We start from the raw sequence: 55,684 nt of genomic DNA, 5'->3' as shown, positions 1-55,684 counted from the left end.
TTCGCGCTCGGGCTCGTCGCGGCCTCGTTCGCGGCGCCTGCACTGGTGGCGGCGCTTCCGGTCGGACGGCTGTCTGACCTGATCGGGGGAGCGAGGGTCGCGCTGCTCGGCGTCGCCGTCTTCGTGAGCGGCCCAGTCCTGCTCTGCTGGGCCAACGAGCTCTGGATCCTCGTGGTCGCGGCGGCGACGACGGGGATCGGCAGCCTCTTCGTCATGATCGGGCAGCAGACATTCACGGCCCATCGCGGACGCGACGGCACCAGCGACGGCACGTTCGCGGTGCTCACCACCGCCGCATCCCTCGGGCAGCTCATCGGTCCGCCCATCGTCACCCTGACCGCCTCGGTCGGGGCCGTCGAGGCGAGTGCCCCTGACACCGTGCTCGGGGCGATCGCCTGCATCGTGCTGGTGGTGCTCGGACTTCTCGGCACGCCGGCGCTGCTGCGCGCCGACCGGCAGTCCGCAGCGGCGAAGCGTGCCGAGGCCGAATCCGCGACGGATGCGAGCGGCGGGGTGGCGAAGCGGCGCCCCCGTCTTGTCGATCTCGGCAGGGGCAACGGCCTGTGGCGGTCGGTCGCCGTGAGCGCCGCCATCCTCGTGACGGTCGATCTCCTGTACACGTTCGTTCCTCTGTGGGCTTCGGAGAAGGGCGTGTCGAGCGTCGCCGTGGGTGCGCTGCTCGCCGTCAGGGCCCTCGTGTCCGTCGTCTCGAGGGTCGGTCTCAGCCGGCTCGTGTCCCGCTTCGGCCGCAAGGCGCTGCTGCTCGTCTCCATCGGCTGCGGCGTGGGTGCGCTCGTCGCGTTGCCGTTCGTCGCCGCGCTCGGCGCGATTCCCGTCATGGTCGCGCTGGGCGTCGCCCTCGGCATCCCGCAGCCGCTCACGATGTCGTGGGTGGTGCGCATCACGCCGAAGGAGGTGCACGGGCAGGCGCTCGGCCTGCGCATGACGGCGAACCGTTTCGCGCAGATCGTGCTGCCGCTCGGCATCGGAGCGGTCGCTGGGCCACTCGGCGTGAGCGTCATCCTGTGGGCGAACGCGGCGGTGCTCGCGGCCGCGCTGCTCATCGTGACCGGGTCGAGCGTCGATGACGAGGAGGCCCCGCGCTGAGGTCGGGCGCGAGGGCCGTGTGCGCAGCGCATCGGCCCCATCCCAGCTTTCGTCGCCGTGGGGCCGAATCTCACTGGGGGAAGCGAGGGTCCTGGCCGTAGTCGTCGAGGCGGGCGGTCAGGGCGGCGTGCACCTGGGGTGGTGCGTCGTCGCCGATGAGCACACGCAGTCGAGTGTCGCCGGGGTCGCCGACGTGCGAGAGGATCGCGTCCGCAGCAGATGCGGGGGAGGTGCCGCTCGGTTCGACGCCGGCCGGCGGCGCAGGCCAGGGAACGCTCGGCGTTCCGAAGAGCTGCGTCCGCAGGTCGTCGTACGCGCCGATGGGCGTGCTGAACTGCCTGCTGCCTCCCGACCAGTCGGTGCCGAGCTCGCCCGGCTCCACGATCGTCACGCGGATGCCGAAGCCGGCGACTTCGGCGGCCAGTGCTTCGCTGAAGCCCTCGAGCCCCCACTTGGCCGCGTTGTAGAGGCCGAGCGTCGGCACGGTGCCGACCGCGCCGACCGTCGAGATCTGCACGATGTGCCCGGCGCCGCGTGCCCGCATCCCGGGCAGCACCGCCTGGCTGAGCCAGAGCGGTCCGAGGAGATCGGTGTCGATGATGCTGCGAGCTTCCGGCTCAGTGACCTCCTCCGCCGCGGCGATAAGGCCGTACCCGGCGTTGTTGACGAGAACGTCGACCGCGCCGAAATGCGAGGAGGCTCGTTCGGCGACGTCGAAGGCCGCCGCTCGGTTCCGCACGTCGAGGGGGAGGACCAGCAGTCGGTCGTGCTCCGGGAGTGAGTGCTCGCCGCGCACCGTCGCGACGACGTTGTGCGACGCGCCCAGTGCGGCGAGGGTCAGGGCGCGTCCGAGTCCGCGGTTCGCGCCAGTGATCAGCCAGGTCTGCGCTGTGCTCATAGCTCGACGCTAGGCGATGATCCTCCCCGCACGGTGTATCGACGCAGCCGAGCCGAGCCGAGCCGCGGCGCGGGACCCCTTACTCGCCGACGCTCCCGTCGATCGCCTCGCGCAGCAGGTCGGCGTGGCCGTTGTGCCTGGAGTACTCCTCGACCATGTGGATGAGGATCCACCGCAGGCGAGGAATCCGGCCGTCCGAGAACCCCTTCGCGGCGGGGTAGGCGAGGCCCCCGGCGCGGAACGCGCGCTCCGCGGCGGCCCGCGCGCGTGCAACCGACGCCTCCCACTCGGCGAGCAGCTCGGCTGGCTCCTGCGCGCTCGCGGCGTCCCACTCCCAGTCGGGCGTCTTCGTCCAGTCGACGGACGCCCACGGCTCGCGTTGCTCCTCGCCGAAGAGGACAACCCCGAACCAGTCGTCCTCCACGTAGGTGAGGTGCTTGACGAGGCCGCCGAGCGTCATGCTGCTCGGCGGCAGCGTCCTCGACAGCTCGGCCGAGCCGAGACCCGAGAGCTTCCAGGCGAGCGTCGCCCGGTGGAAATCGAGGAAGCCGTTGAGCGTCGACCACTCGTCCTCACCAAGGGGCGGCTCTGGGCGGTCCTGCGCGTCGAAGATCGTCGTCATCGTGCGAGTCTAGGCACCGCCATCTGGCGAGCCGTGAGTCTGGCACATACGCAGACTGCCGCACGGAATGAACAGTGCCCCTGGAGGGCCGCCACTTGAGTTCTTCCACCAGACATAGCGAGGCTGCACGACCTCTGTAGTCGCGCAGCTGGGGAACGAGCGCAGCGCATCTATTCGCCGCCTGCCAGTACCGTTCCGCGTCTGACGATGAGCCGGAACGACAAGATCGTGAAGCTCTACAGGGGCAGTGTGAAAGCCTGTCTACATCGCGGGCGATTGGTACCAGCGAGTGGACGATCCATCAACGCCTAAACAAAAGGGATGTCGAGCGGTGTCCCACGAGCTTCTTCCCCTCCCCAGTCAACTTGTCGAAGCGGTACGGGGCTCTATGAGCTTGGTGAACTAGTCCGGCGGATCCGATCAAGATCGGGTTCAGCGGCGCCACGATCAAGAAGGCCCCGCTCGCGGCCGGCGTCGACGTCCAGGACCGACGTCGAAATAGCTAGCGTCGACGCTTTTCTCTTCCCCTGCGTCGCAGCTTCGTGATCGGCGAACGCAGCAAACAGCGCTCGAACGAGCCGCTGCGGATTGATCGCGGGCCTGACGGCCGAGAAGATGGTCGCGGTTTGGTCCCATCTGTGCTTCTTGCCGTCGCTCGAAACATGCGGGCGCTTGCGGTCGTATTCAAGCGCCGGGCATCAATCGCCGGGCGGCTCGTTGTGGAAGTGACGGGTCGATTTTGCTGACCTCCTGGCGATAGGTGAGTAGGCAGGTCTCGGACAGCTTGTGCGCGCCGCAGAAGTATCCGTAGATATCCCAATGATCTGCCGCGCTGAGCAACGCAAAGCTAACGGGAGCAGAGATCCACGCAGTGGGAAGTTCCTTGTATGTCTGGAGGTGTGTGTAGTCCGTCAGTCTCCCCATGAGGACGGCTCACTATGCGCCTCGCGGAACTCGCGGACCAGGCGGGCAAGCGTGAGCTCGAAGCTAGAGGTAGCTGATGTGTGAGAATGCGAGACGGTCGTGAAATTCTAGGAAGACGTTCGTCGTCGTCAGTACGTTGAACGTCAGGCTGGCGAGATCTTGAGGCTCGCACCGTGGGTCCTCAGATCCGAGGCCGCCAAACCATTGGCCGAACTGCTTGGGCTCAAACTGGGTATTTGACATCACTATCACGCGATTGATTTCGGCGCTCTTGGCCAGTGCGGCCAAGTCGACACCGAGAGAGGTCGGTGACGCCATCCCTGTCGGATCGACGACCACTATGAGATCTCCTTGGGCATGAAGTGGCGAAGCTTCTATTCGAAACTCTGATCCCTCGTCGAACCCGAACTCTGTCGTCATAGGTAGGACCCACTCATAAATGAGGTGCATTCGCCCTTGGAGGACTGTCGGAGCGTCCGAGCTAAGCTTCTTCGCTGGCTCGGCGGAGCGGAAGTCATGTGCCGAAAGGAGCTCACTCACGATCTCGACGAACAGCGCCGGTTCCATTGGAGAAAGAGCGCTCCTTAGCGGATCGATACCGTGTCCGAGAGGTCGTCCTCGCCATGCTGGACCGTCAACGCGCATCGACCGGTGCCGGGGCATCTGCTCGAGCGCGCGTTCTAGCGTCTCCTTCTTGGAGAGCTTGAATGTCGTGGTTTTCTGTGTCGCAATCTTGGCTAAGCCACCGTTGCGCTCGACGTGATCCCGGACGTCAACGACTAGGAACACGTTCGCGGCTTCGACGTAGAGCGCCAGGTAGACGGGCTCAGGGGCGTTGTACCAGGCGCGAACGTGGTCTAATTCGAGCGACGGCGTAGTGATCGTCTCGGCAGCGTCGTAGTCGGCTTTCGTCACGGTCGTGCCGTGGAAGCCCTTGGCCTGAAACCAGACGCGCGGACCGGTTACTTCCTTCTTCCCCTCCACATCGACCCAGAGATGGACACCTACATCGATCGCTGCGCGGTCAACGGGATACTCGACCAGCACACCTTTATTTGTCAGGGCACTGCGGAGCTTCGCCATGTAGTTCTGTTCCAGGACGTCATCGTCGCTGATTAGTGGCACGGCTACGCCGTCTTTGTTTTCCGGTCCGCCTCGTCTGCATACTTCGTGGCTGCAGCAAAAGAGGGGTACCCGGAGGTGCGATCAACCAGCGTCAAGACCATGTCACCCTTTGTGAATCGATCCGTGAAGTAAGTGCCTTCGACCTCTTCAGGCTTGAGTGATGTCGGGTGGAGGTTGCAAGCACCCGCGCTGCGCATGCTTCGGTGTGACTCAGACATCTTTGGGGTGTTGTCGTACGTGAAGGTCAGGTTGTCAACGGAGCTTTCGTGCGCCGGAAGCCAGGTAGTTGCAGTGCTTTTGCTTGCGCTCTGATCCGTGTAGAGACGCAAATGAACGGCCCAGAACGACTGCTTCACTTCAAGGAAGGCGGCGATCGGCCCTCGATTGCCACTCCCGGGGATATGCGAGTTGGGGTGCGGTGTGAGTGTGACGCGCCACAGGCCGCGCAGGTCTGGACGGCGAACAATCTTCTGCACGCCAGGGATGCACCAGAACCATAGGTCCCACAACACGACGCCAGCGACTGTCAGAGTCGGAAGGAATGAGACGACAGAGCGCCACCAGACAGGCAGGTCGTACCCGAGAATGAAGAGCACGACCGAGTAGATCGCCGAGATGACCAGGGTGACGATGCGCACCAATGCCGTAGGCCGACTCATTTACGCGTCCCCATGCCGAAATAGTTCCAGCCGGCGTTGGCGAAGTCACGAGCGTCCTTGCGCGTCCACTTCTGCTCGTAGTGAAACAGAAACTTGGTGTCGTTCACCTCGAGCCAGCGATCGCCGTCATTCGTAGGTTCAGCACCATCGAGGTAGTTGTAGATGTGGGCAAGCACGCCCTCAACCATCGCCGTCCAGCTAGAAGCGGCGAACAACGAGTCGGGGCAGTTGTATGCGAGACACTCGACGAAAAAGGACGGGACCTCTCGGTGTGTCCCGTCTAAGACCATCGCGTTCTCGAGACGCTTCAGGATCCGTACGACCTTCTTGTAGGCCTGATTCGTTCGATTGTTCTTGTTGCGGCCGTTCGTGAGCTGAAGAGCCGGGTAATTCTCGACGTGTGTGCCGTCGGTCTTGTAGACGCGAGCGCCTTCGACCCAGCTCGAGGCGGAGTAGTAGTAGCGGTATTCGAAGCACGGCACGACGTCTGCCTCGACACGTGCTGAGCTGGAGTGAACCTGGATTGCGGTGGATCCTGACGTGTCGACATCCGAGCCGAATTTGGCACGAAGCGCGGCGATGAGTTCGTTTCGAAGGGTCTGCGGATCTCCCCACTCTCCCGAGTAGGGAGTGATAGATGTTCCGAGGTCAGGCGACGTCTTGTCGTAGTAGAACAGGTTGGTGCACTCGACAGCGATGTCGACATCACTATCGGAGCGAACGTTCGTGTTGTTGGCGTACGACCCCTTGGCATACACCTTTTGTGAGAGCGTCTGAAACGCGGGATGCGCGTTGATAGCCTCCCGAATCATACGCTCAGTGCGATCCTGCTTGTCCTGTTCAGTTGTGCTCGACGGGACCGTCCATCCTGCAAGCTTCGTTTCTAGAGCTGTCATCCCCAGTACTCCTCACTTTCTGTGCCTTATTATCGCAGGGACGTCCGAAACGTCAACGGCGCGGCGAACTGAACGCGCAGGTACAGGCCCCCTCTGGGGTGAATTGCCGCCCGGCAGTCCATCGATGCTCAGATACCTCAAGGGTCTTGAACACGCTCAACAAGGGTGGGCGTGCACATCACTCAAAGTGCAGAAAAGGGGAGAAGTAAAACAAAGAACGCCCCCCGTACGAGAGGCTTGCGCGGTCGCCGCGTAGACTCCCCAGTCGAGGGTGACGATCGCCTCTTTGTTGGCTTCAGTTGTCTTGCTCACGGTGTCTGCTCCCGAGCGTTGCCTCGGACACGCTAAGGGCGGAAGCCTAACTGCGATCGCGCTGGATCGGCTCGAAGCATGACTGACGCTGCGGAGGCGCGGGACGCCCCAGCCTCGATGCCTGTCGGCGAGACCTCGATCACGACGGGCACCATTCGCTACGACGCACCAGATGGGCTGATCATCACCGGACACGTCGACGTCTCCGGTTCGTTGACCTTCTGTGGCGAAGTAGCTCCCGGTTTAAGTATCAATCGGCACCACGAGCGCCGACGGTGCCAACGTGCGGCTCACCTCGAAGCGGGCCGGTTTGTACTCATTCCCGGGTTCCGGAGGATGCTGCATTGATCACGATTGGCCCCACTTCATGACCGTCGAATGATTGCGTCCACGAGCCTGTCTACCGCCGTGGATGACACTTCTTGCTCGCCACCCGACTTTTCAGGAGGCGCAGCGAGCAACCGGGCCGACATGGCCGAGTAGACGCTGTTCTTCGTTGCAGCATCCGGAATCGGTTGCACGAACGCGCCGAAGCTGCGGCTCTGGACCTCAAGGGTTTTCGCCCAGTCGCCGAGCTTTCGGTGCTGAGCAGCCTGCCGTCCGAGATAAGCCGATAGTCCGGTCAGTCCCGCAATGATCGCGAACCGGTAGACGAGCGTGTGCCATGCATCTGGATCTGGCATCAGTTCGGCGGGAATGAGCTGCGCATCGAGCCGTAGCACGAGAACGACCGCCACAGCGAGTGCGGCAATCAGGACGCCAATCGTGGCGACGCGATAGAACTTCGCTGATTTGAGCTGGGCATCACCGTAGTCCCTGAACCGGTCCCCGAACTCGTCGAGCCCCTTCTCTCCAGCCGCCTTCCGCGCCTCAACCTCGGCATTTTCCGCTCGTTTGGCGGCCTGGGTGGCACCCTCGGCGATGGTTTGCACATGATGTATCGCTGATTCCAACTGGGTAACAGCATTAGCCGTTGACCGTGTCGCCTGGTCGATTGCAGCGTTGGTCATCCTGGCGGTCTCATCGCTCGTCGCCTGACTTCCGGCTCTGACCAGCAACGTGAGCCACTCGGGCCGACTAATGAAGGCTGACCCCCTTTGGTCGCGTCGGGCGCCAAACACCTCGATGTAGTTCGTAACCCCTGAGCGCATGCTGTCCAGACGTTCTGAGACATCAGCGGCCGGTTCTGTTAGCCAGAACGCCAGCGACGAGGTCAGATTCGAATGCCACATACGGAGATCACCAGCCGTCATGCCTTGGAAGGGGCCGCCCGCGGCTAGGGACAGGAGGTGGCGGAACAGTTGAGCCCAGGGCCTAAGTGCTGTTTCATGCCACGGGTCGTTGCTCTGATCGCTCTGCTCGTAGGGCCGCGCCTCGAGCCACTGGTCGATCTCGTTACCGAGGAAGAGTAGAGACTCAAGCGTTTGCTGATGGAGCGACGACTCGACGTCAGGGTCTGGGTCGACGGGGTAATCGAAGTCCTGAAACCCAGCCGGCAGAGTGTGGTCGTGTGCAGAGTCTGGTTCGGGATGGTCCGGCATGCGTGTGAGCCTACACAGAGCGAAGCGCAGCGCCGTGTCTGCTTTCTAGCGCCCCGACTCAGACCGATCGCAAGCGCCGACACCACCGTGGGGTGGGGGCATCGGATCGCTAGCCGATGCCTAGCCCCACCCCGCCCGGAGTGATCTGTCCTTCTCCGAGGGGGTTGTCCCACCCTGGGCCGCTGTCCCCACCCCGCGGGGAGGTGATCCGCGTGCCGATGACGCCCGAAGAGAAGCGCGAGCGCATCCGAAAGGCTGCGCAGCGCGCGCGAACAAGCGGAACCCGGCCGGTACCGACGCGACGGCGACGTTCATCTCTGCGGCCCTCGAGTCCACCTCGAAGGGTGGGACACAGGGTGGGACATCCGCTGTCCCACCCTAGAAGATGCCGCCACCACCCCCTGGCATCCCCGATTCGATCCTCTCTGCCGTCGACGCGCAGCTCGAGGGCCTCGACATTCCCGCCTCGGCGCTGCTGCTCGCCACTCAGGCGCGCGCGTTCGCCGCGGGACTGGACGACGTCACGCGCGTCCCGCAGCTGGGCAGCCTGAGTGCCTCGCCGCGGCGGGTCATGGAGGCTCTCGAGAAGGCGGCACAGTCCGGCAGCTCCGACCCGCTCACCGGTCAGCGCCAGGCGTTTTGGATCGGGGAGGCGTGGACGGGTGGCGACGAGAACCAAGGCAAAGCCTAGCGCGCGCAGGAAGCCGCGCGGCAAGGTCTACGGTCACGGGTGCCCCCGAGTCTTCAGTCCGCCTCGCTGCAAGCTCACGCCCGCGACGTCGGCGGGGTTCGCTGCGATCGCGTTCGCCGAGTGGCTCCGGCTCGCGGTCATGGGGACCGCGGCCGAGTCGCTCGTCCCCGAGCTCCTGCCCTGGCAGCGCTGATTCCTCTTCCACGCACTCGAGCTCAACGAGGACAACTCCGACCGTTTCAAGGTCGTGCTCCTCTCGGTCGCTCTACAGAACGGGAAGACGTTCATCGTCGCCCTGCTCATCCTCGTCTGCATGTTCATCGACGGCGATGCGCAGGTGCTCGGCGTCGCGCAGAAGCTCGCCACGGCTAAGAAGCCGTGGGAGCACGCCCGCAAGATCATCGCCGCGGTGCCGAGATGAGCGACGAGTCGAACATCAACGGCGAGCTCCGGTTCGAGATCTCGGGCGGCCCTCGTTACTGGGTCGACCCCGCGGACAACGGCGGCCGTGGGCTCACGTTCGATTTCGTGTTCGTCGACGAGTTCCTCAAGCACGAGAACTGGAATGCCTGGTCGGCCCTCACGAGGACGACGACCGCTCGACCTGGCGCGGCCTGTTCTGGTGGTCCTCGCCCGAGGGGGCGGATCTCTCCGAACCGAGGACGTGGGCCTGGGGCAACTCCTCGATCGATCACCTCATCACCGAGGAGGCAATCGCCTCCTCCTGGTCGACCGACCCAATCGCGGTGTTCGATTTCGAGGTCGCGAACCTCTCTACTTCCGACGCGACGGGCGGCCTGGTCCAAACTGGCAAGTGGGCTGAGTGTCGGGACCCGATCGGCGCCGAGCAGTCGAGGCGCCGGTCTACATCTGCGTCGAGGTCTCACACGACCCGCCGGCAAACGCGTGCCTGGGCGAATCTCGGGGAGTCGGCGTGCCCACATTTTGCCCACAACTGGACCCGATTCGGCCCTACTGAAGCCGCTTGAGCGCTCCGAGTAAGACGGTCGACAGCCGGGGAAACAAGCGGGTGTGGGCCGGAGTATGAGCCCCGTGACAGTGCCCCTGGAGGGACTCGAACTGCCAACGCGGCACCCGCACGGAGACGCCGGCGGGTGCCTCTTGGGGCCTGATCTAGCGGAGGACAGGGCGTGGTCGAGACTCACAACTGCGGGCAGAAACAGCGCGATCCCTGCTCGGGAGCACAACGCCGAGCACAACGAATGGCCAGGACGCTGGCACCACTACCGAGGCGCGAAATCGATGTCAGTCAGGGTGTTGACGACGACGGTTTGCCCGGTAGCTGAGTTCCAGGTTTCGGTCACCAGGACGGTGCATACAACGCGACTGTTGTAGAAACGGGCAAGCGCATCCCGAATCTCGACCGCGGCTTCGAGTCGCATCGGGTTGCCCTCGTCTGTCAGGATGCTGAGCTTCTGACTCTCGTCCACGCTTGCGGTCTGGAGGATCCCAGTCACAGTTTCTTGGCTCGTGAAGGTCGAGTTGTCCTCAGCGATCTTGCGGAGGTACCGAGCGCCTCGGCTGGTGAGTCGCGAGCCGCGGTCGTCGCCTTCACTTGTCACCCAGCCCAGATCGAGGTCCAGGCCTTCGCTCGCAAGCACGTCACAGAGAGCGAAAATGTGCTTCGCTGCGCGCGGGCCCATGGTTCGCACGCTCGAGGGCACCGCGGTGCCATCAGAATCTGATTGAACTGCGTCGAGTAGATCGAACAGCCTGTCGAACGACACGTCGAGCAGCGTCTTCTCTTCACTCTCGATGAGCGCAGCGTCATCAGTGTGCCTGTGGCGCATTTCGAGCACCACAGACCCGGGGAGGACAGTGGGCGCAAGTCTCAGCTCCGTGGCGGCGACAATGGTTGCGCTCACGCGCCCACGAGCAGTTGCCTGTCCGACGACTGCCGCTCCGATGCTGGTTACTGCCTCCTGCACAGCGAGAGTTGCGCGCGAGGAAGCACGCACGCTTAGTTCGTGCATGTCAGCTGATCCACCAGTGAAATGCGCGGAGAGGGTTTCACGGGCGCGTGCTACCGCTCCGAACATCCGGTCTGACAGAGTCATATTGAACGCAGCTGCCCCCAGGATCGGGCCGTGAACGTCCGGTTCCGTCTCCTCCATCAGGGCGGCGAGGGCCTCTTTGGAGAGGCTGCTTTTGCGTCGAGTCACAGCGTCACCTCCAGGTATCCGCGTCGCGGGTGGGCGCTTTCAATGCGTGGGGGCTCGTCGGCAGTCTCACCTGTCCGAGTGCGCAGCCACCAATCATCCCACGCGCCCCTCAACTGAGTGTACGTCTGTACGTCGGGATGAACGCCTCCGCTGAGCCAAGGCTGCGCGAACGGCAGGCGCACCATGAGGAAGGACTCGACTCTGAGTCCGGTTGTCTCGCGCATGTAGTTCTTCTTATTGAATTTCCGCAGCTTGGTGCGTTTTCCGTTGCTGGATATCGCATCGAACGCCTCTTGGTTCAGGACGAAAAGGCAGTCGATGTCGTCGGGGTCCAGCTTGTCGGTGACGAAGCTACCTCCCACCCACAGGGACTCGATCAGACCCTCACCGAAGGCACTGATTATGTCGATGGCCCCCAAGAAATCCTCGAAGATGGGACCGCGAGTCGATGATTCGGTGAACCGTTCTGCGTCGACGAAAGCGCCTTCCAGCGAGTCAATGGTGCTGGGGAATCTCCCGACGGGTAGGAACCCCTCGGCGGTGAGTTCGGGCGCGTACATGGCTAGAGGATAGCGGGCGTGCGGGTAATCCAAGGTGCGGAATGTCTCAACTTTGGGGAGGGGGTCCCCTGGCCGGGGGGAGAGACGAGCTCATCAGGGGAAACTCGCCGGCCTCGCCCTTTCGAAAGATGCGAACTCCCCTCCCCGACAGCGAAGGGCACGAGCTCGGAAGCTCGTGCCCTCACCTGATTAACCGCGCTGCTATGCGCCGGTCTGGATCTTCACGAGCGAGCGCAGCGACGGGAACGCGAACCCGACTCGAGCGATCGCGCGGACCGCGACCGAGTCGGAACCGAAGTACGCCTCGTTGCTCACGGCGACCTCGATCGTTGATCGCATGATGACCAGTGCGCGGCTCGCGTCGAGCGCCCACACGGTGCCGTCGGCGACGGCGTTGGTCACGATGAGGGGAATACCGAGCACCTGGCGCGCGGTCGGGCCAGTGGCGTCCACGCCGAGCAGCGGCAGGTTGGAGTCCTTCTCGACGCGCAGCTTGGAGATCGCGAGCGCTGTGCTGGCGTCGGTGACGAACGCGGTGATGGTCGTTCCCAGGTCGTCGGCCACGGCGATCGCTTCCGCGAAGGGGTCCAGGCTGGTGGGGGCGTCGCCGGCGCCCCACCCGACCACGTTGTGCCCGTCGTCGTCGGGGGTGACCGGGGTGAGGAACTCCAGGCCGCGGGGTGCAGGGGCGGGGAGCGCGCCGAAGAACGCCTGGTCGATCTTCCGGGCAATGTCGCGGCTGAGGGACTCACCGACGATGCCGGCCGCCTCGGGCGTGGAGTCGTTCGCGAGCTCGCGGCTGATGCGGCTGATGCCGGCGACCTTCGCGGGTCGCACTTCGAGCTCGTCGAGGACGGCGTCGCTGGGGCTGATCTCCGCGCCCTCGGCGACCCAGGATGCCTGGGCGTCTTCGCGGATGATCGGGACGTGGGTGACGGCAGCGGTGGTCTGGATGACCTTCGTGACGCGGGGGTCGAGGGCGACGCTGAGGCGCTTGATGGGTTCGACGATGAGGTCGGTGTAATCGTCCGGAGTGATGCCGCCGGCGCCGGGGGAGGTGTTGAAGAGTGCCATGAGAGAGCCGCCTTTCAAGCGGGGAGAGGTTCAACAGGAGTCCGGGAGGCGCTGCCATCGACCGGTGTTGTGCCCCGCTGGGGCGTGGTGCTCGAACGGGCCGCCGCTGGCGGGAACTGTTCGAGCACCACAACCTTAACTCAGGCCTGCGCGGATGGGGCGCGGAGCAGGGCTGACCAGGTCGCGCCGTTTGCACCCTGCGGCTGGCGAGCGTCGACGTAGCCGGGGTCGCCCGGCTTCGTGACGGTGACGCCGTCGGGGAGGCCGCCCTCGCGGAGGTGGCGGAACTTGCCGAGCGCAAACGCTCGCTCGAGGCGGTCCCGAGTCGACGACATGACCTCGCGGTCGATGTTGCCGTCCTCGTCGTAGAGGTTGTCGGCCCCGGCGATTCCCTCGAAGATCGTCGCGGCTTCCTCGTCTCCGAACATCTCCCGTGTGAGATTGGCGCGACGGAAGGCGTGGGCCTGTTCGGTGAGCTGCGCCTCGCGTGCTTCGAGCTGCTCGCGAGCTTCGGCCGCCGCGGATTCCTCGCGCTGCTCGGCATCCACGCGGGCGGTGTCGGCTTGTGCCTCTAGCTCGGCGACACGGGCCTCAGCCTCGCGTGCTTGTCGGCGGTACTTCGCGGCGTCGCGGCTGGCGCGGCTCTTCTCGTTGTCGGCGGACTCCAGGGCAGCAGGGGCCGTGCTGGCGGCGTCCGCCTCGGGGTCGGCCTGGAGCTCGTTGGCGGTCGGTTCGAGGGTCGGAGGGGTGTCTTCGATCGGTGCAGTCATGAGTGGTGCCGTTCTGTGAGTGGAGGTGGTGGCGTTGGCATTGGCCGGTTTGTGGTCAGAGTTCGTCGGCGGGGAGGTCGTCGCCCGCGGGCGGTTCGTCGTCGGCCTGCATGCCGGCGAGCGCGATGAGGGGGTGCGGATGCGTGATCGCGAGCGCGGCCATCATCAGGGCGGCGCGGAGCTCGTCGACGTCGAGCGATTCGATGACGGCGAGCCAGCCGGCCTCGTCGCCGCTCGCCGCGGCTACCGCGAGCGCTTGGACGTTGGCGGCTCCTTCTCGGGTGGTCTGGTCGTCAAGCATGGTGGGTTCCTTTCGTGCGGGTGGCGGCGCGGATGATGTATCCACTGGTGTTGGCGCTCTGGAGGCAGTGGGGCACTCGGTGGCCGACGTCGCGGTGCTCGTAGGGCCAGCCGTGTTGATGCGTCTTCTTGCAGTAGGGGCAGGTGACGAAGACCTGTCGCGTGAGCTCCGTGGTCACAACGCGGTCAGGGGCGAGGAGCGGGGCTGTGGCGTTTCCCAGTTGAGCGTTCATGAGTTGGCCTTTCGTGTGTCCGATTCGCAGGAGGGGCAGCGGGTGAATCCTGAGCTGGCGTGGATGGGGTGCAACGGCTGGGAGCAGACGTCGCATCTGACCTCGCCGGTTTCTTCTGTGGCGAGCTCGTTGTTTTCTTCGTCCTCCTCGCCGCGCCCTATAGGCGCGCTGGCGAGGTCGTTTTGACCTTGCCGGCGAGCTGGTGGCGAGGTCTGGCGAGCTGGCGAGCTGGATGGGTTGAGACGATGCATGAACGCTCCATGAGCGCCGGCATGAGTCCAGATGAAGCCGCGATCCTTGCCCGACTTGAGAGCTGCTCGGATAGCTGCTCGACCGTGGGACGTCCCGGCCAGTAGGGCCTCTTCGATCTTCTTGCTGCTAGCGCCCTCGTCCGGGGCTGCGGTCCTGAGGAACGCGACGACGTCGGTGAGCGCGTCGTCACGGGCGGCGTCCTTGCGGCTGCCCCCTTCGGGCGTCAGATGACGCGTGGAGGGGTCGTACTGCAGCCGGGCCTCGGCAACGTCGACGTCGCGACCGAACGCGGAGAAGTAGCGCGAGGAGGATGGATCGTCCTTGTCGGAGCGGATGATCTTCCAGGTGACGTCTGGCCAGTCGAGGATGCGGGAGTCCCCGCGGGAACGTTCCGCTCCGTGCCCCATGTGGTGCACGACGACGCCCTCGCTGATCCCCGCTTCCGCTTTGAGTGCGTCAAACGCGACGAGGAAGCGGCCGGCGTCCTTGTTCTCGTCGAGGCCAAGCGCGTCGAGCACGGGGCGGAGGCAGTCGAAGATGACGAGGTCCGCGCCGCGCAGCTGCGACGCCCAGAGGGCGCGTGTGGCGTCTTCGAGGATGTTGAACGTCGACGTCTTGCCCCGCAGGGACACGACGCGGACGCGGTCGGTGTTGGTGATGCCCTGGTCGCGGATCCAGCGGCGCAGGGTGCGCTCGTCGAGCTCGTTGTCGATGAGGACCACGTCGCGCACCTCGGTCGCGTACTTTCCGAGCACTGGCTGCCCGTCGGCGAGGGCGCGGACGACGTTCCCGACAAACGTGGACTTGCCAGCCTTGTAGGCGGCCGCGAGGATCGCGTTTCCGCCCGTGGGGAGGAGCCCGTCGATGCAGAACTCGGCGTCGTTGTCTTCGACGGCCAGGAACGCGGTCAGCGGGGCGACCGCGGGCAGCTCGAGCGCTGCGGAGAGTCGCTGCTCGTGCTGGGCTCTCGCTTCGTCCCTGACGAGCAGCCGCCACACGGCCTCCTCAACGTCCTGCTTCCAAATTTCAGTGTCGCGGTGGTCGTAGTCGTCGACCGTGCTCGGTGACGGTGCGGTGACGCCGAGAGGGTCGGCGTCCCGTCCGCGCTGCAGGATCGCCTCGACCGTGAGCTCAGCCACTAGGTAGTCCTCCTTGCTCGCTCCGAGCACTTCGCCGATCGGGCGGGTGTCGAATGGGTCATCGGTGAGGCCGTCCTGGTAGGCGGCGCCGGGGCGGGGCACGCCAAGCAGCGTGTGTAGCGCCTCGGTCGGGCATCCCTTGCCCCAGGCGGATGCGCAGTGGAGGAAGATGACGTCCTCCCGGCCCTCGTCGTGGCTGACGAGGAGTGAGGGGCTCGCGCAGACGGGGCAGTGCGCTTCCCATGTGAGGGGGAGGAGCGGGTGCAGCTCGGGTGGCTCGCCGTCCTCGGTGAGCTGTTCGAGCAGGTCCGCGATCGGGGAGGCTGCGAGGGCTGTGGTCATTCGTGGGCCCTCGACTCACGTTCGCGGTGCCAGACGGTGGGTAGGTGGGCCAGGAGTGCGCAGAACAGGCCCAGGGCAGCGAGGAGCGCCCAGGAGCTGAGTACCGTCATGCCGTCGCCTCCCTGGCGTGGGATGGGAACGCGCCGTGGTGATTGCGGGGAGCGTGGACGGATGCGATTCTGGTCATGTCGTCTCGTTTCCTTTGCAGAGGGTTTCGGGGTGCGTGCCCTCGGCAGTGGTTGCAGCCACGTCGGGGGTTTTCTCTTGCTCCTCGTGTCCCGCGAGCGCTGCACGGGCCGCCGTTCGGGTGGGGAAGCCGCCGAACGTGATCGCGGTGCAGTCCAGGCAGCGGGCCATAAAGCCACCGTTGCGCTCGAGCGTCTGGACCTTGTGCGCTCTCTGGCTCTTAGGGCGCTCGCCGGGCTCGGGCTTGGTCACCTTGCGGCCTCGGCGCCCTCGATCAGCGCGAGGAATCGCTCGCGGGGAATGAGCACGCGGCGGCCTAGCTTGAGGGACGGAATGGTGCCATCCGCGATGCCCGCTGTGACTGTGCGCGGGTCGACGCCAAGGACCTGGGCGACCTCTCGACGGCTCAGAGCTGCTGTCGTGGAACGTCGCACATCATCGAGCGTGAGCGGGGTGATTGTTGTGTCGGTCACAATTTCTCCTGTTGAGTCTAATGAAACGCGTTGAGCTGGTTGATGCACGACGTTACCGAGTGGTGCCGATGACGTCAACTCATTACGATGAGATTCATGACACAACTTGAAGGTGGATCTAGGAGCCCCGTGGCCGGGGTCGACAAGGAGGTCGGAGAGGCCATTGCGGCTGCTCGCCGTGAGCGAGGAATGAGCCTCAGGGATCTCTCGCAGCAGATCACCGAGCTCGGAGGAACGATCGACGCTTCAACCCTTAGTCGAATCGAGACAGCCAAACAGCCCGCCAAGGTGCGCGAACTTGACATGATCGCGTCGGTGTTCGGAGTTGACACCGGATCGCTGATTCCGAAGTCCCCGTCTGCAGACGTGCGCCTGCGCCAGGCAGGGCTCGCGTTGCAGCAGGCGACAATGAGTCAGTCGCTGGATTCGATCAGGCTGTTGGAAGCCGTCCAGGCTCTCCAAGAGGTTCTGCGCGAAACACGTGCCGACTCCGATACCTTCCCCTGGCATGCTCATCCACTAGGTCCCCCCATTGAAGCTCCGGTGGACTTCGTGCCGTGGCTAACTGCGAGCCTTTCTGATGAGCGCTATGGCGTGCCGGAAGGGCGCCCGATTCGAGTGGACACCGAGGAAGAGGCCGCTCAGCTGCTCGCTTTGGTCGCAGCGCCGGCTCGCTCCTTCATCTTCGTCGGCCCAGCAGAACAGCACGAGCCCTGGAGCGAGGAGCGGAATGCCTAACCCAGCTCCCCGCCGTCGCGGTCGGTCTGCTGGCCGGGGGAGCGTTTCGAGTTACAAGACGAAGGCGGGAAGGCGCTGGCGGTGGCAACTGTGGGTGCAGCTCAGCCCACACGACGACAGTGACGAGCAGCGCATCGGCGGCACTGGATATGCGGAGAAAGCTGACGCTGAGGACGCTCTAGACGCCAAGCGCCGCGAAGTAGAAACACAGGACGCGATCGCGGCCGGCAAGGCGCCGACGATGGCCGTCTACGCACGCCAGTGGCTCGACTCCCTCCGCATCGCAGACAGCACAAAAGCCGGCTACGCGGGCATCGTCGACCGGTACGTCATTCCGCAGCTCGGAACGCTGCGACTCGACGCGATCAAGCCGACAAAGCTCGCACGCGTCTACCTCGAGCTCGAGCGATCGGGTGGCAAGGGCGGATCACGACTCTCTGCCAACACGGTCCGCAAGACACACGTCGTCATCGGCTCAATCCTCGACGCGGCAATGGACGACGGCCACGTTCGACAGAACGCTGCGCGCAGATCGCGAGTCGTCAACGCCCCGACGGCCAAGCAGGTGAAGGCACAAGCGCCCGAGCTCGAAGTGTGGACTGTCGAGCAGCTGACCGCGTTCCTCGAATGGGATCGAACCGTCTACCAGGACGCCGATCACACCCTGTGGATGGTCCTCGCCCACACGGGCATGCGTCGAGGGGAAGCGCTCGGGCTCAGGTGGCAAGACCTCGACGTCAAGAATCAACGCATCTCAGTGCGACGCGCCGCCAACAGCATCAAGCACGGTGAAACGAAGTCCACCAAGAGCGGCAAGCCGCGAGTGATTGACCTCGACGCGAGTGTCGTCGAAGCGCTCAAGGCGTGGAAGGCGGTACGCGGCTCGCTGAGCCTCGACCTCGCGCGAGCTGATGCGGTCATCTTCGGTGACCTCGCCGGCAATGTCATCAACCCCAACCGGGTCACCGGGCGCTGGGCCGCGCGCGTCGCCGCTGCACGGCGAGCAGGGACCGAGATTCCCAAGCTCGCGCTGCACGGCCTCCGCCACACGCACGCGACCAACCTGCTCCAAGCAGGAGTGCATCCGCGCATCGTCCAGGAGCGCCTCGGTCACGCCGACATCAGCATCACGATGGGCCTCTACAGTCACGTCACCGAGTCCATGCAACGCGACGCAGTAGCTCGCTACATGGCCGTCATGCGGCCGGAGCACAAAACCGAGCACAAGACGCCCGACGCGGGGACCGCTTAGGGAGGAGAATGGCCGGTCAAGCACCATTCAGAACTGGTGCCCCTGGAGGGACTCGAACCCCCAACCGTTTGCTTAGGACGCAACTGCTCTTCCATTGAGCTACAGAGGCTGGCGCGACAATGCTACCGGTGCTGGCGGCCTCCCGTGTGCAGTGGTGCCTGATTTCGGGACGAAATCTTGGTCGAGGTGCGGGCGACGCACGCGCGCCTCCACCCGCCGACGGGCCCAGACACCTACAGTGTCACGCGTGTGGGGTCTGTTTCGTAAACGAGGTTCAGAGCCGGGCGACGCGAAGAGCGACGGTCACGGCTCCGGCAAGGGTGCGCCCACAAACAATGAGACGGAGCCGATACCCGACCTCAGTCCAGTGCGCGAGCGCCTCGAACGTGAGCGTGAGGCGCGCGACAGTGAGGCCCGCGAGGCGGACGACGATCTCGATCTCGGACGCGACCACGAGGACGGCGTCAGGGCACGAGGTGGCGACGGCCCGAGCCTCACGCGAGGCCGTTCCTGGGTCGCGGATGCGGTTGCGCACGAGCGCAGGACCCACCCGGTTCCCTCCGCCGACGAGGAGGCGCTCACTGCGCTCGACCTCGAACGCGCCGAACAGGCGAGGGCGCTCGAAGCCGCAGTCGACGCGGCGCAGGATTCATGGCTGCACGAGCTCGCGCAGCTCGGCGGACCATCCCCTCTTCTCGACTTCGCCGACGAACCCGGCACGTACGTCGAGCTGACCAGCGCGCACCCGGGCGGCATCGCCCCCTTCGCGGCGGGCAAGACCGTGCTGCTGTCTGCCCTCGTCCGCGAGCACTCCTCGTTCCGCGGGGCGCGCGACGCGGCCGACCTCATCGCGCAGAAGGGCACCGAGCTGCTCGCTGGCCGCGGCATGAGCACGATCCAGCTGGCCACGGGCTTCGCCGAGTGGACGCAGGACGGCACCCACTTCCGCGCCCCCATCCTGACCCGCACGGTCGACCTGCGCCGCGCGGGCCGCGACTACGAGTTCACCCTCAAGGGCCCCAGCCGAGTGAACGCGTCCCTTGCAAGGCACCTCGCGCAGCACTTCGGAGTGCGTCTCCCGGTTGCCGAGCTGCTCGAGCTGGCGAAGTCGAACGACGCCTTCCTCCCGCAGCACGTCTTCGACCGCATGCGCGCACTCGGCGCATCCATCCCGCAGTTCACGGTCTCGGCGCGCGCCGTCATCTCGAGCTTCGGGGAGGTCGCAAGCGCCATGCTCCGCGACACGAACGAGCTCACGCACCCCGTCCTGCGGGCACTCGCCGGAGACGAGGAGGCGCGCCAGAAGGTGGCCGCCGTGCAGCCGGCTGAGCAGCGGCCGAGCCCTGACCGCCGCGACCCCGTGGGGGACCGGTTCCTCCTCGACGCGGACACCGAGCAGGAGCGCGTCGTCGACGCCATCGCTGCCGGCAACTCGGCCGTCATCAACACCATGCCGGGCACAGGCCTCACGCAGACCGTCATCAACGCGCTCGGCCTGCTCGTCGCCGACGGCAAGCGCGTGCTCGTCGTCACGCCCCGTTCCGCGAGCATCCGCGCCATCCGGGCGCGTCTCAAAAGCGTCGGACTCGAGGGGCTCGCCGTCACGCCGCGCACCCTGCGCCGCGACGCGATCGCCTCGATCTCGCGCAACGAGAAGGCCCGCAAGCCCGCGATGCACGAGCTCGACGACGCCCTCGTCCGCCTCCGCCACGTGCTCGCCGACTACCGCGACGCGCTCGTGCACCCCGACCCCGCCCTCGGCGTCTCGGCCCTCGACGCGCTGGAGGAGCTCTCCCGCCTCGAGCTGCGCGAGCAGCCCCCGACGACGACCGCTCGACTCGACCGCGACGCCATCGAGGCGATCGCGACTGGCCGCGACGCCATCGCCCGCCAGCTGCGCGCCGCCGGCGAGCTCGGCCAGTTCAAATACGGCCCGGACGACTCGCCCTGGTACGGCGTGTCCTTCGAGTCGACCGACGAGGCGAACCGCGCGCAGGAAGCCGCCATCGAGCTCGACGCCGGCACCCTCGTCGAGGTCATTGACCGTGCCCAGGAACTCGTCGGACGCACCAGGATGCGCCCGGCCGAGACCTACGGCGAGCTCGGCATCTACCTGCGCCTCCTGCTCGACCTGCGCGAGACCCTCGACCGGTTCCGCCCCGCGGTCTTCGACCACTCGCTGACGGACGTCATCCACGCCACGAACCCGAAGCGCGACGGCAGCGACCTGACGTCGGCCCGCCGCCGCCAGCTGCGCCAGCTCGCGAAGGACTACGTGCGGCCCGGCGTCGTCGTGGACGACCTCCACGAGTCGCTCAAGCTCGCCCAGCGCCAGCGCATCCTCTGGCACCGCTACGTCACGGACGGCTCCACGCCGACCGTCCCGACGGGCATCTCCGACGTGCGCAAGTTCCACCGCGAGGTCGCGGAGAAGCTGCGCCTCCTCGACGAGCCGCTCGTCGACGCCGGAGCCGTCTCGCTCAGCGAGCTGCCACTGGCCGAGCTCCCGGCCCGCATCACGGAGCTCGCGGCCGACAGCGAGGTGCTGCACAACCTCGTCGAGCGCCTCACCATCATCGAGCGCCTCGAGAACCTCGGCCTCACGCCGCTGCTCGAGGACCTCTCCGAACGCCACGTCGAGGCTGAGGCGCTCGGCGACGAGCTCGAGCTCGCCTGGTGGCAGTCGGTGCTCGAAGACCTCCTCGACCGCGACAAGGCGCTGCTGAACGCCAACACGCGAGTCGTGACTCGCCTCGAGAGCGACTTCCGAGTCGTCGACCAGGCCCACACCGACCACTCGGCTGCCCAGCTCGCCTGGCAGCTCGCCGAAGCGTGGAAGGTCGCCATCGTCGACTACAGCGAGCAGGCGGATGCGCTCCGCCAGCTCCTGCGCCGTCCCGGCGTTCCCTCCACGAAGCTGGCCGTCGAGGCCGGCGACGTCTCCAAGAGCATCGCCCAGCTGTGGCTGACCACCCCGTACGACGTGCCGCTCGTGAGCGAGCGCATCCACTTCGACACGGTTGTGCTCGTGGATGCTGGAACCATGTCGATCGCCGAGAGCATCGGCGCGATCCGCAGAGGCGACCAGGTCGTCGCATTCGGCGACCCCGTCACCCAGTACCCGACGCCGTTCACGGTCGCCGTGACCCGCCCGGCGGCGGACAGCACCGACGCGTGGGGACTGCGCCACGAGGACGCCGTCGGCGAGTCCGTGTATTCGCGGCTCGCGGAGTTCCTGCCGGAGCACGCGCTCACGCGCAGCTATCGGGCCGGCGGCGAAGACCTCGCGGAGCTCATCAACAGGCGCTTCTACAAGGGGCGCATCCGCTCCATGCCGTGGGCGGGGACCCTGCTCGGGCACTCGAGCCTCAGCTTCTCCTTCGTCGAGAACGGCACGGGCCTGCCTGACCCGATCACGGGAGGGGTGGAATCCACCGACGGCGAGGTCAGCCGCGTCGTGGAGCTCGTCGTCGACCACGCCGTGCACCGGCCCCGCGAATCGCTCATGGTCGTCACGGCTTCCGCGCTGCACACCCGCCGGGTCGAGCAGGCGGTCTACTCGGCCGCCTCGCGCCGGAGCGACATCGCCGACTTCTTCACGGCAGCACGTGGGGAACCGTTCACGGTCACCACGATCGAGCTGGCCACAGCGCAGTCACGGGACCGCGTGATCTTCTCCATCGGCTTCGGCCGTACCCCCCACGGCCGTGTCCTCGCGAACTTCGGAGTGCTCGGCACCGAGCTCGGGGAGCGCGCGCTTGCCGTCGCGATGACGAGGGCGCGTCGCTCACTCGTCATCGTCTCGTGCATCCGCCCCGGCGAGCTCGACCCTTCGCGCATGTCCCGGGGAGTGCTCGGACTCGCGCAGATCCTCGGAGAGGCAGAGACCAAGGGCGATGCGCCGAGCACGGGCCCAGGCCTCGAACAGGGCGCAGGCGTGGAGGCGCCAGCCTCCGACGACGACGGCACCGAGGGCGACGACCGCGAGGTGGAGGCGCCGCCCATGCTGCTCGATCTCGCGAACCGTCTCGAGTCGTTCGGCATGACGGTCGAGCTGTTCCACCGTGGCCGCGTCCCCCTCGCCGCGGCGTACAAGGGGCGCGCCATCGCGATCGACACCGACGGCCTCGACCTGAGGATCGCGGGCTCGGCCGACGCGACGCTGCGGGAGACGTTGCGTCTGCGCCCTGAGCTCCTCAAGCGCCTCGGCTGGTACTACCTGCGAGTGCACTCCTTCGAGCTCTTCGCGCACCCGGAAGCAGTGGCCCGACGCATCGCGAAGGCCCTCAAGGTGCCGCTGCCTGCGGAGACCGCGGTTGTCACGGCCGGTTCCCTGCAGGGCGAGCTCGGTCAGCTCACCTCCGGTGCCGCAGCCCCGAGCGGCGCGGCATCCAGGGCCAACCTCGAGTCGGTCACCCTGCCGGACGGGAACCAGCAGATCGCTATCGGCCGCCCTGGCGAGCCGGGCGGTGCGAGCTGAGCGTGAACCCCGGCAGGCCTGCACCACGGAAGCCGCGACGCCGAGTCACCACGGAACCACCTCCCGGCAGCGATCCGAACCCCCAATCGCCTGACGGCTCGAACGGGCCCGCCGTGCTCGCCGGCGAGGATTCGCCCGCAGCCTGGGGCGACGCACCCGTCCGCTACGCCGACGACCGGGTGGAGAGCCCCCGCGGGCCCAACGACGACCGGCTGCGCGCCGACAAGCCACCGCACTATGGCTGAGCGGGCGATAGAGCCGAACGACCCGACGGTCCCCGGCTCCGACCCCGAGCATCCGACGACCGGCCAGGTCCCCATCGTCTCGAACGCCGACGACGCGCGGCCGCCCATCCCCGCCGAGATCTGGGTCCTGCTCGTCGCGACCTTCTTCATCGCGATAGGCTTCGCGCTCATCGTTCCCGTCCTCCCGCAGTACGCGTTGAGCTTCGGCGTCGGCGCGACGCTCGTATCGGTGGTCGTGAGTGCGTTCGCGTTCATGCGACTCGTCTTCGCGCCCGGGGCGGGAGCCCTCATCAACCGGTTGGGGGAGCGGCGCATCTACGTCGCCGGACTGCTGATCGTCGCCGCCTCCACCGCTGCCGTCGCGTTCGCGCAGGACTACTGGCAGCTGCTCGTGTTCCGTGGACTCGGCGGAGTCGGATCGGTCATGTTCACGATCTCGGCGGCCGGCATGATCGCCCGCTACTCGCCGCCGCAGATCCGCGGCCGCATCTCCGCCCTCTGGGGTGGCATCTTCCTCGTCGGGAACATCGCGGGCCCGGCGGTCGGCGGGGCGCTTGCCCAGTTCGGCATCGGGGTGCCGTTCCTCGTCTACTCGGGAACCCTCGTGATCGCGGCGGCCATCGTCGGCATCATGATGGGCCGCGCCCACCGCATCACGGCGAAGAAGACGGCCGAGGAGGCCGGCCTGCACGACGCCGGCGATGACCGTGCGCCCGCGGCCAAGAAGCTCGAGCCGAAGTCGCTCCGCGAGGCGCTCCAGGACTCCGCGTATCGCGCGTCCCTCGTGTTCGGCTTCGCCAACGGATGGGCGAACTTCGGGGTCCGCACCGCGATCCTCCCGCTGTTCGTCGCGACGAGCATCAGCCAGGAACCGTGGGTCATCGGCGTCGTCATCGCGGTTGGTGCCGTTGGGAACGTCGTCTCGCTCCAGTACGCCGGCCGGAAGACCGACCGCATCGGGCGAAGGCCCTTCATTCTCGTCGGACTCGGCGTCTCCGCGGTCGCGATGTTCGCCACCGCGTTCGCCGGCGACATCGTCACGATGCTCGCCCTCAGCTTCGTGCTCGGGCTCGGCTCGGGATTGGCCGCGCCCGCCGAGCAGGCGGTCATCTCGGACATCATCGGCTACGGCCGCAGCGGTGGACAGGTGCTCTCCACCTACCAGATGACGCAGGACGCCGGCAGCATCCTCGGCCCCATCGTCGCCGGCGTCATCGCCGACCTGTTCGGCTTCACCTGGGCGATCATCATCTCCTCGATGATGCTCGCCATCGCCTGTCTCTCCTGGGTGTGGGGCCGCGAGACGTTCCGCTCGTCCTGAGCCGACCCACCGTCAGCGCTGGAAGCGCTGGAGGCGACGTGGCGCGCGCTTCGGTGGCGGCATCACGGCTGGATGCGACGTGCAGCGTCTGCATGCAGAGACAGGAACGCCGCCGGGGTGACCGGCGGCGTTCCTGTCTCTTCGCAGTGCTCCGAGCTGGTAGCGCTGCTGCGCTGAGCGCGGCGTCCTAGGAGCGGGTCTCGGGGCCCTCGCCCTGGAGCTTCGCGGGTGCCTCCTGCTGTGCCTTGAGAAGGTCGCGGATCTCCTCGAGCACGTCCTTCTCGGTGACCGCGGCCTCGACGGCAGGCTTCGGCTTGCCGTGGATGAGACGGTAGCTCATGTCGTTGAGCTTGTTGATCGGCAGGATGATCGCGAAGTACACGACCGCCGCGATCAGGACGAACTGGATGATCGCGGCGATGACCGCGCCGAAGCCGATGGGCACCGTGCCGATCGTGACCGTGGCGGCCGCGATGTCGTCCGCGTTGAACAGGGCGGCGATGACCGGGTTGAAGATGCCATCGACGATGGCGTTGACGATGCTCGTGAACGCTGCGCCGATGATGACGGCGACGGCAAGCTCGATGACATTGCCCCGCATGATGAATTCGCGGAATCCCTTCATGGGGTCCCCTTTCGTTCGGTGCTGGAGTGCTGAGTCGTGTCAGTTCAGGACGCGGCGGGGGAGCTGCTGCTGCTCGAGGCGGCGGCGGGTGCCGGTTCCTTCTTGGTCGCGGCGGGCTTCGCCTCCGCGGAAGTCGAGGCGGAGGAAGAGCTCGAGCTCTTCTTCGCACTGGCTGCGGAATCGGTCCGGTAGAAGCCGGATCCCTTGAAGGAGACGCCGACGGCACCGAAGACCTTGCGCAGCTTGCCTCCGCACTTGTCGCAGACGGTGAGGCTCGCGTCAGCGAACCCCTGCTGGATATCGAAGGCGTTGTCACATTCGGTGCAACGGTATGAGTAGGTAGGCATATTCTCGCTTTCGGGACCAGAACAGCATAATCGCGCGAGAGAGCCGGCGGGGAAATGCTTCAGAAACGCCGGATTCCCGATGGGGTGACGACCCCATCCACTCGCTCGTCGTGCACTTCGCGGGGAACGACCTCGAGGAGCTCGTCGTCGTAGACGACCGCGTAGACGGGCGGGCGGCCGGCCATGGAGCCGAGCGTGCGGTCGAAGTAGCCGCGACCCCAGCCCATCCGGTAGCCGTCCAGGTCGACGGATGCGGCGGGGATGATGAGCAGGTCGGCGTCGCCCAGGGCGATGGGGCCGAGGAGATCGCCCGTGGCCTCAGGGAATCCGAGCTCGTGCGGGCGCTCAGACTGCCCGTCGGAGACGACCCAGTCGAGGAGCCCGTCCTCCCGCGTGACGGGCAGCAGGACGGTGATGTCAGCTGCACCGGCCCAGGCGAGGAAGGGCCGCGTGCTCGGTTCGAATTCGCCCGACAGGTAGCAGGAGATGCGCGTCGCGCCGTGCTCGGCGACGAGCTGCTGCAGGCGGAGGGAGATCTGCTCCCCGTGCTCTGCCAGGAGCAGTTCCCCGTGGCTGCGGCGGCGCTGTCTGGTGTCGGCGCGGAGTGCTCGTTTCTCGGTCTTCGCATCGGTCGACATGGGAACGAGCCTAGCGAAGCGACCCCTCGCGGGTTGGGGAGAGCTTGGGCGAGAACCCGGAGCTCGTGCCGCAATGACGCGCCACGTGCACCTGCGTTTCGCGATGGCATTCGGTGGCCATACGATACGGCCTATGTCCTCGCGCATCACTAAGGCCGTTATTCCAGCTGCGGGCCTCGGGACGAGGTTCCTGCCCGCGACGAAAGCCATTCCCAAGGAGATGCTCCCGGTCGTCGACCGTCCCGCCATCCAGTACGTGGTCGAGGAAGCCGTCGAGGCGGGCCTGTCGGACGTGCTCATGATCACGGGGCGCAACAAGACGACGCTCGAGAACCACTTCGATCGTGTCGCCGAGATCGAAGCGCTGCTCGAGGCGCGCGGGGAGACGGAGAAGCTCGATCGCGTCCGCGCGGCCACGAATCTCGCCGATGTCCACTATCTGCGCCAGGGGGATCCGCTCGGTCTGGGGCACGCGGTCCTGCGTGCGCACCAGCACGTCGGCCACGAGCCCTTCGCCGTGCTGCTCGGCGACGACATCATGGCGGGCGGCTCGCTGCTCTCGCGCATGATCGAGGTGCACGAGGCGACCGGCGCGAGCGTCGTCGCGCTCCAGGAAGTCGACCCGGCCATGATCTCCTCGTACGGCGTCGCCGCCTACGACGCGTCGTCGAGTGTCGAAGACGGCGTCCCGGGGGCCGGGCCGGACACGATCCAGATCACCGGGCTCGTCGAGAAGCCCGCGCTCGAGGACGCTCCGTCGAACTACGCCGTCATCGGCCGCTACCTGCTGCGACCTGAGGTCTTCGGGGTGCTCGAGCAGACCAAGCCGGGCGCTGGGGGAGAGATCCAGCTGACCGACGCCCTGCAGGTGCTCGCCGCGAACCGCGAGGAGCTGGGTGGCGTGGTCGGTGTCGTCTACCGTGGTCGGCGCTTCGACACGGGCAACAAGCTCGACTACATCAAGGCGATCGTCGAGCTCGCCGTCGACGACCCGAAGCTCGGACCCGCGCTCAGCCCGTGGCTGAAGCAGTTCGCCGCCTCGATCGGCGAGTAGACTCCGCTTTCTATGAGCGCATCCGTCCCCACGCTGACGCACGGCCCCGTGTCGCTGCGTCCCATCAGGGTCCGGGATGCACGGGAGCTGGAGTCCGTGCTGCTCGCGAACCGCGAGTGGCTGCAGCCGTGGGAGGCGACGAGCCCGGGCGGCGGTGGCCGCTGGGATGTTCGGGGTGGTATCCGCTCGCTCCTCTCCCAGGCCTCAGCGCACACGGCTCTGCCGTTCGTGATCACCTACGAGGGTCGATTCGCCGGACAGCTGACGGTCTCCGGCATCAGCTACGGGGCCCTGTCATCCGCGACTCTCGGCTACTGGGTCGCACGTGAGTTCGCCGGCAAGGGGCTCGCGACGATCGCCACCGCGATGGCCACCGACCACTGCCTGCAGGGCCTCGGCCTGCACCGCATGGAGGTGTGCATCCGGCCGGAGAACGCAAAGTCCCTGCGGGTCGTCGAGAAGCTGGGCTTCAGGTACGAAGGCCTGCGTCGCCGCTACATCCATATCGACGGCGACTGGCGCGACCATTTCTGCTTCGGCGTCGTCCGCGAGGAGGTCCCTCAGGGCGTGCTGCGGCGCTGGCGCGAGGGTGTCGCAGACGAGCGCGAGGCGCAGGTGCCTCAGGCTGACTGGGAACGGACGGCGCAGCCCCTCGTCTGAATCGCCGCGACGCTGCGAGCGTTGATATCCGCCTGCTTCGCCGGTTGTCGCAAGAACTTCGACAATCTCGAATCAGACACTCCGCACCAATCGGGGTCGGCGGCTCGGTCCGCGCTTAATGTTGACGCCATGCAGTTCGGCAGCAGTCTCGTCCTCGCCCTGGCGGTGACGCTCTGGCTCGCCTATTTCGTGCCGACGTGGGTGCGCCGTCGCAACTACCTCGCAACCGAGGAGAACGCGATCCGGATGCAGCAGGCGCTCCACTCGCTCGCGAACACGAGCGAGCTCGGTCAGGCGCGTGTGCGCGCCGACGGTCGCAGCGTCGTCGAGCAGGAGCGACGCATCAAGCGCGCGAAGGCTGAGGCAGAGCGCGCAGAACGCGAACGCGACGAAGCCGCGCGGCGTGCTCTTCCGACGGTCGCCGTCCCACGCTCCATCGAGGACCGCCAGCGGGCCGCCCGCGCAACGCGTCGCGGCCGGCTCGTCACGTCCCTGCTCACGCTCGCCGGTCTCATCGCTGTCGGCGTGGGAATCGCACTCGGCTCGAGCATCGGCGTCTGGTGGGTGCTCGTCGCCGGCGTCGTGACCGTGCTCGCCGGAGTCGCGGGCCTCCAGCGCCTGGCACGCATCGCGAACGCGCAGCGCCTCGCGGTGCGCGCGGCGGGCGGCACGCAACGGGTGCCGCGCGCTGAGCGTCGCCCCGACTCGACGATCGACTTCTCCGTGAGCGACGCGCCCACCGTCGAGATTCAGCCGATTGCGGCTGCGGATGACGCTGAGCCGCTCGCGAGCTGGGTTCCGGTTCCCGTGCCGAAGCCGCTCTACCTCGAGCGCCAGCCAGTCGAGGAGCTGACAGCTGTCGAGAACACGGGGGACGCCTCCGGTCGTCCGGGGCCGGATGGTCCCGGTGGCGGCGTCGAGGTCGAGAAGGTCAACCACCTCGAGCTGCTTCGCGAGGCTGCTCGTCGCTCCGAGCAGAAGATCCGGGATGCACACGCGCAGCCGGGCATCGCGACGTTCTCGACGCGCGCATCCGCTGCGACGGAGGGCATGCCGCTTGCGCAGACCGCTGCCACCCGGGCGGGGCTCGCGCAGTCGTCGCCCGCGCTGAGCGAGGTCGTCCTGAACCCGATCGTCGTCGCCCCCGTCGAGAAGCGGCCGAGCCGCTGGGCGAGCATGGGAGTCATCGAGGAGATCGAACCCGGGATGGGCGACCTCGACGCAGCACTGCGCCGCCGCCGCGTCGGCTAGTTGCCGCCGGGCTTCGCGCCCCATCCACTAGTGTGGTCGGATCATGGCTTCACCAGTAGACGGCGATCCTTTCGCGCTGACCGACAACGCATCGATCGATGTGCCGAACGGCATCTTCGCGGCGGGCGACGAGACGCTTGACCGCACTGGCGCGACGAATGCGCGCCTGGTGCTCGGCGGCCCCTTCGCACGGTTCCGCGCGGCGCCGTCCGCTGCTCGCGTGAGCTGGTTCGTCGCGGCGGTCGCGCTCCTCGTCGTGGTCGTCGTCATTCCCGTTGCGATCGGCTCCTTCGCGACGGTCCGCAAGGAATCCCTCGCGGCCTCCACCGCTGCTCCCGACCAGCCAGCCGTTGTGGTGCTGAGCGCCGAGACTCTCGCGGTCAGCGCGCAGGTCGATGCCATCGAGCCCGCCTATGTCATGTCGAACGGCCTCGTCACGGATGAGTCGAAGACGAAGATGGGCGACATGCTGACCGAAGCTCGTGAGCAGATCAACGTGAATGATGCCGCCGGTGCTGCCACGACGATGGAGGCGGCCGTGCCGTACTTCGTATCGGAATACTCGCAGCGCGTCGCGACGGCCGCCGAGACGCAGGTCGAGGAATACGTCCAGTCCGAGTACGAGACCGACGAGCGCCTGGCCGAGCTGATCGCGATCGTTCGGGAGAATGCGGACGGGCAGGACCTCACGGCGCTCGTGTCTGCCGTCATCGAGATCCCCCAGGTTGTCGGTGACGCGCGCGCCGAGCACTTCGGGAACAGGAGGACGTACGTTCCACCGGCGCCCACGACGGCCGCCCCAGCTCCGACGAGTTCCGCAGCGACCCAGCCGCCCGCAACGGAGGCGCCTCAGCTGACTCAGGCGCCAGCACCCTCGCAGACGTCCGCTCCTGAGCCCTCCAAGGATCCGAAGCCCGAGCCGAAGCCAACCGGTGGGCCCAACTTCACGTCGGCCCCGAACGGCGACTAGCCGCCGCTGCGGTTCCGCTGCTTCGCGCGTCCGGAAGGCGCTCAGACGGTGAGGGCCCGCGCGCGGTAGTGGCCCGGCGTGACATCGAGGACTCGTCGGAAGGCATCGATGAAGGTGCTCGTCTGCGCGTAGCCGAGCGAGCGTGCCACGAGGGCGACGCTCGACCCGTTCGAGAGCTGCTCGAGCGCGGACTGCACTCGGACCATCTGGCGCCAGCTGTGGAAGGAGACGCCCGTCTCGTTCTGGAAGATGCGCGCCAGCGTTTTGCTGCTGACCTCGAGGGAGAGGGCCCACTCCTCGAGCGACGTGCGGTCAGCCGGTTGTGCCCTGAGCGCATCCGCGATGGGGACGATGCGCCGGTCACGAGGCATGCGGACCCGGAGATCGTGGCTGGCCGGGTCGAGGTTGTCGAACAGGACTCGTTCGATGTTGCGACGCTGCACCTGCGAGATGCCCTCGGCCGCGAGTCGTGTGAGGAGCTCGTGGAGCAGGGGTGTGACGGTGACCCCGTACGCTTCGCGCGGTCGGAGGTACGATTCGCGCTCCGAGAAGAATGTTGCCTGGAATTCGCACTGCGCCGATGCGCGGCTCGTGTGGGGTGTGCCCGCCGGGACCCAGACGGCGAAGTGCGGCGGCACGACCCAGGCGCTTCGTTCGACGATGAGCTTCAGGACTCCACGTTGCACGGAGAGGAGCTGGCTGACGGGGTGGGAGTGAGGTCCCCACTCGAGTGGCTGGCCGGATTCCTGCCGGGGCGCCGCTGTCGCCGCGGGGAGCAGCGACGCAGGAGGCGAGATGTCTGGTTTGAGCACGAGGGTGCGAGGGTCAGGTTGCCATGTGGGCAGCGGTCCGGCGGTGTGCATAATCTGACATGCTACACATGCTCGGACCGTTCCAACGCTCTTACATGCGAAGTCAAGAAGCGTACAGGAATTCTGTGCTTGGGAGCTCATCTTTTGGCGATGCCGAGGAGTGATGGCTGGTCGGCGCTGTGCTCATGGTCGACCGTCGGGCGCCCGCGAGATTGGCGGTGTCGGGCGCCTGGTGGTAGAGTTTCCGTTCGTCAGGGCCTATGGCGCAGTTGGTAGCGCGCCTCGTTCGCATCGAGGAGGTCAGGAGTTCGAATCTCCTTAGGTCCACCAGACACAAGAAGCCCGCCGGTCTCCGGCGGGCTTCTTTGTCTGCTGCTGTCCGGTCTCAGCGGACGTGGTTCTGGGTGGGCGTGAGTTCCGATCTTTGAGCTGCTGCGTTGGCGTGCCTTGCGCTCCCACCTCCGCGGTGACCCGTGCGGTCAGCACGAGCGGTCGGGGTTCTTGGATCGTCCTCTCTGCCGACGGCGCGATTGCCGGGAATGCCACCCGAATACGACCAGAGCATTGCGAATTGGTGCATTTTCGACGCGAATACCGCCGGTCTGATGGAGCGCGGCTGCGTCCCGGCTGCGCTTCGCTAGTCTCTGATCGTTCGAGGGGGAAGATGTGGATCAGCGCTGCGGTTTTCGGCGAGTCCTTGCGCCGCTGTCCTTGCTCGACGTTCGTCACCAGGGAGGCATTCGGACGTTGGTTCTTGGCGCGGGGACGCGGCGCGCATGGAAGCGCGCAGCGCGTGCCACCCGTGTGGGACTCGTCGGGCGTCGAATCGACGCGCCGACGGTGCGGGCAGTGGCGGCAGCCCTGAGGGAAGGCGGCTCGCTGCTGGAGACCTATGCGGTACGTCGTTCGACGCGCCGCCTCCTGCGCGCGTTGGGGGACGGGCGCATTCCGGCGCTGATGCCGACTCGGGTGCTCGCCGGGGTGACGGTGCTCGTCGAGTCCTGCAACCTGGACGGCAGCGCGGAGATCGCGCGGCTCAGCTACGCGGCACCACGCCAGGCCGGCGCCCAGGCCCGAGGCGGAGCAGAAGCAGCTCCGCCACGCGCGATGCGCGAGCCGGGCTGAGTGCACGAGTCAGGACGGCCAGCGCCGGTCGGATGCGCTCAGGCGGTCTCGCGATACCGCTTGGCGGCCGCGACCAGGTCCCGCAGCTCCGCCTCGGACGCCTTCGCTCCGTAACCCGGGGTGTCGCGCTGGATGCGCCAGCCCTCCGAGAGCGGGGTGAGCGCGAGGGTGTCGAACCCGAACTGGTCGTAGAGACCGCGCGCGAACTCCAGCGCCTCGTCGCTGTCGCTCGCCGCGACGAGCGCGCGACGCGAATCGGAGCCCGCTGGGCGAGCGTCGGCCGTGATGTCGGCTGCGGCGATGTGGTTGAAGGCCTTGACGACGCGGGATCCGGGCAGGTGCGCCTGGAGGAGCTCGGCAGTTGTGGTCGACTCATCGTCGAGCTCGGCGATGCTGCCGTCGCGCTGCGGGTAGTAGTTGTTGGTGTCGAGCACGATCTTGCCGGCGAGGGCGTCGACGGGGATGCTCTCGTACGCGTGCAGCGGCACCGTCACGACCGCGACGTCGGCGGCCTCCGCGACGTCGAGCGCGGTCGCTGCGCGGGCATTCGGTCCGAGCTCCGCCACCAGCGCGGCGAGCGTCTCCGGTCCGCGCGAGTTGCCGATGACCACGTCGTAGCCCGCCTCGATCGCCTTGCGCGCGACCTGGCTGCCGATGTTCCCTGCTCCGATGATTCCAAGAGTTGTCATGCTCGAGACAACTCGCGGACGTCGGCGGCTCTTCCGAGATGACACCGGGTGACGGCATGTGACGCCGGTAGAATCGCGGCGACACGGAGGAGCTGACATGGCCGGGCATCGCATCTACGGAACCGCGTTCGCGGACGTCTACCCCCACTACGTGGCGAAGGCGGAGCGCAAAGGACGCACCAAGGCCGAGGTCGACGAGATCATCCGCTGGCTCACCGGCTACAGCGAAGAGCAGCTCGGTGGCACGATCGAGACGCGCGTCGACTTCGAGGCGTTCTTCCGCGATGCGCCGCTCATGCAGCCCAAGCGGTCGCTTGTCACCGGGGTCGTCTGCGGCATCCGTGTCGAGGAGATCGAGGAGCCCCTCATGCAGGAGATCCGCTACCTCGACAAGCTCGTCGACGAGCTGGCCAAGGGCAAGGCGATGGAGAAGATCCTCCGCGCCTGAGGCCCGTGCCCGTCGGCGGAGTGCGGCGCGGTGCCCTCTGCCGGTAGCGTGAGGGTGTGAGCGCCCCGAACCCCGCAGGCAACCCGGCCACCTCCTCTCTCGGTCGCCGGCGGATCGGGGGCGGCGCGGGCTCTCGGCGCGGCGGACGCATCTCCGGTCTGGACCTTGCGAGGTTCCTCGCGCTCATCGGCATGATGGCGACCCACGTCTGGGTCACGAACGCCGACGGTTCGACGCCGGCGCTGGCCGCGTTCCTCGGCGGCAAGGCCGCAGCCCTGTTCGCCGTGCTCGCCGGCATCGGGGTCGTGCTGACGACGCAGCGACAGCGCGAGCGCCGAGCGTTCGGCGCCGCGGCCCTCAACGTCTTCGGGCGCGGCCTCGCCCTCATGCTGATCGGCATGACGCTGGGTCTCGTCCCCACACCGATCGCCGTGATCCTCGTCTACTACGGGCTCGTCTTCTGGCTCCTCGTCCCACTGCTGCGGCTCTCGAACCTCTCCCTGCTCATGGTCGCGACCGCGTGGGCGGGCCTGTGGCCCTTCCTCTCCATGCTGCTGCGGGCGCCGCTCAACGTGGGCTCTGAGCTCGGAACGCCGAACTGGTTCGACCTGGCACATCCGCTCGAGCTGCTCCGCGGACTCTTCGTGACGGGTACCTACCCCGTGCTCACCTGGGTGGTCTACGCGATCGTCGGCATGGTGGTCGGGCGGATGCTGCTGGCGGCCCGAGAACGAGGCACGATCCTGCAGCTGAGCCTCGGACTCACGGCAGTCGGCGCGCTCCTCGCGCTGGTCGGAGTCGGCATCAGCATGCTGCTTGCAGGCCCCTTCGGCGGCCTCAACTCGATCGGCGCCTCGACAGGCACGGGGGCGCAGGCCTCCGAGCTCTTCTACTCGGCGGCGTTCGGCACCACGCCGACGGAGAGCAGCTGGTTCCTCGCCTCACCCGCGCCGCACTCGGGAACGACGTTCGATCTCGCCATCACAGCCGGCACTTCGCTCATCGCGATCGGCCTGTGCCTGGCTGTCTGCCTCCGACTCGGCGACACGGCCATCCGCGTGCTCGGACCCGCGCTGGGCGCTGGGGCAACACCGCTCACCATCTACGCGCTGCATGTGGTCGTCGCGGGTGTGACCTACACGACCCTCGTCAGCGGAGGGTGGCTCGCGGAGGCCCCCGAGCTGTTCTGGCTCGTCTCGAGCGCCCCGATCTGGCTGATCCACGTGGCGGGGGCCCTGGCTGTCGGTGCGGTCTTCTTCTGGTGGCAGCGGCGCGGCCCGCTGGAGGCGGCCGTGACCTGGACCGGCCAGCGGTTCGCGGCCCTCGCGGCGCCCCGCGCCTCGCAGACGGTGGAATGAGCCAGCGCCGCCAGTACTGCTCGCGCTGTGCTTGGATTGCTGCATGCTCAGCAAGAACCATGACATCGCGGTCGGGGAGTGACCTCCCGGGTAGACCGGCGCGCGCGCATCGCAGTCGCGGCCATGTTCCTCACCAACGGGGCGCTCTTCGCGAATCTGCTGCCACGCTATCCGGGGCTGAAGGCCGAGCTCGCGCTGAGCAACGTCGAGTTCGGGCTCGTCGTCGCCGCCTACCCGAGCGGGGCCCTTCTCGCGGGGCTGGCGGCCGCGGCGCTCATCCGTCGCTTCTGGTCATCGCGTCTCGCCGTGGCCGGCACGGCCATCACGAGCGTCGCACTGTTCGCCGCGAGCTTCGCCCCAAACGGACTGCTGCTGGCGGCCGCCTTCGCGTTCGGTGGGGCGGCGGATGCACTCACTGACGTGGCGCAGAACTCGCACGGGCTGCGGGTCCAGCGTCGCTTCGGACGCTCCATCATCAACGGCTTCCATGCGATCTGGTCGATCGGGGCCGTGCTCGGCGGCCTCATGGGAGCCGCCGCGGTGGCGCTCCAGGTGCCGCTCCCGCTGCACCTCGGCGTCAGCGGCGCCCTGTTCACGCTCGTCGCGGTCCTCGCCTACCGGTGGATGATCCCCGGCCCGGAGCACGACGACGTCGAGGTCACGACGGCGGGGATCAGGGTCGTCAAGGCCGGGACTTCCGCTCGCGGCGGTTCGGCGAAGTACCTGGTGCTGCTCGCGCTCGTGCTGCTCACCGTGGCGGGCTCGGTCGTCGAGGATTCGGGCAGCACCTGGGCGGCGCTCTACCTCTCCGGTTCGCTCGAGGCCCCGCAGGCGCTCGCGGCCTTCGGCTTCATCGCGCTCGTCGGGGCGCAGTTCGTGGGGCGGATGCTCGGGGACCGGCTCGTCGATCGCTTCGGCGAGCGGCGGGTCGCGCAGGCGGGTGGCCTCGTGACCGCGCTCGGAATGGGCGTCGCGCTGCTGTTCCCGAGCGTCGGGGGGACGATCGCGGGCTTTGCGGCCGCTGGTCTCGGAATCGCCACGCTGGTGCCCGCGGCCCTGCATGCGGCTGATGAGCTGCCAGGGTTCAAGCCGGGCACGGCCATCACGTTGGTGTCGTGGCTCATGCGCCTCGGCTTCCTCGCCGCACCGCCCCTCGTCGGCCTGCTCGCCGACGCGACGTCGCTCCGCGTCGGGCTTATCGTGGTTCCGATCGCCGGAGTCGTGGCGTTTCTATGCGCAGGCGTTCTCGCGGGGCGCACTCGCCGATCAGATCCGACCTCCTAGGAGCAGGCATGCAGCAATCCATGGACCAGGTGTTCGAGATCGTCGCGGTCGTCGTCGAGGCGCTCGGCGCGTCGGCCATCGTCATCGGCATCGTCATCGCGGTGGTGCTCGCCGTGCTGGCGCTCGTGCGAGGAAAGGGCGGCAAGGTCGCCCTCGCGACGCTCCGCACCTCGCTCGGAGCTGGCATCCTACTCGGACTGGAGGTGCTCGTTGCCGCCGACCTCGTCCGCACGATCACGTCGAAGCCCTCGCTTGAGGACGCTCTCATCCTGGGACTCATCGTCGTGATCCGAACGGTGCTGAGCATGTCCATCCAGATCGAGATCGAGGGTGTGCTGCCGTGGCGCCGTGCTCTCACCACGAGCGGCGCACAGCTGCTGGCGGATCAGGTCAGAGCGGCAGGCCGTCCCGAGTCTGCAGGTGCGACCGGGGCCGGTGAGGGGCGCACCGTCGTCTGAGGTGCCGGGTCGAGAGACGAATGTGGCCCGCACCCTGGACGGGGCGGGCCACGGCTCGTGGTGTGCTCGAACGTCAGACGTCGAGGACCGCGCGGAGCATGTGGGCGACGCGCGCTCGGTTGCTCGGCGTGTCCTGCCAGGCGAGCACTCGCCCGAGCGAGTCCACGACGTGGAATCCGGCGTGCGCGACGCAGCGCGCTTCCGAGGCGGAGAACTGCGGCTTCACGGCGCGCAGGAGTCCTGCCCACTCCTCGACGTGGTCGCGCTGGAGCGCGATGAGACGCTCCCGCTCGTCGTCGCCGAGGTTCGTCGACTCGGCGATGTAGACCTGCAGCAGCCGGTGGTGCGCGAGCTGGGCTTCCACGTAGGCGTCGATCAGGCCATCGAGCGCGGCTTCGTGGCTGTCGACGGCGGCGAAGACCTCGCGGGTCACCTGGCCGAGGTACTCGGCGGCACGTGAGCACGCAGCGGCGAGGATGCCGCTCTTGCTCTCGAAGTGCCGGTACACGCCGGAGGCGGTGATACCGACGGCACCGCCGATCTCCTCGATGCTCACGAGGTTGTATCCGCGCGCGAAGAAGAGCTCGATGGACCGGGCGACGATCTGCTCGCGCTTCGCCGTGGAAGGGATTCCGGTCGTTGCGGGAGCGACGTAGGACTCGATCTCGGGCAGCTCTGCCTCGAAGGCGCGCTGGGCAGCCGCACGGAGGTAGTCGGCGGCGGCCGACGAGATGCTGGTGCGGTGCATCGAGACGCTCGCGAGCACGGCGAAGGCCGCACGACTCTGCAAGGCGGCGTCCTCGGTACGCAGGTTCGGGCGCAGTTCCTTGAGCACTGTCGAGAAGCGACCGTAGACCTTGGCGAGGCGCTGGTCGACGGACGCGCGGTCGGCGGGCTCAAGGTAGCGGGACTCCCAGCGGATGATCTCTCCGGTGCCGCGGCGCTTGATGAGGCTGTCCAGCGTCGCGCTGATCAGCGCAGAGGACTGCTCGGCCGGGGGAGCGCCGATGACCGCTGCGCTCTCTGCCGCGTCGTCGGTGGCCGTCTCGACCGCGTCGACGATGCCGAACGCCGTGTGCTTGAAGAGGTCGTACTTGTTCGCGAAGTGACGGTAGAGGGCGGGGGCCGAGATGCCGACCGACGCTGCCACGTCGCTCATGCTCACCTGGTGGTAGCCGCGCAGGGCGAATGCCTGAGTGGCGGCGGACTCGATGCGCTGCTTGCGGTCCTTGGGGCGGACGACTGGGGTATGAGGCCACGTGGGGGGAGTGGTCATGGAGGGAGTGTTGCTCCGTTCGAGGTCTGGTGCTGGTAGTGAACGAGGCATTTCGCGGTCGGGGGTCCGCGCCTCGCCCAAGAAGGATACCTTCCTCCCTGCCAGTCGACCCTGGAACACACCAGATCTTCGGCTCACGGGGGAGGACTCCCCGTGAACGACGAATGCCGCCCTCACGCGGATCGTGTCTGGCCTCGGTGGCGGGAGCCAGAAGCGCCGCCAGCCGCCAGCGCGAGCAGACGGAACTGCCCATTCCGCGTCGGTGAGGCGAGTGCTCTGCTCTCCCACTTCACCAAGGGGGCACACGGGGTTCGCCGCGATCGTCGTCGTTGACAGATCGGAGGCTGCGGGCGAGGTGAAGTCGGCTTCTGGTTTGCAAACCGTGAGGTCATTCGTGGTGAGCGGTCAACGGGATGCACTCGCCGGGACAGACAAAACGAGTGCGACCCGAAGGTCGCACTCGTTGTGCGTGGTCATCCCGTCAGAGGACGGGGACCGCTGAGAGCCTGTATTTAGAGCGGGCGGATGCTCTCGGCCTGGAGACCCTTGGGTCCCTGGGTCACATCGAACTCCACGCGCTGGTTCTCTTCAAGCGTGCGGAAACCCTGGACGTCGATTGCGGAGTGGTGCGCGAAGACGTCGGGCGTTCCGTCGTCCGGAGCGATGAAGCCGTAGCCCTTGTCTGCGTTGAACCACTTCACGATGCCAGTTGCCATGTTTTTCTTCCTTCATTGTTATGCAGCCCGTACTTCGGGCGGGTGATCCGCGAACGGATCTGTGCTTATTAGGCACGGTTTATTTCGCGCAGGAATGCGCTGCCGAATCTCTGACGATTCGGGCTGCTCTTCCACGGCGCCGTAGGAGAGCAAAGATAAGGGGTGGATAAGTTCTTGGGCTCGGTGCTGTCTGGGGGCAGTTCCGATTCGGATGGGGCGCGCGCTCGACCCGTGTTAACTGCGGTGCTACTGGACGGCTTCCCGACGCTCAGCGCGTGAAACCAACGCTATCACGCTCCGCGCCCGCAATCGAAGGTGTTTTCTCGCGGAAAAGTCACGCGGGGTCACGCACTCGATTTCCACCGTTCGGTCAGGCCTGCGCGGCTTCGCTGCGGCCGAGTTTCCAGTATCCGGCGAAGGTCACCTGGGTCTTCGGTACGGCGAGGTCTCTGACCAGGTGTCGGCGGACGCCGGTCGCGAGCTGCGACTCGCCGACGGCGAAGGCGTAGGGCGTCGAGCCGTCGAGTCGGGTGTCTCGTGCTGCCTGCAGCGCCGTCTGGCCAGGGCGAGCCCCGTCCGGGCGTGTCACCCAGTCGAGCGTGAATCCCGAAGGCAGTTCCACGGGCTGCGCGTCCCCTTGAGATGGGATCTCCACGATCGCGTGCCCGCGGGCTGTCCTCGGCAGGTCGCGGAGGATGCCGACGATCGCGGGCATCCCGGTCTCGTCGGCGACCAGCAGCTGCCAGTCGGTGGATGCTGGTGGCGCGAATCCGCAGCCCTGGTCGATGAGCGCGACGGGCGCGCCGATCTGTGCGTCGCGAGCCCACGGGCCGGCGATGCCGGCGTCGCCGTGCACGATCACGTCGATGTCGAGCTGTCGTTGGGCTTGGCGGAACTCGCGCACGGTGTAGTTGCGGATGGCGGGGCGCGTGGACTGCGAGATGAGCAGGTATTTGAGGTAGCCCTTGAAGTCGATGCGGTCGTGCACGCGATCGAAGACGGTCTCGTCCTGCTGGGGGAGCAGCAGGCGGAACCACTGGTCGAAGCCGAGGCCTTGGAAGCGGGCGAGGTCATCGCCCTCCAGCGTCACGCGCACGACGTGCTCGCTCACGCGCTCTCTGGCCGCGAGGCGCGACCTGACGAGACCGCTCGCGGCGTGCGTGGTGGTGATGTTCGACATGGTCGCTCCTTCGTGAGTTAGGTTTACCTTAGTCGCGGGGGTGCAGCTGGGCCAGTGGGTGGATCCGAGAGGTGCGCTGTCCGCGGTGCACACGGTGCCGCGTCTACGCTGGAGCGAGGGTGCGTAGCATTGAGAGCCAGCGAAGGAGTGGATCGCATGACGGGTGACGAGGCAGACGCTCCCGTTCGCGCGCTGCGACCACTCGGCTCCGCCAAGGCGGAACCGCATTCGATCGGGCCAAGAGGGCTCAGTGTCGACCTCACCGGCGGCAGCGTCGGAGTGCTGGTCCGCGTCTCCAGAGAGGGACGCAAGCACGACAATCTCCTGCTGCTCGGGGAGCCGCATGGTGCCACGGCCGAGACGCTCGCCGGGCTCCTCCCGGATGCACACGTCCTGGCGCCGTCCATCGACGATCTGGGCTGGCCGCAGCGTTCGAGAGCGGCGAGAGACACGACCGCGCACGCGGTCGTCGAGCTGATGGACCACTTCTCCGTCGAGCGAGCGGTGCTCGTCGGCACGGAGACGGGCGCGGATCTCGCCGTCGCGGTCGCCGCCGCCCACCCGGAACGTGTCGGAGCCCTGGTTCTCGTCAACGGCGGCCTCGGCGACACCCTGCCCGCCGACGACCAGGGCTCCTCCTCACGCGACGCCCTCGCGGGTCTCCGTGTTCCCGTCGCGTTCCTGTTCGGCGGTGCTGTGGCCGAGACGAACGGCTACACACCCGCGTCGGTCAACGCCACCACGTCGTGGCTGCGCCACGTCGACGCGCAGGAAGTCGCCGAGGGGCAGCACGACCGCTTCGATGAGCAGTCGATCGCCGTCGTCGCCGACATCGTCGAGAGCCAGTTCGCCTCCGTGCGGGCCAGGGCCGCGCATCCGGCGACCGGTTCGCACCGCATCATCGCGCCTGACGACGACGAGCGCTGACTCCAGAGCGGTCCCGTGCCGCCGCGCGTGTGCCTCCGGCGTCGTATGCTGGACAGTTGCACATGCGGGCGCGGCTTGCCCGGAGAAGTATTGGATGGTCTATGAGCGTCGCACCAAGCGTCGATCCCCACACGAACACGAACCCTGGCACCTTCACCGTTCGAGAGGCCCGAGCGGACGAATTCGCCGCCATCGGGGCACTCACGGTTCGATCGTTCGACTCGGGCGGGCACGGCAATGAGCGCTGGCGCGAGTCTCGCCGGGCAGCCGAACTCGACGTCGCCGCCCGCAGCGAAGCCGGGACGGTGCTCGTCGCCGTCACGAACGAACCCGAGCACGGCGCTCCCGAGATCCTTGGAACCTCGACGTTGCTGCGCGCCGGCACCGAACCGGCGCGTCTCGCCCGCGGTGACGAGGCGGAGCTGCGCTTCACCGCCGTCGCCCCCGAAGCTCGCGGCGCGGGGGTCGCAGACGCGCTTGTCCACGCCGCTCTCGACCTCGCCCGGCGGAGCGGTGCCCGCGCGGCGGTGCTCGATGTCGGCGTCTCGAACTCGCAGGCGCGGCGGCTGGCGGAACGAGTCGGCTTCTCGCGGGTCAAGGGGCGCGACACTGACGATGAGACGTTCGGAGCCGAGCTCGCCTACCGCTACGACCTCACGCAGACCGAAGGCGTTCGCCTCCGCCTGGTTCGGCACGACGAGGTCGAGCTGGTCGGGCGCCTCACCGAGCGCGCGTACAGCAACGACTACGTGGTCACGGCGAGCTACGCCGAGGATCTGCGGGACGCCGCGAGCCGAGCCAGTGAAGACGAGGTCTGGGTTGCCGAGGACATCGCGACCGGAACGATCCTCGGATCCGTCTGGACGCCACGACCAGGGCAGCGGATCTCGCAGCTCGCAAGGCAGGGCGAGCTCGACTTCAGGATGCTCGCCGTAGCCCCCGAGGCGCGCGGGCGCGGCATCGGACAGACGCTCGCGGGCCACGTCATCGCCCTCGGGCGTGATCGGGGCGCGTCGCGGGTCGTCATGAACAGCGGCCCGGAGATGCTCGGCGCCCACCGCCTGTACGAGCGGCTCGGCTTCGTGCACCTCACCGACCGGGAGGGGCCCAAGGAGGTCGCCCCCGGCGTCGTCGTACATCTCTACGCGTTCGGCTACGACCTGCAGGCCTCCCCAGCTCTGGAGATCTGACGCTCCTAGACTGCTGAGGCAGGATCTCTCAGCCACAGCCAAGAGGAGCGGACCATGCCGCGGTACGAGCACTTCGATGAAGGCGACGACGCGTGAGCGCCGCAGCTGAGTTCGGGCCCCACGACCTCTCCGGCAGGCGCTACCTCATCACGGGCGCGTCGACGGGGCTCGGCTTCTTCACGGCGAAGAGCCTGGCTGCCCGCGGCGCGAACGTCGTCATCACGGGACGAAGCGCCGCGAGGCTCGAGGCTGCGGCCGCAGCCATGGGACGACCCGAGCTCGTCACGACCCTCGCCTTCGATATCGCGGAGCTCGAGGCGATCCGCGGCGCGGCGTCCACACTCATCGGCGACCCGTCGTCAGCTGGGTCCGGGTTCGACGGTCTTGTCCTCAACGCCGGAGTCGTGCATCCGCCGACCGAGCGGGAAGAGACGAGCGACGGCATCGAGCGGGTCTTCGCCACGAACGCGCTCGGCCACTTCGCCCTCCTGAGCCACCTCTCAGTGGGGGCCGCGCTCCGTGAGGGTGCCGCCCTCGTGTGGCTCGGCAGCATCGCGCCCGCGCTCACGAGGGCACACCTCGAGGATGTGCAGCTGCGCGGCGGCTACACGTCGTGGAACGCCTACGCGCAGTCGAAGCTCGCGACGCAGGTGCTCGCGATCGAGGGGGACCGTCGAGCGCGCGCCGCTGGCGGGCACGTGCGCAGCCTCGTCGCGCATCCCGGCTACTCGACGGGCGGTCTCACCCCGACGATCCCGGGCGTCCACGAACCGTCGCTCGGCAAGCGCGCCCTGGACAGCCTCCTCGCCTTCGCGGCGCAAGGCAAGCACGAGGGTGCCCTCTGCCAGCTCAGGGCCGTCACCGACCCGCAGCTAGCGGGCGGGGAGACGATCGTCCCCGCCCACCTCACGCGGGGAATGCCCGTTATCGGCATCTCGCACTGGCGCAGCTACGACCCCGAGCTGGGGGAGAAGCTCTGGGCCTACTGCGCCTCGTTGGCGGGCGCAGCGCCCGACTTCTCGGCGATCTCAGCGCGAACCTGATCCATGTCGACGTTCTCGAGGGCCTCGATGAGCTTCTCGACCCCCGCGAGCGGCATGGCGCCGGCCTCGCGGTAGAGCAGCACGCCGTCGCGGAACGCCATCAGCGTCGGGATCGACGTGATCTGCAGACCCGCGGACAGCTCCTGGTTGTTCTCCGTGTCGACCTTCGCGAACGTGATGTCCTCGTGGCGCTCCGAAGCGGCGGAGTAGATGGGACCGAACTGGCGGCAGGGGCCGCACCATTCGGCCCAGAAGTCGATGAGCACGATGCCCTCGGAGGCAACCGTGTCCTTGAACGTCTCGGTGGTGATGTCGATGGTTGGCATGCGTCTCCTGTCTCTGGGCGTACGGGGAGCACAACGCGCTCCGCCCGCCGGCTATTCCTCGCGTGGCGCGCAACGGCCCGACAAGGGGCGTAGCATCCACCCTCGTGGAAACAGTCTCCCGCCCCTGGCCCGCCCTCTGGGCCCTCGTCATCGGCTTCTTCATGATCCTGGTCGACTCGACGATCGTCTCCATCGCGAACCCGGCCATCCTCAGGGATCTCCAGACCGACATCACCGCCGTCATCTGGGTGACCAGCGCGTACCTGCTCAGCTACGCCGTGCCGCTGCTCATCACCGGTCGCCTCGGCGACCGCTTCGGCCCGAAGCGCATCTACCTCATCGGCCTCGTCGTCTTCACCCTCGCATCACTCTGGTGCGGCTTCTCGGGTGACATCGGGATGCTCATCGCGGCGCGTGCCGTGCAGGGCCTCGGCGCCGCTCTCATGACCCCGCAGACCATGTCGGTCATCACTCGGATCTTCGCGCCGGACAAGCGAGGTGCCGCCATGGGGCTCTGGGGTGCGGTCGCCGGAGTCGCCACCCTCGTCGGCCCTATCCTCGGAGGGTTCCTCGTCGACGGCCTCGGCTGGGAGTGGATCTTCTTCGTCAACGTGCCCGTCGGAGTCGTCGCGTTCATCCTGGCCTGGCGTCTCGTGCCCGATCTCGAGACCAAGGCGCACTCGTTCGACTGGCTGGGCGTGGTGCTTAGCGCTGTGGGTCTCTTCCTGCTCGTGTTCGGCATCCAGGAAGGCGAGACGTTCGATTGGGGGCAGATCGTCGGACCCATCTCCGTGTGGGGACTCATCGTCTCCGGAGTGGTCGTACTCGTCGGCTTCGTCGTCTGGCAGCGCTTCAATCGCAAGGAGCCGCTCCTGCCGCTCGGGCTCTTCTGCGACAGGAACTTCACGGTCGCGAACCTCGGCATCTCGGTGCTGGGCCTCGCGATCGTCTCCATGCCGCTCCCGATCGCGTTCTACTTCCAGACGGCGCGCGCACTCGAGCCGACGCAGGCGGCGCTCATGCTGGTTCCCATGGCCGTCGTGTCCGGGGTCATGGCGCCGTTCGTGGGCCGCCTCACCGACCGCACCGAGCCCCGCTGGATCGCGTTCGCGGGATTCCTCATCGTGGCTGCCGCGCTCGGGTGGATGTCGCTGCTCATGACGGCCGACACGCCGCTCTGGCAGCTGCTCATCCCACCCGCCTTCCTCGGCCTCGGGATGTCCGGCCTCTGGGCACCGCTCGCGACGAGCGCTACGCGGAACCTTCCTCCCGCACTCGCTGGAGCGGGATCCGGCGTCTACAACATGACCCGCCAGGTCGGCTCGGTGCTCGGGTCGGCCGCGATCGCCGCCCTCATCAGCTCGCGCCTCGCGGCCGAGCTGCCTGGCATGCCGGCGGATGCCGCAGAGCAGAGCAGCGGCGCGCTGCCGCCCGCGGTCGCCGAGGGGTTCTCCGCGGCCCTGGGGCAGTCGCTGCTGCTGCCGATCGCCGCCTTCCTCGCGGGAGCGGTCGTCGTGCTGTTCTTCGAGAAGCCAAGGGCAGCGGCACCCGGCAGCTCCGCCGAGCCTGCGCAGACCCACGAGCAGGCCTAGCTCGTGACGAAGCCGGCCGCCGCGAGTGCGGCGACCGGCTTCGTCGAGGTGCTGGGGAGTTCGCCAGCTACGGGGTGAACGGTCCGAAGACCTGTGTCCACTCGTAGACGTCGGTCTGGCGGATGACGCCGACTGCGGCGAAGGGGTCGGCGGGGAGGAGCTCCCGCAGGGACGCCTCGTCGTCGCTCTCCCAGAGGAGCAGCGCGCCCGAGTGCGGAGCGGCCCAAGGGCCAGAGGCCTTCAGGATGCCCGCGTCCTTCTGCTCGCCGAGCCAGGCCCGGTGCGCGGGGCGGTGCTCGTCGCGGGTGTCGGCTGAATCGTCTGCGTAGTGGTAGATCGTGGCGAAGAGAGGCACGGAGGCTCCTAGTTCCGGTCGGGGCTGGTCGGGTCGGTCGGCTCGTCGCTCGGCCGCTGGAAGCTGACTTCCTCCCACTCGGTCACCGTCGGCGCCTCGAACTCATCGTCGCTCGCCGCGGCTTCCGCAGTCGCGATGAGGCGAGTGTCGTCGTCGTCGGCCGAGAGCAGGGGCGCCGCCGTCTCGTGGGCGTCGATGCTGGCCTCGGTGTCGAAGGCGGAATCGGCAACGGTCTCGGCGAGCAGCGCGTCCTCGGTCCGCGTCGCCTCGTCGGCGTCGCCGAAGTCGTCACCGCTCTGCTCCAGGATGACGGGGGCGCTGCCAGGACGGAGCTCGCTTCCATCCTCGACGAGGCTCGTTTCCGTGCCGTTCTCGGGCATGCGCCCCGGAACCTCGTAGTGCACGTACAGCGCGTCCTCCTCGGCAGGGCTGAGGTTCTGGTCGACCTCCGTGCTGGGAGCGCTCGTCACGAGCGACTTCGAGTAGGGCACGAGGATGCGCTTCTCGTCCAGTTCCGCGACATCGAGCGGGATGAAGAACTCCTTGGTGCCGAACAGGCCCGTCTTCACCGTGACCCAGTTGGGGTCGCGCGTCTGGTCGTCGAGGTACACCTGGCCGACACGGCCGATTCGCTCGTCGCCCGGGCCGAAGACGGTCGCCTGGAAGATGCGGGTGAGCTTCGCCTCGTGGGCCTTGAGCTGGGCGGCTGCGCTGCTCTCGCCGCTCACGTGGCCGGTGCCGGCTGCGAGTGAGTCCGAGGCTTCGTCGGTGTCCTGGGGCGGCTCGATGGGGTCGTCTGCGAGGTCCCCGATCGTGTCGCCCGGAGCCAGGTCCTCGTCGGGGACACCCGCGGCCTCGATGCGCGTGGTGTCATCGTCGCGCGGCTCGAAATCGGGATCGAACTTGGTGTTCGTGTCGTCGGCAGCCATGCTGTGCTCCTCGGTCAACGTGGATGTGGCGGGCCATCCGTGCCCACGTGCGCACGAACGACCTGCACAAGACTAGCGATTGCAGCGGTGCGCTGGCCGAATCGGCGCTAGGAAGCGGGCTCGGCGGGCGCGCGGCCTGTGCCTTCCGGTGTCGCTGGCGCAGGCTGTGCAGCGCTGACAGCCTCTGCCCGGCGGGCCGCTCGGGCTGCCGAAGACCGCATGCTGAGACGCACGATGAGCCAGGCCGCGGCGCCGAGCACCGCGAGGAGCGCGAGACCTGGGAGCGCGAAGCCCAGCGCGGTCCAGAACGACGCGAACCCGCGCAGCAGCGCCGCCATGCCGTCCTGCAGGCCCGCGAGGAAGCCAGCTGGTTCCTCCTCGGGGGACGGGGCATCGCTCGAGATGGAGATCGAGACGGTCGAGTACGCGATGCTCTCCTCGAGCACCTCGAGCTGCGCGCGCAGGCTCTGCAGCTCGCTCGTGCGCTCGGTCAGCGTCGTCTCGATCGCGAGGAGGTCGTCGACCTCCGTGGCCGAGGAGAGCATCCCTCGCAGCGAGGTCACTGACGCTTCGAGTGTCGAGACGCGTGAGGACATGTCCGTCTTCTGCAGTGTGACGTCGACGGCGGAGGTCTCGACGGAGACCACCTCTCCGACCTCGCGCAGCTCGGTGATGAACGCGTCGTAGTCTGCTGCCGGCACCCGCGCGGTCAGCTGCGCTGAGATGGAGTCGCCCCCCGTCTCCGATCGGGCGTCGATGCGCCCGTCGCGTGCTTCCACGAGGGCCTCCACCTGCGTGCGGGCTCCGGGCACGTCGCCCGTCTGGATCCCCACGTAGCCCGTCGTGACCACGTCCCGATTCTCCTGCGTGGCGCCAGCGGCCGCCTCCGGGGCACCCGCGGAGTCCTGCGCGACGCCCTGCGGCGCCGATTCGGACTGCGACTCGGTCGAGGACATGCCGCTCGCGCATCCGGAGAGGAGGAGCGCACTGAGGGCGAGGGCGGTCGCGGCGCCGAGCCGCCGGAATGTGGTGCGCATAGCAGTCATGCAAGCACCTGGCGGGGCTCGGCGTGCTCCGAGTTCCCCCAGAGATCCACTGCGGGCGCGCGGTCAGAAGAACAGGTCTGGGTCCTTGCCGGTGCGTTCGCCGGACTCGAGGGCGGCGATGACGGCGAGGTCTTCGGCGTCGAGCGCGAAGTCGAAGACCTCGAGGTTCGAGGCGAGTCGGTCGCGGTGCACCGACTTCGGGATGACGACGTTGCCGAGGTCCAGCTGCCAGCGCAGCACGACCTGGGCGACCGTCTTGCCATGCTTGTCGGCCAGGGCGAGGAGCGCCGGCTCGTCGAGCAGCGTGCCCCGTGCGAGCGGCGACCATGCCTCCGTGAGGATGCCGTGCGCTCGGTTGTACGCGCGGGTCTCGACCTGCGGCAGGCGAGGATGCAGCTCGATCTGGTTGACGGCCGGCACGGTCTCGGTCTCTGCCGCGAGGCGGTCGAGGTGGTGTCCTTTGAAGTTCGAGACGCCGATGGATCGGGCACGCCCCTCGCCATGGAGCCGCTCGAGCGCTCGCCAGGTCTCGACGTACCTGCCCTGCGCCGGGGCAGGCCAGTGGATGAGGTAGAGGTCGACGTAGTCGAGGCCGAGCTTCTCGAGGCTCTCGTCGAAGGAGGTGAGCGTCTCCTCGAAGCCGTGTCGGTCGTGCCAGACCTTCGTCGCCACGAAGAGCTCCTCGCGGGGAGCCCCGCTCTCGCGGATGCCGCGGCCGACGCCCGCCTCGTTGTCGTAGAACGCCGCCGTGTCGAGGTGTCGGTAGCCCAGGTCGATGGCATCCACCACGACCCTGGTCGCCTCGAGGTCGGGGACCTTGTAGACGCCGAGACCAAGTTGGGGGATCTGGATGCCGTCGTTCATGGTCAAGCTGGGGGTGAGCGGCGAGGTCATCTGGGCCTTTCGGTCGGCGTTCTGAGCACCGGGAGCGGCATCAGGAAGGGGCGTTCAGGACGTTCATGGGCTCGGTGTCGGGTCGCGGCGCGATGTCGGCACCACGCAGGTCCGGGATATGCCCGCGCCAGAGGAGGGCGACGACTGCGCCCGCGAGGGCGAACGCGGCGCTCACCAGGAAGCCGCCGAGGGAACCAGCCAGGTCGTTCGCGATGCCGGCGAGCGCGGACCCAGCCGCGGCGCCGATGAGCTGCCCCGTCGCCATCCAGCCGTACGACTCGGCGCTCTCGCTGAAGCGGACGCTCGAGGAGACCGCGGAGAAGCTGCCGGAGAAGACGGGCGCGATGCCGAGGCCGCTCACGAAGAATGCGGCGCCGAGCCAGACCGGGTTCGTCGAGATCAGCGCGAGGCCGATGCCGAGGAACACGATCCCCATGCGGCGCGCGAGGGAGAGGGGCGCAAGCGGCAGGTGCCCGAAGGCGAGGCCGCCGACGAGAGAGCCCACGGCGAAGACGGCGAGCAGGATGCCGGTCTCCGCGCGCTCGTGGCCGAACTCCGCCACGACGGCGGCCTCGATGGCGGCGCAGGCGCCGACGAGGAGGGCGCCCGTCACGGACATGAGGACGACGACCGGGTTGCGCAGCACCGCCCCCGCTCTGCGTCGTGACTTCGGGATGCGCACCTTGCCCACCTCGGGGGCTGCCACGAACCAGAGGCCGCCGACGAGGGTGATGCCGGCACCGACGAGGATGCCGGCTGCTGGCGAGATCGCGAACGCGACGGCGGTCGTGGCGACGGGCCCGATCACCCAGATGACCTCCTGGAGGGAGGCGTCGAGCGAGAAGAGGCGCGACAGCTGTGATGCGGTGACGACCTTGGGGTAGATCGTCCGGACGGCGGGGGAGACGGGAGGGATGCTGAGCCCAGCCAGCACCGCGAGGATCGCCGCCTGCCAGAGCACCGGTGGCCAGAGCGCGAGCGCCGTGAGCGAGAGCGAGCACGCGATCATCGTGAAGATCAGCACGGGCCTCATGCCCCAGACGGTCATGAGGCGCCCGGCGACCGGGCCCGAGACCGCCTGGCCGATGCTCAGGGCGGCGAGGACCACGCCGGCGGAGGTGAAGTTGTCGTAGGTGTCCTCGACGTGCATGAGGATCGCGAGCGAGAGCATGCCGGCGGGGAACCTGGCGACGAGCTGCGAGAGCAGGAGTCGTGTCAGGCCTGGGGTTCTGAGTACAGTCGCGTAGTTCGTCACAGCGCCGACAATCGTACGCCTCGGACGGGGAATGTCGGTGGTTGGGGACAGACTGTGCACAACCGCCGGAAAACGGTGGAGAAACGCCGGAAACTGGGGCATTTTCTGTGGAGGACTTGTGGAGAACTACACGGTTGTAACACCCTATCTAGTGGTGGTAGCCTCATCGAGCACAAGATGTAGTGGCCGCGGGAAACTGCGACACAACGGGGGTTCATCCACCTGGCACCGCGTGAGACTGCTCCGGCAGGGCCGCGAGAGACCGGGCGAGACGCTTTCAACACACTGCACGAATAGCACTCCCCAAGCACTTAGGAACCAGGAGAAAACCATGGCAATCGCCGTCTACAGCAAGCCGTCATGCGTGCAGTGCACCGCCACCTACCGTGCCCTCGACAAGCAGGGCATCGAGTACGAGATCTTCGACGTCTCCGCAGACGAGAAGGCACTGCAGACCGTCAAGGAGCTCGGCTACATGCAGGCTCCCGTCGTCATCGCGGGCGACGACCACTGGTCGGGCTTCCGCCCCGACAAGATCAGCCAGCTGGCTGCTCTCGCAACGGCCTAGCCGTCGCACCGGGCGACGCTCACTGCGCTGATCGTCGTTCACCGCTCTGAGCGCTCGCATCTCGAAACGCGACTCATGACGCGCATCAAGGTATGACGCGGATGAAGAAGGGACTGCACCCATGACCGGGCTCATCTACTTCTCGAGCGTCTCCGAGAACACGCGCCGCTTCGTCGAGAAGCTCGACCGGCCAGCGAGCCGCATCCCGCTCTTCCCGAGCGAACCCCAGCTTGTCGCGGACGAGCCCTACGTGCTCATCCTCCCCACCTACGGCGGGGGAGATGGGCGCGGGGCCGTCCCCAAGCAGGTCATCAGATTCCTCAACGAGCCACGCAACCGCGAGCTCCTCCGCGGCGTCATCGCCGGCGGAAACACGAACTTCGGCAAAGGCTACGGCCTCGCCGCCGACATCATCTCCTCGAAGTGCGGCGTACCAACGCTGTATCGCTTCGAACTCTTCGGCACGCCAGACGACGTCGCCGCAGTCAACTCTGGATTGGACAGGTTTTGGCAGCAACAACCGCTCTCGACGACGCAAGTGTCATCACGATGAACGCACCAACCGTGGCGAACACGCTCGACTACCACTCGCTCAACGCGATGCTCAACCTGTACGACGAGAACGGCCAGATCCAGTTCGACAAGGATCGCGAAGCCGCTCACCAGTACTTCATCCAGCACGTCAACCAGAACACGGTGTTCTTCCACGACCTGGAGGAGCGCCTCGAGTACCTCGTCGAGAACGAGTACTACGAGCCCGAGACCCTGGCGATGTACGCGCACTCCTTCATCGAGGGGCTCCGCAACCGCCTCTACGCGAAGAAGTTCCGCTTCCCGACCTTCCTCGGCGCCTTCAAGTTCTACACCTCGTACGCGCTCAAGACGTTCGACGGCAAGCGCTACCTCGAGCGCTTCGAGGACCGCGTGCTCATGGTCGCGCTCGGCCTGGCGCAGGGCGACGAGACCCTCGCAACCTCGCTCGCCGACGAGATGATCGCCGGGCGCTTCCAGCCCGCGACCCCGACGTTCCTCAACACGGGCAAGAAGCAGCGAGGCGAGCTCGTCTCCTGCTTCCTCCTCCGCATCGAGGACAACATGGAGTCGATCGGCCGCTCCATCAACTCCGCCCTGCAGCTCTCGAAGCGCGGAGGCGGCGTCGCCTTCAACCTGTCGAACATCCGCGAGTCGGGTGCGCCGATCAAGCAGATCCAGAACCAGTCCTCGGGAATCATCCCGATCATGAAGCTGCTGGAAGACTCCTTCTCCTACGCGAACCAGCTCGGCGCGCGTCAGGGTGCTGGAGCCGTGTACCTCAACGTGCACCACCCCGACATCATGCGGTTCCTCGACACCAAGCGCGAGAACGCCGACGAGAAGATCCGCATCAAGACGCTGTCGCTCGGCGTCGTCGTCCCGGACATCACGTTCGACCTCGCCAAGCGCGGCGAAGACATGTACCTCTTCTCCCCGTACGACGTCGAGCGCGTCTACGGCAAGCCGTTCGGCGACATCTCCGTCACGGAGAAGTACTACGAGATGGTCGACGACGCACGCATCCAGAAGACGAAGATCAGCGCACGCCAGCTGTTCCAGACCCTTGCCGAGATCCAGTTCGAGTCCGGATACCCGTACATCATGTACGAGGACACGGTGAACCGTGCGAACCCCATTGAGGGCCGCATCAACATGTCGAACCTGTGCTCGGAGATCCTCCAGGTCAACTCGCCGACGACGTACACCGACGACCTCGGCTACGAGACCATCGGCAACGACATCTCCTGCAACCTCGGGTCGATGAACATCGCCGCCGCCATGGACTCGCGCAACCTCGCGACGGCCGTCGAGACCGCGATCCGCGGCCTCACCGCCGTCAGCGACATGAGCCACATCGCGTCGGTACCCTCCATCGCGAAGGGCAACGACGAGTCGCACGCCATCGGCCTCGGCCAGATGAACCTGCACGGCTTCCTCGGCCGCGAGCGCATCTTCTACGGTTCAGAAGAGGCTCTCGACTTCACGAACATCTACTTCTACACGGTCGTGTTCCACGCGATCCGCGCCTCGAACCTCATCGCGACCGAGCGTGGCAAGTCCTTCGCGGGCTTCGAGCGCTCCACCTACGCGACGGGCGAGTTCTTCGACAAGTACGTCGACGTCGAGTGGGCTCCCAAGACGGAGCGCGTCCGCGAGCTCTTCGAGGGCATGCACATCCCGACGCAGGCCGACTGGGCCGAGCTGCGCGAGCTCGTGCAGAAGCACGGCATGTACAACCGCAACCTGCAGGCGGTTCCGCCGACCGGTTCGATCAGCTACATCAACCACTCGACGTCGTCGATCCACCCGATCGCGTCCAAGATCGAGATCCGCAAGGAAGGCAAGCTCGGCCGCGTCTACTACCCGGCGCCCTACCTCTCGAACGACAACCTCGAGTACTTCGAGGACGCCTACGAGATCGGCTACGAGAAGATCATCGACACCTACGCCGAGGCGACGCAGCACGTCGACCAGGGCCTGTCGCTGACGCTCTTCTTCAAGGACACGGCGACGACCCGCGACATCAACCGCGCGCAGATCTACGCGTGGAAGAAGGGCATCAAGACGATCTACTACATTCGTCTTCGCCAGCTCGCGCTCGAGGGCACCGAGGTCGACGGCTGCGTCAGCTGCATGCTGTAGGCCCCTCCCTGATTTCGAGTCAGCCCTGCTTTCGAGTGAGGCCTGCCTCCGGGTGAGCTGCCCGACCATTCCCGCACGAACGCGACAGAAAAGAACTCCACGCACATGAACCCGCAGGCCGAGACGAGCCACCTTCTCGAGAAGGTCCAGGCGATCAACTGGAACCGCATCCCAGACGAGAAAGATGTCGAGGTCTGGAACCGACTCGTCAACAACTTCTGGCTCCCCGAGAAGGTGCCGCTGTCGAACGACGTGCAGTCGTGGAACACGCTCACGCCTGCAGAGCAGACGCTCACCATGCGCGTCTTCACGGGGCTCACCCTGCTCGACACGATCCAGGGAACCGTGGGCGCGGTCAGCCTCATCCCCGACTCGCTGACGCCGCACGAGGAGGCCGTCTACACGAACATCGCGTTCATGGAGTCGGTGCACGCCAAGAGCTACTCGTCGATCTTCTCGACCCTCTCGAGCACGCCGCAGATCGACGACGCGTTCCGCTGGTCGACGGAGAACGAGAACCTGCAGCGCAAGGCGCAGATCGTCATGAACTACTACCACGGCAACGACCCGCTCAAGCGGAAGATCGCGTCGACGCTGCTGGAGTCGTTCCTGTTCTACTCGGGCTTCTACCTGCCCATGTACTGGTCGAGCCACGCCAAGCTCACCAACACGGCCGACCTCATCCGCCTCATCATCCGCGACGAGGCAGTGCACGGCTACTACATCGGCTACAAGTACCAGAAGGGCCTCGAGCTGGTCGACGAGGCCAAGCGCCAGGAGCTCAAGGACTACACGTTCGAGCTGCTCTTCGAGCTCTACGAGAACGAAGTGCAGTACACGCACGACCTGTACGACGAAGTCGGCCTCGCCGAGGACGTCAAGAAATTCCTGCACTACAACGCCAACAAGGCGCTCATGAACCTCGGGTACGAGCCCATGTTCCCCTCGAGCGTCACCGACGTGAACCCGGCGATCCTGTCGGCGCTCTCGCCGAACGCCGACGAGAACCACGACTTCTTCTCCGGGTCGGGCTCCTCCTACGTCATCGGCAAGGCCGTCAACACGGAAGACGAGGACTGGGACTTCTAAGCCCAGCTCTCTCCACCACGCGCCACCCTCGAGGCGGTGCCGACCAGGACTCCTGGTGGGCACCGCCTCGAGGCGTCTCCGGCGCCCCCGCCGAGCAGCGCTCCGCGCCCGGCGGGCAAACCGCTGCCCGCAAGGTCGGGAGCGGACTTCTGGTCGCTTCCGCTGCGTTGTGACGACCACAACACAGCCCTCGACCTTGGCAGCCCTGGACGGTGCGGAGTCAGGGGCATTCTCGTCCTGGTGTGGAGGAGCCAATTCCTGCCGCGATCCAAGCGCCGAGCGCTACGCTCAGCCTGCGGCACTCCGCCGCGCGGGCTGCGCAACGATGCGCCGAAGACGATCGAGGAGACCCCATGGGACACGACAAGAACGAAGAGCTGCGCGAAGAGCACGAGCACCAGGAAGAGCACCGCCAGGAACGTCGCGACGAGAAGTTCGAGACCGGCGACGGCGCCGTCGACGACGAAGGATCGCAGGACCGCCGACGCCAGGACGGCATCAGCGACCTCGCCTGACCGCTGAGCCCGGCACGCCACGAGTCGCGTGCCGGGCACCCGGCGGGACGAGCGATGGGCGAACGCCTCCCAACACCGCAGGAGAAGCCATGATCGACAGCGACGTCGACACCACGTCCGATGACGGACGAGACGAGACCCCCAACGAACGCTCGGACCGCAACTGGAGCGAGCTCATGCAGGAGTTCCGCGTGCTGCAGACCGGCACACAGATCATGGCCGGTTTCCTGCTGACGCTGCCGTTCCAGCAGCGCTTCACGGAGCTCGGTCCGTTCGATCACGTGCTCTACCTGTGCCTCGTCATCTTCGCCGTCCTCGTCACGCTCCTCGCGCTCGCGCCCGTCATGCTGCATCGCATCCTGTTCGGCGAAGGGGCGAAAGCGCAGCTCGTCCACGCAGCCAGCGCCATCCTCATCCTCTGCCTCATCGCAGCGTCACTGCTCTTCGTCGGGATCGTGCTCTTCGTGTTCGACTTCGTCGTCTCGCCGACCGCCGGAATCTGGGCAGGCGGAGCCGTGGCCGTGCTCGTGGTGCTCCTCTGGACGGTCGGCCCCAGGCTCCTCAGGAACGCGCGCGACCGAGCGGCTCACGCCTCGCCGACGCCGAACGCATCGAAGACCTGAGCCGGCACCTCGGGGGTCCGGGCGTCGTACACGTAGCTCTCGACGACGGCAGCCGCATCCGCTTTCGCGCCTGCGCCTGCAGACACGGTCAGCACGCTGAACACGCTCAGCCCCGGCTCCGAGACGTAGGGGAGTGGCTCGCTGGCCGCTCCGAGCCGAGGGGCACGCGTCGGCACGATCGGGTCGAGGCCGCCCGCGTCACCCTGCGCCACTGCATCGTGCGCGTTCCACCGGAACGACGGGCGCGTTCGACGGCGGCCGCTGCTCTGATCGAACGCCCCGTGTGTGCTCCCAGCGTGCGACGTCTCGAGGTACTGCACGCCCGCCGCTGAGGCGAACCTCGACCACAGGTGCGAGTGCCCGCCGATGACGAGGTCGACGCGCGCCGCTTCGAAGAGCGGTGCGATGTCGCGCAGCAGGATGCTCTCGGCCGACGGATAGTCGTAGCGCACGCCGGTCAGCTCGCCGAGCCCGTCGCGCTCCTCGAGGCGAACGGGATGCGCGAAGTGCGGCATCGCGTTCACGCCGATGCTGTGCGGGCTCTCGTGCATGACGACCACGCGCAGCCTCGCCTCCGTGAAGGCGGAGCTCGCGAGCTCGCGGCGCAGCCACTCGTACTGCGGGCTCCCGGCCTGCAGGTCGTCGACGATGTGCGACCCGTAGCGCTGAGCCAGCGGATCCTTGAGCGCGTGCGCGGCCTCCTGGTAGCGGCTCGACACGAGGCGAGCGGCGGGGTCGTCGTCGGCCCGGTCGGAGCGCCACACCCGCGTCGCGCTCAGGGCGACGATGCGCACCCCGCCGAAGGTGACCGCGTAGAAGCGGGAGCCGGACGGCGAGGGGAACAGGGTCTCGTAGTTCGAGAGGCTCAGACCGTCGTCGGACACGCGCACGGGCAACGCGCCCTCGAAGGACTCAGAGAGCGTCCGCCCAGGCTCTCGCCTGCCCTGGACCTCGTGGTTGCCGACCACCGAGAAGATCGGCGTGCTCGGCAGGATGTCTCGCATGGACGGGAAGAACGCGGAGCCGCGAGCGTCGTCGAACCACTCCGAGGCGCGGTCGGGGACATTCACGAAGTCGCCCGCGTACAGCACGGCGTCGAAGGGGCCAGCGGCTTCGCTCGCATGCCGCATGGCCACCGGGACGGGAGCGCCGAGCTGGTGGTCGCTCGTCAGCAGCAGACGCAGGAGCGGGGCGTCCGCGGGCGGAGCTGCGGAGAGGCGTGCGACCCGGGAAGCGGCGGCACCGCTCACGACGCGATACGCGTAGTCGACTCCGGGCTCCAGCCCCGAGGCTCGAGCCGACTGGCGCCACACCTCACGAGCGACCGTCGTCTCCGTCTCGAGTGCCTTCCGGAGATCCTCGAGGCCGGCGGGGAGGAAGCTCTCGCGGTCCTCCGCCATCGCGGGCAGTCGAACGCCAGCGGACCGCATCACCAGAGCGCC

General features: G+C 67.2%; 56 protein-coding genes and 2 tRNA genes (2 of these 58 only partly in view). 27 read left to right on the top strand and 31 right to left on the bottom strand.

The genetic code is table 11. The features are described from left to right. Positions 1 to 1,107: the 3' portion of an MFS transporter gene (locus C5E07_RS09855; RefSeq protein WP_104299318.1), read on the top strand. Its footprint begins 147 nt before the window's first position; only the last 1,107 of its 1,254 coding nucleotides appear in the window; the start codon falls outside the window, past its left edge; it ends in the stop codon at positions 1,105 to 1,107. A gap of 70 nt (positions 1,108 to 1,177) precedes the next feature. Here C5E07_RS09855 and C5E07_RS09850 read toward each other — a convergent pair whose 3' ends face one another. From C5E07_RS09850 to C5E07_RS09825, 6 genes are all read right to left on the bottom strand, one after another. Further along, positions 1,178 to 2,005, bottom strand: a complete 828-nt coding sequence (locus C5E07_RS09850) for an SDR family NAD(P)-dependent oxidoreductase (protein WP_181057917.1) — start codon at positions 2,003 to 2,005, stop codon at positions 1,178 to 1,180. A 79-nt stretch (positions 2,006 to 2,084) separates the two neighbouring features. Further along, on the bottom strand, positions 2,085 to 2,627 hold the full coding sequence (locus tag C5E07_RS09845; protein ID WP_104299317.1) for a DinB family protein: 543 nt from the start codon (positions 2,625 to 2,627) through the stop codon (positions 2,085 to 2,087). A gap of 987 nt (positions 2,628 to 3,614) precedes the next feature. Beyond that, positions 3,615 to 4,676: a DUF4365 domain-containing protein gene (locus tag C5E07_RS09840; RefSeq protein ID WP_104299316.1), complete on the bottom strand. Its 1,062-nt coding sequence runs from the start codon at positions 4,674 to 4,676 to the stop codon at positions 3,615 to 3,617. A gap of 2 nt (positions 4,677 to 4,678) precedes the next feature. Then, positions 4,679 to 5,314: a hypothetical protein gene (locus C5E07_RS09835; RefSeq protein WP_104299315.1), complete on the bottom strand. Its 636-nt coding sequence runs from the start codon at positions 5,312 to 5,314 to the stop codon at positions 4,679 to 4,681. Between the two features lie 17 nt (positions 5,315 to 5,331). Further along, positions 5,332 to 6,231 (bottom strand): nucleotidyltransferase, encoded by a 900-nt coding sequence (locus C5E07_RS09830; protein ID WP_104299314.1) that lies wholly within the window; start codon positions 6,229 to 6,231, stop codon positions 5,332 to 5,334. A 677-nt stretch (positions 6,232 to 6,908) separates the two neighbouring features. After that, positions 6,909 to 8,084 (bottom strand): hypothetical protein, encoded by a 1,176-nt coding sequence (locus C5E07_RS09825; RefSeq protein WP_104299313.1) that lies wholly within the window; start codon positions 8,082 to 8,084, stop codon positions 6,909 to 6,911. A gap of 385 nt (positions 8,085 to 8,469) precedes the next feature. On the opposite strand from C5E07_RS09825, the gene C5E07_RS09820 reads away from it, so the two are divergent. Together C5E07_RS09820 and C5E07_RS19485 are read left to right on the top strand one after the other, a co-directional pair. Continuing rightward, entirely contained in the window at positions 8,470 to 8,775 is a 306-nt protein-coding gene (locus tag C5E07_RS09820; RefSeq protein WP_104299312.1) for a hypothetical protein, read from the top strand. A 247-nt stretch (positions 8,776 to 9,022) separates the two neighbouring features. After that, complete coding sequence (locus tag C5E07_RS19485; RefSeq protein WP_181057915.1) at positions 9,023 to 9,196, top strand: hypothetical protein; 174 nt, start codon at positions 9,023 to 9,025, stop codon at positions 9,194 to 9,196. 823 nt (positions 9,197 to 10,019) lie between these two features. Here the strand turns inward: C5E07_RS19485 and C5E07_RS09815 are convergent. The 9 genes from C5E07_RS09815 to C5E07_RS09775 form a co-directional block, all read right to left on the bottom strand. Then, on the bottom strand, positions 10,020 to 10,958 hold the full coding sequence (locus C5E07_RS09815) for a hypothetical protein (RefSeq protein ID WP_104299311.1): 939 nt from the start codon (positions 10,956 to 10,958) through the stop codon (positions 10,020 to 10,022). Continuing rightward, positions 10,955 to 11,518: a DUF6932 family protein gene (locus tag C5E07_RS09810; protein ID WP_104299310.1), complete on the bottom strand. Its 564-nt coding sequence runs from the start codon at positions 11,516 to 11,518 to the stop codon at positions 10,955 to 10,957. Before C5E07_RS09810 ends, C5E07_RS09815 begins: the two co-directional genes overlap by 4 nt. Positions 11,519 to 11,719: 201 nt before the next feature. Next, positions 11,720 to 12,592, bottom strand: coding sequence for a phage major capsid protein (locus tag C5E07_RS09805; RefSeq protein ID WP_104299309.1), 873 nt, complete (start codon positions 12,590 to 12,592; stop codon positions 11,720 to 11,722). 140 nt (positions 12,593 to 12,732) lie between these two features. Further along, a complete protein-coding gene (locus tag C5E07_RS09800) occupies positions 12,733 to 13,362 on the bottom strand; it encodes a hypothetical protein (protein WP_104299308.1) in 630 nt (209 codons plus the stop codon). Positions 13,363 to 13,417: 55 nt separating this feature from the next. Further along, the gene (locus tag C5E07_RS09795; RefSeq protein WP_104299307.1) at positions 13,418 to 13,663 is read right to left on the bottom strand and encodes a hypothetical protein; all 246 of its coding nucleotides are present in this window, start codon (positions 13,661 to 13,663) and stop codon (positions 13,418 to 13,420) included. After that, positions 13,656 to 13,895 carry a hypothetical protein gene (locus tag C5E07_RS09790; protein WP_104299306.1) on the bottom strand — a complete coding sequence of 80 codons (240 nt, stop codon included), beginning with the start codon at positions 13,893 to 13,895 and terminating at the stop codon, positions 13,656 to 13,658. Before C5E07_RS09790 ends, C5E07_RS09795 begins: the two co-directional genes overlap by 8 nt. Next, positions 13,892 to 15,628, bottom strand: a complete 1,737-nt coding sequence (locus C5E07_RS09785) for an AAA family ATPase (RefSeq protein ID WP_104299305.1) — start codon at positions 15,626 to 15,628, stop codon at positions 13,892 to 13,894. Before C5E07_RS09785 ends, C5E07_RS09790 begins: the two co-directional genes overlap by 4 nt. 183 nt (positions 15,629 to 15,811) lie before the next feature. Then, a complete protein-coding gene (locus C5E07_RS09780) occupies positions 15,812 to 16,066 on the bottom strand; it encodes a hypothetical protein (protein ID WP_104299304.1) in 255 nt (84 codons plus the stop codon). Beyond that, positions 16,063 to 16,287, bottom strand: coding sequence for a helix-turn-helix domain-containing protein (locus C5E07_RS09775; protein WP_258063859.1), 225 nt, complete (start codon positions 16,285 to 16,287; stop codon positions 16,063 to 16,065). The genes C5E07_RS09780 and C5E07_RS09775 overlap by 4 nt, the downstream gene beginning before the upstream one ends. A 96-nt stretch (positions 16,288 to 16,383) precedes the next feature. On the opposite strand from C5E07_RS09775, the gene C5E07_RS09770 reads away from it, so the two are divergent. Together C5E07_RS09770 and C5E07_RS09765 are read left to right on the top strand one after the other, a co-directional pair. Further along, the gene (locus tag C5E07_RS09770) at positions 16,384 to 17,025 is read left to right on the top strand and encodes a helix-turn-helix domain-containing protein (protein ID WP_181057913.1); all 642 of its coding nucleotides are present in this window, start codon (positions 16,384 to 16,386) and stop codon (positions 17,023 to 17,025) included. Positions 17,026 to 17,119: 94 nt separating this feature from the next. Further along, the gene (locus C5E07_RS09765; RefSeq protein ID WP_181057911.1) at positions 17,120 to 18,277 is read left to right on the top strand and encodes a site-specific integrase; all 1,158 of its coding nucleotides are present in this window, start codon (positions 17,120 to 17,122) and stop codon (positions 18,275 to 18,277) included. A 34-nt stretch (positions 18,278 to 18,311) separates the two neighbouring features. Here C5E07_RS09765 and C5E07_RS09760 read toward each other — a convergent pair. Next, positions 18,312 to 18,386 (bottom strand) — tRNA-Arg (locus tag C5E07_RS09760). 258 nt (positions 18,387 to 18,644) lie between these two features. Here C5E07_RS09760 and C5E07_RS09755 point away from each other — a divergent pair. Both C5E07_RS09755 and C5E07_RS09750 read left to right on the top strand, forming a co-directional pair. After that, on the top strand, positions 18,645 to 22,757 hold the full coding sequence (locus tag C5E07_RS09755; protein ID WP_104299301.1) for an ATP-binding protein: 4,113 nt from the start codon (positions 18,645 to 18,647) through the stop codon (positions 22,755 to 22,757). A gap of 237 nt (positions 22,758 to 22,994) precedes the next feature. Next, a complete protein-coding gene (locus C5E07_RS09750) occupies positions 22,995 to 24,323 on the top strand; it encodes an MFS transporter (RefSeq protein ID WP_104241824.1) in 1,329 nt (442 codons plus the stop codon). Positions 24,324 to 24,510: 187 nt separating this feature from the next. On the opposite strand, the gene mscL is transcribed toward C5E07_RS09750, so the two are convergent. Genes mscL through C5E07_RS09735 form a run of 3 tightly spaced genes read right to left on the bottom strand, consistent with a single transcriptional unit; the run spans position 24,511 to position 25,933 of the window. After that, the gene (gene mscL, locus C5E07_RS09745; protein WP_104241822.1) at positions 24,511 to 24,948 is read right to left on the bottom strand and encodes a large conductance mechanosensitive channel protein MscL; all 438 of its coding nucleotides are present in this window, start codon (positions 24,946 to 24,948) and stop codon (positions 24,511 to 24,513) included. A gap of 44 nt (positions 24,949 to 24,992) precedes the next feature. Further along, positions 24,993 to 25,295, bottom strand: a complete 303-nt coding sequence (locus C5E07_RS09740) for an FmdB family zinc ribbon protein (protein WP_104299300.1) — start codon at positions 25,293 to 25,295, stop codon at positions 24,993 to 24,995. A gap of 59 nt (positions 25,296 to 25,354) precedes the next feature. Continuing rightward, positions 25,355 to 25,933 carry a 5-formyltetrahydrofolate cyclo-ligase gene (locus C5E07_RS09735; protein ID WP_104299299.1) on the bottom strand — a complete coding sequence of 193 codons (579 nt, stop codon included), beginning with the start codon at positions 25,931 to 25,933 and terminating at the stop codon, positions 25,355 to 25,357. A 133-nt stretch (positions 25,934 to 26,066) separates the two neighbouring features. On the opposite strand from C5E07_RS09735, the gene C5E07_RS09730 reads away from it, so the two are divergent. The 4 genes from C5E07_RS09730 (at position 26,067) to C5E07_RS09715 (ending at position 29,868) form a co-directional block, all read left to right on the top strand. Then, on the top strand, positions 26,067 to 26,987 hold the full coding sequence (locus C5E07_RS09730; RefSeq protein ID WP_104299298.1) for a UTP--glucose-1-phosphate uridylyltransferase: 921 nt from the start codon (positions 26,067 to 26,069) through the stop codon (positions 26,985 to 26,987). Positions 26,988 to 26,999: 12 nt separating this feature from the next. Next, on the top strand, positions 27,000 to 27,647 hold the full coding sequence (locus C5E07_RS09725; protein ID WP_104241814.1) for a GNAT family N-acetyltransferase: 648 nt from the start codon (positions 27,000 to 27,002) through the stop codon (positions 27,645 to 27,647). Between the two features lie 129 nt (positions 27,648 to 27,776). Further along, entirely contained in the window at positions 27,777 to 28,898 is a 1,122-nt protein-coding gene (locus C5E07_RS09720; RefSeq protein ID WP_104241812.1) for a hypothetical protein, read from the top strand. A gap of 43 nt (positions 28,899 to 28,941) precedes the next feature. Then, positions 28,942 to 29,868, top strand: a complete 927-nt coding sequence (locus tag C5E07_RS09715) for a hypothetical protein (protein WP_104241810.1) — start codon at positions 28,942 to 28,944, stop codon at positions 29,866 to 29,868. 41 nt (positions 29,869 to 29,909) lie between these two features. Here C5E07_RS09715 and C5E07_RS09710 read toward each other — a convergent pair whose 3' ends face one another. After that, positions 29,910 to 30,680 (bottom strand): AraC family transcriptional regulator, encoded by a 771-nt coding sequence (locus tag C5E07_RS09710; RefSeq protein ID WP_181057909.1) that lies wholly within the window; start codon positions 30,678 to 30,680, stop codon positions 29,910 to 29,912. 254 nt (positions 30,681 to 30,934) lie between these two features. On the opposite strand from C5E07_RS09710, the gene C5E07_RS09705 reads away from it, so the two are divergent. Together C5E07_RS09705 and C5E07_RS09700 are read left to right on the top strand one after the other, a co-directional pair. Then, positions 30,935 to 31,010, top strand: a tRNA-Ala gene (locus tag C5E07_RS09705). Positions 31,011 to 31,529: 519 nt separating this feature from the next. Beyond that, positions 31,530 to 31,805 (top strand): hypothetical protein, encoded by a 276-nt coding sequence (locus C5E07_RS09700; protein ID WP_146080563.1) that lies wholly within the window; start codon positions 31,530 to 31,532, stop codon positions 31,803 to 31,805. A 38-nt stretch (positions 31,806 to 31,843) separates the two neighbouring features. Here the strand turns inward: C5E07_RS09700 and C5E07_RS09695 are convergent, their stop codons facing one another. Next, a complete protein-coding gene (locus C5E07_RS09695; RefSeq protein ID WP_104299295.1) occupies positions 31,844 to 32,494 on the bottom strand; it encodes an NADPH-dependent F420 reductase in 651 nt (216 codons plus the stop codon). A gap of 97 nt (positions 32,495 to 32,591) precedes the next feature. Here C5E07_RS09695 and C5E07_RS09690 point away from each other — a divergent pair, with 97 nt between their 5' ends. From C5E07_RS09690 to C5E07_RS09675, 4 genes are all read left to right on the top strand, one after another. Further along, complete coding sequence (locus C5E07_RS09690; protein WP_104299294.1) at positions 32,592 to 32,942, top strand: DUF2200 domain-containing protein; 351 nt, start codon at positions 32,592 to 32,594, stop codon at positions 32,940 to 32,942. Between the two features lie 56 nt (positions 32,943 to 32,998). After that, positions 32,999 to 34,300, top strand: coding sequence for a heparan-alpha-glucosaminide N-acetyltransferase domain-containing protein (locus C5E07_RS09685; RefSeq protein WP_104299293.1), 1,302 nt, complete (start codon positions 32,999 to 33,001; stop codon positions 34,298 to 34,300). Positions 34,301 to 34,378: 78 nt separating this feature from the next. Beyond that, entirely contained in the window at positions 34,379 to 35,584 is a 1,206-nt protein-coding gene (locus tag C5E07_RS09680; RefSeq protein ID WP_308471364.1) for an MFS transporter, read from the top strand. Between the two features lie 8 nt (positions 35,585 to 35,592). Beyond that, positions 35,593 to 36,042, top strand: coding sequence for a DUF1622 domain-containing protein (locus C5E07_RS09675; protein ID WP_104241798.1), 450 nt, complete (start codon positions 35,593 to 35,595; stop codon positions 36,040 to 36,042). A gap of 73 nt (positions 36,043 to 36,115) precedes the next feature. Here the strand turns inward: C5E07_RS09675 and C5E07_RS09670 are convergent, their stop codons facing one another. The 3 genes from C5E07_RS09670 to C5E07_RS09660 all read right to left on the bottom strand — a co-directional run bounded on the left by C5E07_RS09670 (position 36,116) and on the right by C5E07_RS09660 (position 39,214). After that, complete coding sequence (locus C5E07_RS09670; RefSeq protein WP_181057907.1) at positions 36,116 to 37,318, bottom strand: TetR/AcrR family transcriptional regulator; 1,203 nt, start codon at positions 37,316 to 37,318, stop codon at positions 36,116 to 36,118. Between the two features lie 512 nt (positions 37,319 to 37,830). Further along, complete coding sequence (locus C5E07_RS09665) at positions 37,831 to 38,034, bottom strand: cold-shock protein (RefSeq protein WP_068478769.1); 204 nt, start codon at positions 38,032 to 38,034, stop codon at positions 37,831 to 37,833. Between the two features lie 370 nt (positions 38,035 to 38,404). Next, the gene (locus C5E07_RS09660) at positions 38,405 to 39,214 is read right to left on the bottom strand and encodes a siderophore-interacting protein (protein WP_104299291.1); all 810 of its coding nucleotides are present in this window, start codon (positions 39,212 to 39,214) and stop codon (positions 38,405 to 38,407) included. A 156-nt stretch (positions 39,215 to 39,370) separates the two neighbouring features. Here C5E07_RS09660 and C5E07_RS19480 point away from each other — a divergent pair, with 156 nt between their 5' ends. From C5E07_RS19480 to C5E07_RS09645, 3 genes are all read left to right on the top strand, one after another. Then, entirely contained in the window at positions 39,371 to 40,141 is a 771-nt protein-coding gene (locus C5E07_RS19480; protein ID WP_104299290.1) for an alpha/beta fold hydrolase, read from the top strand. Between the two features lie 101 nt (positions 40,142 to 40,242). After that, positions 40,243 to 41,331: a GNAT family N-acetyltransferase gene (locus tag C5E07_RS09650; protein WP_181057905.1), complete on the top strand. Its 1,089-nt coding sequence runs from the start codon at positions 40,243 to 40,245 to the stop codon at positions 41,329 to 41,331. 92 nt (positions 41,332 to 41,423) lie between these two features. Further along, positions 41,424 to 42,374, top strand: coding sequence for an SDR family NAD(P)-dependent oxidoreductase (locus C5E07_RS09645; protein ID WP_104299288.1), 951 nt, complete (start codon positions 41,424 to 41,426; stop codon positions 42,372 to 42,374). Here C5E07_RS09645 and trxA read toward each other — a convergent pair. Further along, entirely contained in the window at positions 42,314 to 42,700 is a 387-nt protein-coding gene (gene trxA, locus C5E07_RS09640) for a thioredoxin (protein WP_104241786.1), read from the bottom strand. The two genes, C5E07_RS09645 and trxA, sit on opposite strands and share 61 nt — an antisense overlap. Before the next feature lie 104 nt (positions 42,701 to 42,804). Here trxA and C5E07_RS09635 point away from each other — a divergent pair, with 104 nt between their 5' ends. Next, positions 42,805 to 44,292 (top strand): MFS transporter, encoded by a 1,488-nt coding sequence (locus tag C5E07_RS09635; protein ID WP_104299287.1) that lies wholly within the window; start codon positions 42,805 to 42,807, stop codon positions 44,290 to 44,292. A 67-nt stretch (positions 44,293 to 44,359) separates the two neighbouring features. On the opposite strand, the gene C5E07_RS09630 is transcribed toward C5E07_RS09635, so the two are convergent. From C5E07_RS09630 to C5E07_RS09610, 5 genes are all read right to left on the bottom strand, one after another. Further along, complete coding sequence (locus C5E07_RS09630; protein WP_104299286.1) at positions 44,360 to 44,647, bottom strand: YciI family protein; 288 nt, start codon at positions 44,645 to 44,647, stop codon at positions 44,360 to 44,362. An 8-nt stretch (positions 44,648 to 44,655) separates the two neighbouring features. Continuing rightward, positions 44,656 to 45,576 carry a PRC-barrel domain-containing protein gene (locus tag C5E07_RS09625; protein WP_104299285.1) on the bottom strand — a complete coding sequence of 307 codons (921 nt, stop codon included), beginning with the start codon at positions 45,574 to 45,576 and terminating at the stop codon, positions 44,656 to 44,658. Between the two features lie 107 nt (positions 45,577 to 45,683). Continuing rightward, positions 45,684 to 46,613 (bottom strand): DUF4349 domain-containing protein, encoded by a 930-nt coding sequence (locus tag C5E07_RS09620; protein WP_181057903.1) that lies wholly within the window; start codon positions 46,611 to 46,613, stop codon positions 45,684 to 45,686. A gap of 72 nt (positions 46,614 to 46,685) precedes the next feature. Further along, positions 46,686 to 47,516 (bottom strand): aldo/keto reductase, encoded by an 831-nt coding sequence (locus C5E07_RS09615; protein WP_104299283.1) that lies wholly within the window; start codon positions 47,514 to 47,516, stop codon positions 46,686 to 46,688. 40 nt (positions 47,517 to 47,556) lie between these two features. Beyond that, positions 47,557 to 48,771, bottom strand: coding sequence for an MFS transporter (locus C5E07_RS09610; RefSeq protein ID WP_104299282.1), 1,215 nt, complete (start codon positions 48,769 to 48,771; stop codon positions 47,557 to 47,559). A 331-nt stretch (positions 48,772 to 49,102) separates the two neighbouring features. Between C5E07_RS09610 and nrdH the strand changes: the two genes are divergently transcribed. The 6 genes from nrdH to C5E07_RS09585 all read left to right on the top strand — a co-directional run bounded on the left by nrdH (position 49,103) and on the right by C5E07_RS09585 (position 54,242). Next, positions 49,103 to 49,339 carry a glutaredoxin-like protein NrdH gene (nrdH, locus tag C5E07_RS09605; RefSeq protein ID WP_068478736.1) on the top strand — a complete coding sequence of 79 codons (237 nt, stop codon included), beginning with the start codon at positions 49,103 to 49,105 and terminating at the stop codon, positions 49,337 to 49,339. Between the two features lie 121 nt (positions 49,340 to 49,460). Continuing rightward, a complete protein-coding gene (gene nrdI / locus C5E07_RS09600; RefSeq protein ID WP_104241771.1) occupies positions 49,461 to 49,892 on the top strand; it encodes a class Ib ribonucleoside-diphosphate reductase assembly flavoprotein NrdI in 432 nt (143 codons plus the stop codon). After that, positions 49,889 to 52,015: a class 1b ribonucleoside-diphosphate reductase subunit alpha gene (gene nrdE / locus C5E07_RS09595; RefSeq protein ID WP_104299281.1), complete on the top strand. Its 2,127-nt coding sequence runs from the start codon at positions 49,889 to 49,891 to the stop codon at positions 52,013 to 52,015. The genes nrdI and nrdE overlap by 4 nt, the downstream gene beginning before the upstream one ends. 105 nt (positions 52,016 to 52,120) lie before the next feature. Continuing rightward, on the top strand, positions 52,121 to 53,104 hold the full coding sequence (nrdF, locus tag C5E07_RS09590) for a class 1b ribonucleoside-diphosphate reductase subunit beta (RefSeq protein WP_104241767.1): 984 nt from the start codon (positions 52,121 to 52,123) through the stop codon (positions 53,102 to 53,104). 353 nt (positions 53,105 to 53,457) lie between these two features. Then, positions 53,458 to 53,619: a hypothetical protein gene (locus tag C5E07_RS19475; protein ID WP_160073323.1), complete on the top strand. Its 162-nt coding sequence runs from the start codon at positions 53,458 to 53,460 to the stop codon at positions 53,617 to 53,619. 89 nt (positions 53,620 to 53,708) lie between these two features. Further along, the gene (locus C5E07_RS09585; protein WP_104299280.1) at positions 53,709 to 54,242 is read left to right on the top strand and encodes a DUF6328 family protein; all 534 of its coding nucleotides are present in this window, start codon (positions 53,709 to 53,711) and stop codon (positions 54,240 to 54,242) included. On the opposite strand, the gene C5E07_RS09580 is transcribed toward C5E07_RS09585, so the two are convergent. Then, positions 54,206 to 55,684, bottom strand: the 3' portion of a protein-coding gene (locus tag C5E07_RS09580) for a metallophosphoesterase (protein WP_104299279.1). Its footprint extends 201 nt past the window's final position; 1,479 of the gene's 1,680 nt are visible here — the last part of the coding sequence; the start codon falls outside the window, past its right edge; its stop codon occupies positions 54,206 to 54,208. The genes C5E07_RS09585 and C5E07_RS09580 overlap by 37 nt on opposite strands.

The sequence above is a fragment of the Pseudoclavibacter sp. RFBJ3 genome, assembly GCF_002931375.1.
Classification (GTDB): Bacteria; Actinomycetota; Actinomycetes; order Actinomycetales; family Microbacteriaceae; genus Pseudoclavibacter.
Note: the sequence above shows the minus strand (reverse complement) of the source record. Positions and strands in the feature narration are given on the sequence as shown.

Coding starts and splice junctions, on each gene's coding strand:
- C5E07_RS19480 (WP_104299290.1), top strand. CDS start 39,371: ATGACGGGTGACGAGGCAGACGCTCCCGTTCGCGCGCTGCGACCACTC.
- C5E07_RS09845 (WP_104299317.1), bottom strand. CDS start 2,627: ATGACGACGATCTTCGACGCGCAGGACCGCCCAGAGCCGCCCCTTGGT.
- C5E07_RS09820 (WP_104299312.1), top strand. CDS start 8,470: ATGCCGCCACCACCCCCTGGCATCCCCGATTCGATCCTCTCTGCCGTC.
- C5E07_RS09800 (WP_104299308.1), bottom strand. CDS start 13,362: ATGACTGCACCGATCGAAGACACCCCTCCGACCCTCGAACCGACCGCC.
- C5E07_RS09785 (WP_104299305.1), bottom strand. CDS start 15,628: ATGACCACAGCCCTCGCAGCCTCCCCGATCGCGGACCTGCTCGAACAG.
- C5E07_RS09795 (WP_104299307.1), bottom strand. CDS start 13,663: ATGCTTGACGACCAGACCACCCGAGAAGGAGCCGCCAACGTCCAAGCG.
- nrdE (WP_104299281.1), top strand. CDS start 49,889: ATGAACGCACCAACCGTGGCGAACACGCTCGACTACCACTCGCTCAAC.
- nrdI (WP_104241771.1), top strand. CDS start 49,461: ATGACCGGGCTCATCTACTTCTCGAGCGTCTCCGAGAACACGCGCCGC.
- C5E07_RS09790 (WP_104299306.1), bottom strand. CDS start 13,895: ATGAACGCTCAACTGGGAAACGCCACAGCCCCGCTCCTCGCCCCTGAC.
- C5E07_RS09670 (WP_181057907.1), bottom strand. CDS start 37,318: ATGACCACTCCCCCCACGTGGCCTCATACCCCAGTCGTCCGCCCCAAG.
- trxA (WP_104241786.1), bottom strand. CDS start 42,700: ATGCCAACCATCGACATCACCACCGAGACGTTCAAGGACACGGTTGCC.
- C5E07_RS09720 (WP_104241812.1), top strand. CDS start 27,777: ATGCAGTTCGGCAGCAGTCTCGTCCTCGCCCTGGCGGTGACGCTCTGG.
- C5E07_RS09625 (WP_104299285.1), bottom strand. CDS start 45,576: ATGGCTGCCGACGACACGAACACCAAGTTCGATCCCGATTTCGAGCCG.
- C5E07_RS09825 (WP_104299313.1), bottom strand. CDS start 8,084: ATGCCGGACCATCCCGAACCAGACTCTGCACACGACCACACTCTGCCG.
- C5E07_RS09650 (WP_181057905.1), top strand. CDS start 40,243: ATGAGCGTCGCACCAAGCGTCGATCCCCACACGAACACGAACCCTGGC.
- C5E07_RS09695 (WP_104299295.1), bottom strand. CDS start 32,494: ATGACAACTCTTGGAATCATCGGAGCAGGGAACATCGGCAGCCAGGTC.
- nrdH (WP_068478736.1), top strand. CDS start 49,103: ATGGCAATCGCCGTCTACAGCAAGCCGTCATGCGTGCAGTGCACCGCC.
- C5E07_RS09750 (WP_104241824.1), top strand. CDS start 22,995: ATGGCTGAGCGGGCGATAGAGCCGAACGACCCGACGGTCCCCGGCTCC.
- C5E07_RS09585 (WP_104299280.1), top strand. CDS start 53,709: ATGATCGACAGCGACGTCGACACCACGTCCGATGACGGACGAGACGAG.
- C5E07_RS09725 (WP_104241814.1), top strand. CDS start 27,000: ATGAGCGCATCCGTCCCCACGCTGACGCACGGCCCCGTGTCGCTGCGT.
- C5E07_RS09830 (WP_104299314.1), bottom strand. CDS start 6,231: ATGACAGCTCTAGAAACGAAGCTTGCAGGATGGACGGTCCCGTCGAGC.
- C5E07_RS09740 (WP_104299300.1), bottom strand. CDS start 25,295: ATGCCTACCTACTCATACCGTTGCACCGAATGTGACAACGCCTTCGAT.
- mscL (WP_104241822.1), bottom strand. CDS start 24,948: ATGAAGGGATTCCGCGAATTCATCATGCGGGGCAATGTCATCGAGCTT.
- C5E07_RS09620 (WP_181057903.1), bottom strand. CDS start 46,613: ATGCGCACCACATTCCGGCGGCTCGGCGCCGCGACCGCCCTCGCCCTC.
- C5E07_RS09660 (WP_104299291.1), bottom strand. CDS start 39,214: ATGTCGAACATCACCACCACGCACGCCGCGAGCGGTCTCGTCAGGTCG.
- C5E07_RS09770 (WP_181057913.1), top strand. CDS start 16,384: ATGACACAACTTGAAGGTGGATCTAGGAGCCCCGTGGCCGGGGTCGAC.
- C5E07_RS09675 (WP_104241798.1), top strand. CDS start 35,593: ATGCAGCAATCCATGGACCAGGTGTTCGAGATCGTCGCGGTCGTCGTC.
- C5E07_RS09850 (WP_181057917.1), bottom strand. CDS start 2,005: ATGAGCACAGCGCAGACCTGGCTGATCACTGGCGCGAACCGCGGACTC.
- C5E07_RS09690 (WP_104299294.1), top strand. CDS start 32,592: ATGGCCGGGCATCGCATCTACGGAACCGCGTTCGCGGACGTCTACCCC.
- C5E07_RS09615 (WP_104299283.1), bottom strand. CDS start 47,516: ATGACCTCGCCGCTCACCCCCAGCTTGACCATGAACGACGGCATCCAG.
- C5E07_RS09810 (WP_104299310.1), bottom strand. CDS start 11,518: ATGTACGCGCCCGAACTCACCGCCGAGGGGTTCCTACCCGTCGGGAGA.
- C5E07_RS09665 (WP_068478769.1), bottom strand. CDS start 38,034: ATGGCAACTGGCATCGTGAAGTGGTTCAACGCAGACAAGGGCTACGGC.
- C5E07_RS09730 (WP_104299298.1), top strand. CDS start 26,067: ATGTCCTCGCGCATCACTAAGGCCGTTATTCCAGCTGCGGGCCTCGGG.
- C5E07_RS09715 (WP_104241810.1), top strand. CDS start 28,942: ATGGCTTCACCAGTAGACGGCGATCCTTTCGCGCTGACCGACAACGCA.
- nrdF (WP_104241767.1), top strand. CDS start 52,121: ATGAACCCGCAGGCCGAGACGAGCCACCTTCTCGAGAAGGTCCAGGCG.
- C5E07_RS09735 (WP_104299299.1), bottom strand. CDS start 25,933: ATGTCGACCGATGCGAAGACCGAGAAACGAGCACTCCGCGCCGACACC.
- C5E07_RS19475 (WP_160073323.1), top strand. CDS start 53,458: ATGGGACACGACAAGAACGAAGAGCTGCGCGAAGAGCACGAGCACCAG.
- C5E07_RS09805 (WP_104299309.1), bottom strand. CDS start 12,592: ATGGCACTCTTCAACACCTCCCCCGGCGCCGGCGGCATCACTCCGGAC.